Source organism: Streptomyces sp. NPDC003042 (genome assembly GCF_053591315.1).
The window spans coordinates 57,672-98,409 of sequence record NZ_JBSFTP010000018.1 but is presented as its reverse complement, the minus strand read 5'-3'; the positions used below and the strand labels follow the sequence as shown (position 1 = coordinate 98,409).

At 71.1% G+C, this 40,738-nt stretch carries 22 protein-coding genes and 1 pseudogene (1 of these 23 running past the window's edge); 16 read left to right on the top strand and 7 right to left on the bottom strand.

Going from position 1 to position 40,738, the window contains the following annotated elements:
- Nucleotides 1-413, bottom strand: a pseudogene (locus ACWDYJ_RS13035) (hypothetical protein); the annotation flags it as partial.
- A 200-nt stretch (nucleotides 414-613) separates the two neighbouring features.
- On the opposite strand from ACWDYJ_RS13035, the gene ACWDYJ_RS13030 reads away from it, so the two are divergent.
- The 3 genes from ACWDYJ_RS13030 (at nucleotide 614) to ACWDYJ_RS13020 (ending at nucleotide 5,400) form a co-directional block, all read left to right on the top strand.
- A complete protein-coding gene (locus ACWDYJ_RS13030; RefSeq protein ID WP_451565576.1) occupies nucleotides 614-1,861 on the top strand; it encodes a tryptophan 2,3-dioxygenase family protein in 1,248 nt (415 codons plus the stop codon).
- Nucleotides 1,862-2,748: 887 nt separating this feature from the next.
- Complete coding sequence (locus ACWDYJ_RS13025; protein WP_451565575.1) at nucleotides 2,749-4,575, top strand: DUF6777 domain-containing protein; 1,827 nt, start codon at nucleotides 2,749-2,751, stop codon at nucleotides 4,573-4,575.
- A gap of 309 nt (nucleotides 4,576-4,884) precedes the next feature.
- Nucleotides 4,885-5,400, top strand: coding sequence for a DoxX family protein (locus ACWDYJ_RS13020; RefSeq protein WP_451565574.1), 516 nt, complete (start codon nucleotides 4,885-4,887; stop codon nucleotides 5,398-5,400).
- Nucleotides 5,401-5,492: 92 nt separating this feature from the next.
- Here the strand turns inward: ACWDYJ_RS13020 and ACWDYJ_RS13015 are convergent, their stop codons facing one another.
- The 3 genes from ACWDYJ_RS13015 to ACWDYJ_RS13005 form a co-directional block, all read right to left on the bottom strand.
- A complete protein-coding gene (locus ACWDYJ_RS13015; RefSeq protein WP_451565573.1) occupies nucleotides 5,493-6,590 on the bottom strand; it encodes a winged helix DNA-binding protein in 1,098 nt (365 codons plus the stop codon).
- A 217-nt stretch (nucleotides 6,591-6,807) separates the two neighbouring features.
- Entirely contained in the window at nucleotides 6,808-7,620 is an 813-nt protein-coding gene (gene ddaH / locus ACWDYJ_RS13010; RefSeq protein WP_451565572.1) for a dimethylargininase, read from the bottom strand.
- 20 nt (nucleotides 7,621-7,640) lie between these two features.
- A complete protein-coding gene (locus ACWDYJ_RS13005; RefSeq protein ID WP_451565571.1) occupies nucleotides 7,641-8,588 on the bottom strand; it encodes a methionyl-tRNA formyltransferase in 948 nt (315 codons plus the stop codon).
- Nucleotides 8,589-8,836: 248 nt separating this feature from the next.
- Between ACWDYJ_RS13005 and ACWDYJ_RS13000 the strand changes: the two genes are divergently transcribed.
- From ACWDYJ_RS13000 to ACWDYJ_RS12985, 4 genes are all read left to right on the top strand, one after another.
- Nucleotides 8,837-10,189 (top strand): lysine N(6)-hydroxylase/L-ornithine N(5)-oxygenase family protein, encoded by a 1,353-nt coding sequence (locus ACWDYJ_RS13000; protein ID WP_451565570.1) that lies wholly within the window; start codon nucleotides 8,837-8,839, stop codon nucleotides 10,187-10,189.
- Between the two features lie 144 nt (nucleotides 10,190-10,333).
- Nucleotides 10,334-11,317 carry an iron-siderophore ABC transporter substrate-binding protein gene (locus ACWDYJ_RS12995; RefSeq protein ID WP_451565569.1) on the top strand — a complete coding sequence of 328 codons (984 nt, stop codon included), beginning with the start codon at nucleotides 10,334-10,336 and terminating at the stop codon, nucleotides 11,315-11,317.
- Nucleotides 11,318-11,363: 46 nt separating this feature from the next.
- Nucleotides 11,364-26,996, top strand: coding sequence for an amino acid adenylation domain-containing protein (locus tag ACWDYJ_RS12990; RefSeq protein WP_451565568.1), 15,633 nt, complete (start codon nucleotides 11,364-11,366; stop codon nucleotides 26,994-26,996).
- Nucleotides 26,993-27,202, top strand: a complete 210-nt coding sequence (locus ACWDYJ_RS12985; protein WP_451565567.1) for an MbtH family protein — start codon at nucleotides 26,993-26,995, stop codon at nucleotides 27,200-27,202. The genes ACWDYJ_RS12990 and ACWDYJ_RS12985 overlap by 4 nt, the downstream gene beginning before the upstream one ends.
- Before the next feature lie 67 nt (nucleotides 27,203-27,269).
- On the opposite strand, the gene ACWDYJ_RS12980 is transcribed toward ACWDYJ_RS12985, so the two are convergent.
- Both ACWDYJ_RS12980 and ACWDYJ_RS12975 read right to left on the bottom strand, forming a co-directional pair.
- Entirely contained in the window at nucleotides 27,270-29,138 is a 1,869-nt protein-coding gene (locus ACWDYJ_RS12980) for an ABC transporter ATP-binding protein (protein WP_451565566.1), read from the bottom strand.
- Entirely contained in the window at nucleotides 29,135-30,862 is a 1,728-nt protein-coding gene (locus ACWDYJ_RS12975; protein ID WP_451565565.1) for an ABC transporter ATP-binding protein, read from the bottom strand. The genes ACWDYJ_RS12980 and ACWDYJ_RS12975 overlap by 4 nt, the downstream gene beginning before the upstream one ends.
- Before the next feature lie 224 nt (nucleotides 30,863-31,086).
- On the opposite strand from ACWDYJ_RS12975, the gene ACWDYJ_RS12970 reads away from it, so the two are divergent.
- The 9 genes from ACWDYJ_RS12970 to ACWDYJ_RS12930 all read left to right on the top strand — a co-directional run bounded on the left by ACWDYJ_RS12970 (nucleotide 31,087) and on the right by ACWDYJ_RS12930 (nucleotide 39,931).
- Entirely contained in the window at nucleotides 31,087-32,157 is a 1,071-nt protein-coding gene (locus tag ACWDYJ_RS12970) for a FecCD family ABC transporter permease (RefSeq protein WP_451565579.1), read from the top strand.
- The gene (locus tag ACWDYJ_RS12965; protein WP_451565564.1) at nucleotides 32,154-33,242 is read left to right on the top strand and encodes a FecCD family ABC transporter permease; all 1,089 of its coding nucleotides are present in this window, start codon (nucleotides 32,154-32,156) and stop codon (nucleotides 33,240-33,242) included. Before ACWDYJ_RS12970 ends, ACWDYJ_RS12965 begins: the two co-directional genes overlap by 4 nt.
- A complete protein-coding gene (locus ACWDYJ_RS12960; protein ID WP_451565563.1) occupies nucleotides 33,239-34,084 on the top strand; it encodes an ABC transporter ATP-binding protein in 846 nt (281 codons plus the stop codon). Before ACWDYJ_RS12965 ends, ACWDYJ_RS12960 begins: the two co-directional genes overlap by 4 nt.
- Before the next feature lie 13 nt (nucleotides 34,085-34,097).
- Entirely contained in the window at nucleotides 34,098-35,669 is a 1,572-nt protein-coding gene (locus ACWDYJ_RS12955; protein ID WP_451565562.1) for an amidohydrolase, read from the top strand.
- Nucleotides 35,669-35,911 (top strand): hypothetical protein, encoded by a 243-nt coding sequence (locus ACWDYJ_RS12950; RefSeq protein ID WP_451565561.1) that lies wholly within the window; start codon nucleotides 35,669-35,671, stop codon nucleotides 35,909-35,911. The genes ACWDYJ_RS12955 and ACWDYJ_RS12950 overlap by 1 nt, the downstream gene beginning before the upstream one ends.
- A 153-nt stretch (nucleotides 35,912-36,064) precedes the next feature.
- Nucleotides 36,065-36,922, top strand: a complete 858-nt coding sequence (locus ACWDYJ_RS12945) for an ABC transporter substrate-binding protein (RefSeq protein ID WP_451565560.1) — start codon at nucleotides 36,065-36,067, stop codon at nucleotides 36,920-36,922.
- Between the two features lie 133 nt (nucleotides 36,923-37,055).
- Nucleotides 37,056-37,772, top strand: a complete 717-nt coding sequence (locus ACWDYJ_RS12940; protein WP_451565559.1) for a hypothetical protein — start codon at nucleotides 37,056-37,058, stop codon at nucleotides 37,770-37,772.
- A 339-nt stretch (nucleotides 37,773-38,111) separates the two neighbouring features.
- Complete coding sequence (locus ACWDYJ_RS12935; protein ID WP_451565558.1) at nucleotides 38,112-38,657, top strand: toxin-antitoxin system, toxin component; 546 nt, start codon at nucleotides 38,112-38,114, stop codon at nucleotides 38,655-38,657.
- Nucleotides 38,657-39,931 carry a DUF6545 domain-containing protein gene (locus tag ACWDYJ_RS12930; protein WP_451565557.1) on the top strand — a complete coding sequence of 425 codons (1,275 nt, stop codon included), beginning with the start codon at nucleotides 38,657-38,659 and terminating at the stop codon, nucleotides 39,929-39,931. The genes ACWDYJ_RS12935 and ACWDYJ_RS12930 overlap by 1 nt, the downstream gene beginning before the upstream one ends.
- Before the next feature lie 54 nt (nucleotides 39,932-39,985).
- Here ACWDYJ_RS12930 and ACWDYJ_RS12925 read toward each other — a convergent pair whose 3' ends face one another.
- Nucleotides 39,986-40,738, bottom strand: the 3' portion of a protein-coding gene (locus tag ACWDYJ_RS12925) for an ALF repeat-containing protein (RefSeq protein ID WP_451565556.1). Its footprint extends 2,616 nt past the window's final position; only the last 753 of its 3,369 coding nucleotides appear in the window; its start codon lies off the right edge, out of view; it ends in the stop codon at nucleotides 39,986-39,988.

Genomic DNA, 40,738 nt, shown 5'->3' with positions numbered 1-40,738 from the left:
GGACGGCTCGCTGCCCGGTACATGCAGGTGTTCAAGATGCTGATCATGGAGGACCTGAAGGCGAAGCTCGGCAAGTGAGGGCTGACAGCCCCGTAGCTGCTCCCGACACGGCAGACGCCGGAGAGGCCCACGGCCTCTCCGGCGTCTGCCGTGTCGAGCGGCACGAAGGGCACAGCGCCGGCGTGCCCAGGCCGCCCCGTTCCTTTGGCGCGTGGCCGACGCCGTGACCGGCTGCCGCCCCGTGCCGGCGAGCAGCTCATCGCGAACAGCGCGCAGCGGATCGGCAGCGGCCAGGTGCGGATCACCGTGGTCAACGACTCCATCCGGGTCCCGTTGGCATCGACGACTACGTACTCCAGGACGACCTTGGTCGCGTCGCCGTCCTCATACGGCTCGTTCGCGCGGCAGCGCACCGGCTCCTGTCAAGACACGAATTCTCGAGACATGACGTGCGGTCTTTCGATCATGCCTAGTGGACCCAGTACCTCGTTCGGACAGCGTGAGGCTGACCGTCGACCGGAAATCGTCCTTGCGCTGGAACCGCCGCACAACGACATGGGAGAGACGAGTAACGATGACTTCTGAAAACAGCAGGAGGGGATGCAAGCGGGAAATGACCAGAGGCTACGTGTGTCCGCTCCGGGAGAGGTGCGGATCCCGTACGTCGACCCTTGGGGAGATCAAGCGCTGGGCGGCCGCCGATCAGGTACCGCTGGAATCCGACGGTATCTCCCTCGCCCGGTCCGTCACGGAACACGTGCGGCGGACAGGGAAGCATTTCCTGCCGGAGCGAATGCTGGTCCAGTTGAGTGACATCCGGCACCGGCATGCCACGGACCGCCAGTTCCTCAACGCCTTTCTCGACTGCATGCTCGACAAACACGAGGGGCGTTTCTGGAATCGCTCCTACCTCATGCTTCCGGTCCTGGAGCTTCTCACGAACGAACGGCATTCCGAGTTGAGTGCGGACCGGATGTCCATCCTGCTCATGTCCGACGTCGTTCGTTTCGAGATCGAGGCGGCAGGCGGGTCGCGCGAGGGGCCCGTTTTTCGGGGCCGGCCGGATTCAGCGACGCTGGGCATGCGGTTGCGGCATGCCCTGCGGTTCGTGACGGAGGCCGGCGACTTGCCGTCAAGGAGGGCGTCCACACCCCAGTCCCGCTTGGAGGACCTCGTCGATCACCTGCCCCGGCCCCCGGCGACGGATGCCCTGCGGTGGTTCGACGTCACCGTCCAGCCTGTCTACGTACTGCATGACGAGTACTTTTTCATCCGGGTCCTCCAGACCCACGAAATGCTCTTCACCGCGATAGCCGCAGACATGAAGGCTGCCATCGGGGCAATACGGGCAGGGGACCTGGGGGAAGGTGTGGAACGAATAGACCACGCGGTGGCAATGTTCGAGCGCGCCGGTGCACTGTTTCGCACAGTCGCCACGATGCGGGCGGAGCATTTCTCCGCTTTCCGGCAGTACACCCAAGGTGCCAGCGCCATTCAGTCCGAGCAGTACAAGCGGTTCGAGAGTCTGTGCGGTGTTCCGCCCGCCTCACGCTTGCGCTCGGCCGCCTTCACGAGTGTGCCCGCCGTACGGGCCGAGGCGGAAGACGCCGGCCATGACACCGTTACCCGGGCATATCTCGATCTCCGCGGCGAGGGAGGCTTCGGCCCGGCGGAGTGGACTCGCCTCGACGCGGCGCTCAGCCGGTTGGAAAGGCGGCACCAGCGGTGGAAGTCGGCCCATCGCGGCCTTGCCGCGCGCATGCTCGGCGATGCGCACGGTTCGGGGTATACCGATGGCGTTCCGTACCTGACGGAATGCCTGGGGAACCGGCTGTTCTGGCAGCTGGGCACGAGCCTCTGAGCCGTGCCCCGTCGCGGAGCGTGCACGTCGCCTCCGCCCATCAGCAGCGGGTGGCTGACGTGAGGGAGGAGCCGGGAGCCAACGAACTCCCTGCCCGGTACCACGGCTTGGGCCCGGGCCAGGACGCTCGCCGGATCCGGACGGCCGGGATCGTACTGACCCCGGCCAGGCTCGCCGCGCCCGCTCGTACGCCGTGACGCGGCGGGTCGATTCCCGGCCCGGCCCGGGGAACGGAGACCCGGATCACGCAGATCCGATCACGACGAGCTGACCGCGGTGCCTCCGGATTCTCCGCTTCTCCCGCTCCTCCGCTCCTGCGTCCTCGCATCGCGGAAGTGGACCCCTGTCCCGTGTCAAGTCCCGAAAACTCGCGACATGACCGTGAATGCGGGTCAGGGCTTACTCAAGACGTGGGGTCACGCACAGCAGGTGGTCCCATCCGCGTCAGCTCGTGAGGAGACGGGGCCGCCCCGCCCGCCTCTTCACCTTTTTTCACGGGAGCCAAATTTCCATGATTCACGCCTCCAGGCCGTGGAGGCCATAATGGCTAGAAGGAGCGAACGTATGCGAACAATCATCATTTTCCCGATGCCCTACGTCGGGGGGAGAGTGTCGTGAGTTCCCTGCCTCCTCCGTCCGAGCGCCCCACCGGCCCCCCATCCGGTCCGCTGTCCGGTCGGTCGACGAATGAGCAGCCCCCGCCGACGGGGCCTCCGCCACCAGTGGGGCCACCGCCGCCGCCGTCATGGCCTCCTCCGCCCCCCGAGGGGCCTCCTGGTCCGCCGGCCGACAGCGGCGAGCCGGGCGAGCCGGGTCGGCGCCGCGAAGCGTCGGCTCATGGGTGGCGGTCGCGCAGAACCGTACTGAGTGCGAGCACCGCCGTGGTCATGGCGACGGCGGTGGTCCTCGCCTTCACCGTCATGGGCGGGAACCAGGCAGCCGGCGGAGAGGTCTTCCTCCAGGCCGCCTCGGCGGCCGGCCCCGATCCGTTCACGCCCTCGACGGCCACGGAGACCGAGTACGCCGAGGTCACGCCCGTAACCCCTGGTAAGTCGAAAGGGGGCGGCACGAGTGGCACGCGCACCCTCGCGGTCAACGGTGCGTACCCGGGGCTTTACGGGGGCACGCGGAACGTCGCGAGCTGCGACGTCGAGAAGCAGATCAAGTTCCTTACGCAGCACACGAACAAGGGCAAGGCCTTCGCCGACCCCCTGGGTATCAAGCAGCCCGACATCCCCTCCTACCTGCGGTCGCTGACGCCCGTTCACCTGGGCTGGGACACCCGGGTCACCAATTACGGGTACAAGAACGCCGCGCCCACCAGCAACCAGGCGGTCCTGCAGGCCGGCACGGCCGTCCTGGTCGACGACCGCGGCGTACCTCGCGTCCGCTGCGTTTGCGGCAACCCCCTGGCCCCGCCGGTCGCCGTCACCGGCAAGCAGACGTACAGCGGCAAGAAGTGGTCGTCGTTCCAGTCGACCGACATCGTCGCGGTCAAACCTGCCGAGGAGCCGGTGAAGAGCGTCACGATGTTCGACAAGGACCGCAAGGGATGGTACGAGCGCCCGAGCGGAGACGTGCAGGGCAAGTACGACCACGAGGTCCCTCCCCCGCAGGGCCAGAAGCCCGACTCGCCGTACCCGGTCCTGCCGCCGCCCCATCAGGGACCAGTGGAGAAGCCCCCGGACAAGGACAAGGGCAAGGAACACGACGAGGACAGGGACAAGGGCAAGGACCCGGGCCAGGCTCCCGGTAAGGACCCGGGCAAGGACCCGGGCCAGGCTCCTGGTAAGGACCCGGGGAAGGATCCCGGAACTGATCCGGGGAAGGACAAGGACCCCGGGAAGGATCCCGGTAAGGACCCGGGCCAGGCTCCTGGTAAGGATCCGGAGAAGGAACCCGGTAAGGACCCGGGGAAGGATCCCGGAACTGATCCGGGGAAGGACAAGGACCCTGGGAAGGAACCCGGTAAGGACCCTGGGAAGGAACCCGGTAAGGACCCGGGGAAGGATCCCGGAACCGATCCGGGGAAGGACAAGGACCCTGGGAAGGATCCCGGTAAGGACCCGGGCCAGGACCCGGGGAAGGATCCCGGAACCGATCCGGGGAAGGACAAGGACCCGGGCCAGGCCCCTGGTAAGGACCCAGGGAAGGAACCCGGTAAGGATCCTTACCAGGAACCCGGTAAGGCTCCGGGTAAGGATCCGGGCCAGGCTCCTGGTAGGGAACCGGGCCAGGTCCCCGATAAGGATCCGGGCCAGGCTCCGGGAACTGATCCGGGGAAGGATCCCGGTCAGGGCGTCGGTAAGGAGCCTGGTAAGGCTCCCGATAAGGCTCCGGGCCAGGCTCCCGATAAGGCTCCGGGCCAGGCTCCCGGTAAGGACCCGGGCCAGGTTCCCGACAAGGATCCGGGCCAGGCTCCGGGAACTGATCCGGGCCAGGCTCCGGGAAAGGACCCTGGTCAGGGCGTCGGTCAGGACCCCGGTAACGATCCGGGCCAGGCCCCCGGAACTGATCCGGGCCAGGCCCCGGGGAAGCACCCCGGTCAGGGCGTCGGTCAGGACCCGGGACAGGGCCCCGGAACGGATCCGGGTAAGAGGAGCAGTCCGGATGATCCTGCGGTCCCGGCGCCTGGGTATGACGCTCCGGCCCCGCCACCTCGGAATGATGGCCCGGCCCCTCCGCCTGAGGGTGGTTCCTCGCCGGAGTACTGAGGTCACGGAACGTCGGGCCGGTTTGGGAAGACGCTCGGCTGGGTTTCCGGCCGAGCGTCGTTTTGAGTGGCCGACCGTTGAGGCCTTTAGCCACGGCTAGATCCTCATGCTGAGGAGTGCGCCGACAAGGCCTTCGTGCGTCAGGGCGTGCGCGCGGGCCTCGGTGGGGTCCCGGAGGCGGTTGCGTCGGCCGGCGCCGGCACCAACCGTGCGACACGCTCTGCCTCGGCGTGCGCGTAACGACCGAGTTCCCCTGCCCCGCGGCACGATATCGAGACCGATCGCCCCCGATCTGAAGGGGTAACCCGCATGGCTCCGCTCACCACCTGGCAGACAGCGCTGACCGCGACGCACGCGCCCCCGGCGGTCGTCCTGATCCGCCTCTACGTCGGCGCGGTCTTCCTCTTCGAGGGCATCCAGAAGTTCCTCTATCCCGATGAGCTCGGGACCGGCCGGTTCGACACGGCCGGCATCCCCGCCCCGCAACTGCTGGCGCCCCTCGACGGGCTCTTCGAGATCGTCTGCGGCGCGCTGATCCTGGCCGGGCTGCTCACCCGGCTTGCCGCTCTCCCCATGATCGTCAACATGCTCGGCGCCCTGTTGATCACCAAGCTGCCCATTCTGTGGGCCGACGCCCCGTTGTTCACCGGCAGATCGGGGTGGTGGGACTTCATCCACGAGTCCCGCACCGACCTGGCCCAGCTGTGCGGCAGCCTCTTCCTGCTCATCGCGGGCGCGGGCGTCTACTCGCTGGACGCCCGCCTCCAGCGCACCGCCGCTGTCCCGGCCGATCCGGCCGATCCGGTTCAGGCCGGGCGTCATTGACCGGCTGAGAGCCCTGCGGCCCACGGACGCTGCGACTCGAACATGCTGACGCGCACCACGATGTGGCGCATGCGGACGCCGCTCGCCACCGGTCAGTTGTGGAGGGTGACGAGGCCGGCCGTGGAGCGGAAGTAGTCGGCCGCTGACATTTCCAAGCCGTCCTCGGTGCGTACGCGGGAGACGACGAGACCGCCGTTGCGGCCGGTCGGGGCCTCGGCTCCGGTGACGACCACCACGCCGTCATCCTCGGTGTGGACAAGGCCGCCGGGGATCCCGGCGTACCGGCCTGCGGAGACAGTGGCGGCGAGGAGTTCGAGGCGTCGGCCGTTGTGGTGGGTGTAGGCGCTCGGGTAGGTGTGGGACCGCGTGCGGACAAGGCGCTCGATGTGCTCGGCCGGCTGGTTCCAGTCGATGCGACTGTCCTCGATGGACCGCTTGTGGGAAGCGTCGGCCGCGTCGTGTGCGGGAACGCCGGCGCCCTTATGGATGACGCCGGCCGGAGTCGGGTCGACGTGGCCGTGCACGCGGCGTAAGAGGGAGGCGAGTTGGATGCGCTCCGCCGGGCTCAAGGGGGCCAGGAGGTCGTCGTCGGTGGACGCTATGTCGGCGCTGAGATGCGCCAGGGCCGCCCGGCCTTCCGGGGTGAGCGTCACCATGACGCGGCGGCGGTCGGAGGGGTCGCGGGCGCAGTGGACGCGGCCCGCCTTGTCCAGGTCGTTGACGATCTTGACCAGGTCGCTCTGGTTCATGTCCAGCCGGGATGCCAAGGCCACCTTTGACTGGGGGCCGAGGTCGGCCAGCAAGGCCAGCACGGTCAGGTGCCACAGCCGCAGTCCGTAGGCCGTCAGTCTCTCCGAGAGTCTGCGTCGTGCGGCCTTGCCCAGTGCGTACATGAGGTACGCGTTCAGGTTCAGTACGCGCGGCGGTGTCGTGCTCATGGCTCGCGGGCCGGAGGTCCGGTCCTGGCCGTCGCCTCCGTCGGGCATCGGTTCCCCGTGCTGCTCTTCGGGGGCGGCCGCCACCGTTGCGGCGGCCGGCGTGACAGTGCTGCCCCGCACCGTCATCGCGTCGATGGTCAGATCGGAGTTCACGATGGAGCGGAACACCTGGGCCCAGTCGGTCGGCGTGTTCGACACGCCGACGATGACGAACTTGGCGCCGGAGGAGTCGTGAGCCGTCCCTGAGGTCACCGGCTGCTCCATGGCTTTCCCTTCCCATCCCCACACGGGGTACGTGTTCCAGGAGCCTCAACACCCGGAAGGAACAGTGGAATTAGGCTAGCCTAACCTCCATGCCCGCGGAAGCGATTGATCGCCGCGCCGCAGCCCATCGCCGCCGCGTGGATCGGGTGATCCACGCGGTGGCAATGACCGGCCGGCCCCGGGGCCATGGCGGGGCGCCGGTGCTCTAGTCGGCCGAACGCAGCTCCAGCGTGCAGCACTTCACGCTGCCACCGGCCTTGAGCAGCTCCGACAGGTCGACACCGACGGGGTTGAAGCCACGGCCTCGCAGCTGCCCGGCCAGGCCCGTCGCGTTCTGGGGCAGTACGACGTTGTAGCCGTCGGAGGTCGCGTTGAGTCCGAAGACCGCGGCGTCGTCCTCGGTGGCGATGACGGCGTCCGGGAACAGCCGCCGCAGGACGGCGAGACTGCCGGGGGAGAAGGCTGCCGGATAATAGGCGATGGTGCTTTCGTCGAGGACGGTGAGCGCCGTGTCCAGGTGATAGTAGTTCGGGTCGATCAGGCTCAGGCTGATCACCGGCCGCCCGAAGAACTCCTGTGCTTCGTCGTGCGATCGGGGGTCGCTGCGAAAGCCGGTGCCGGCCAGGAGCCATTCACCGGTGAACAGATAGTCGCCCTCGCCCTCGTTGACGACATCGGCCGTACGCAGGCCGGGGAAGCCGTGGTCGCGCAGCCAGTTGTGGTAGGCCGGACCCTCCGCGATGCGCTCGGCATCGCGGAACCGCGCCACGAGGGCGCGCCCGTCGATGACCGTGGCGCCATTGGCGGCGAAGACCATGTCGGGCAGGCCCGGCAGGGGGTCGATCGTTTCGACGGTGTGGCCGAGGCTCAGGTAGACCTTGCGCAACTGCTCCCACTGCGCGATGGCGAGCGGGGTGTCGACGGGTTTCTTCGGATCCATCCACGGGTTGATGGAGTAGGTCACGTCGAAGTAAGTGGGCCGGCACATGAGGTAATGCCGCGGTCGTGCTGAACGCATACGTGGTGACCCCTTGATCGTCAGGGACGGCTGGTGAGGTAGCCGCCCATCGAGGTGAAGTAGTCGGTCGCGGGCATTTCCTCGCCGTCCGCGGTGCGCACCCGGGTGATGGCCAGGCCGTGGTTGCGGCCGGTGCGGGCATCGGCACCGGCGACGATCACCACGCCCTCTCCCTCGCGGTAGAAGATGCGGCCCGGGGTGCCGCCGTAGCGGCCTTCGGAGACGACGGCGGCCAGGATTTCCAGGCGCTTGCCCTTGTGGTACGTGAACGCGCTCGGATAGGGGGCGGATTGGGCGCGCACGAGCCGTTCGAGGTCTGCGGCCGGCCAGGTCCAGTCGACGCGGATGTCCTCCGCGGACCGCTTGTGGAAGAAGCTCGCCCGCGACCGGTCCTGCCGGGTGAACTCGGTCTCGCCGGCGGCGATGCGGCCGAGCGCGCCGACCGTGACCGGGGCGATGAGGTCGACGGTCTTGTGGAACAGGTCCGTTGCGGTGTCCGTCGGGCCGACCGCCACGGCGCGCTGCACCACGATGTCGCCGGCGTCGAGCTCGTCGTCCATCATGTGCGCGGTGACGCCCACCTCGGGCTCCCCGTTGATCAGAGCCCAGATCAGCGGGGAGAAGCCCGCGTACTTGGGCAGGAGCGAGTCGTGCACGTTCAACGTGCCGTGGCGAGGAAGGTTGAAGATGCGCGGCGGGATCCACGTCCGCCAGTTGTTGGCGACGATGACGTCCGGGTCGGCTTCCTTCAGCCGCGTGAACAGCTCCTCGTCATCGGGGCGGTTGCGTATCAGTACGGGAACGCCGTGCTGCTCGGCGAGGTCGGCGACCGAGTCGCTCCAGATCTTCTCGTACGCGTGCTCGCTCTTGGGATGTGTCACGACCATGACCACGTCGTGCTCGGAGTCCAGGAGAGCTTGCAGGGTGCGGTGCCCCCAGGTCTGATAACCGAACATGACGACCCGCATGGGGTTCCTCCTCAGAACAGTGATGGACCGCGGTCAGTAAAGCAAGGCTTACCTAAGCCCGCAACGGCGCCTATTTCAGGCCGTGTTGAAGATCCTCGAGCAATCGCCTGTCCGTTTCGTCCCGTCGACAGGCCTATCGGATCAGGTTAGCTTTACCTAAGTTGGACTCGGCCGCCGTTCTGTTGGTGTGCCCTGGTTCCGTATTTTCCAGCGCCTGACAAGCGGCTGCCCCACACGATGGGAGTGACATGTCACAGGCTCTTCCTGCCGACCCACCACTGATCCACGACCTCATAGGAATCGGCTTCGGGCCGTCCAATGTGGCCATGGCGATAGCGCTCAGCGAGCGCAACGCACGCGTCGGCAGGCAGGAGGCGGTCACTGCTCACTTCTTCGAGAGGCAACCGCGCTTCGGCTGGCACCGCGGCATGCTGATCGACGACGCGACCATGCAGGTGTCCTTCCTCAAGGACCTGGTGACACTGCGCGATCCCACGAGCGAGTTCAGCTTCCTCTGCTACCTGCAGAGCAAGGGCCGGCTGATCGACTTCGTCAACCACAAGAACCTGTTCCCGCTGCGGGTGGAGTTCCACGAGTACTTCGAGTGGGCCGCGGCCAAGGTGGACGACATGGTGTCCTACGGGCACGAGGTCGTCTCCGTGCGGCCTGTCATGCGAGACGGAGCGGTCGAGTACTTAGACGTGACGGCCCGTTCGGGGTCGGAGCTGGTGGTCCACCGCGCCCGCAACGTCGTGATCGGCACCGGTCTGCGGCCTCGGATGCCGGAGGGCGTCGACCGTACCGAGCGGATCTGGCACAACTCCGACCTGCTGGCACGGGTGGAGGAGATGGACGGAGCCCAGCCGTCCCGGTTCATCGTGGTCGGGGCCGGTCAGAGCGCCGCGGAGAACGTGGCCTACCTGCACCGGCGCTTCCCGGAAGCCGAGGTCTGCGCCGTCTTCTCCCGCTACGGCTACAGCCCCGCCGACGACAGCAGCTTCGCCAACCAGATCTTCGATCCGGGTGCGGTCGACGAGTACTTCACGGCCCCCGACGAGATCAAGCGCAAGCTGATGGGCTATCACGGCAACACCAACTACTCCGTGGTGGACATCGACCTGATCGAGGACCTCTACCGCCAGGCGTACCGGGAGAAGGTCCTGGGCGCCGAGCGGCTCCGCTTCCTCAAGGTGTCCCGGCTCACCGACGTCGTCGAGACCTCCGACAAGGTCCGTACCACGGTCGAGTCGCTGGTCACCGGCGAGAGGACTCCCCTGGACGCCGATGTGGTCGTGTACGCCACCGGCTACCGGTCCGCGGATGCCCTCGGCCTGCTCGGCGAGGTGGAGGGATACTGCCGGCGCGACGACGAGGGCCGCGTCCGCGTCGAGCGCGACTACCGCGTCACGACCGATCCCGCGCTGCGGTGCGGCATCTACCTGCAGGGCGGCACCGAGCACACGCACGGCATCACCTCGTCCCTGCTGTCGAACACCGCCATCAGGGTCGGCGAGATCGTCGAGTCGATCGTGGACCGTGGCCAGGAGTCCGCCCCCGTCCGGCCCCGGAACGCCGCCGACGAGGTCAGCGCACCTCGCTAGCGGCCTCCCCCCACCACCTCGCCTGCCCGGTGGCCGTCTTGCGCCGGGCGGGTGCGGCAGCACCGTGAAACCCCGTGAAAGGAAACACCCGTGTCCACTGGTACACGCCCCGCGCCGGCGAGGATCGCCGGAAACGTCCCCCGCGTGGCAGTCGCCACCGTCGCCGTGCTGGCGCTCGCCGCCTGTGGTGGTGGCGCCGAGAAGACGGAGTCGAAGCCGTCCGGTGAGGCGGGCGTGAAGTCCGCGGCCTTCCCGGTCACCGTCGAGCACAAGTACGGCTCCACGACGATCGCGGCGGAGCCGAAGAAGGTAGTGACCCTGGGTCTGTCCGATCAGGACGCGGTGCTGGCGCTCGGCGTCAAGCCGGTCGGTTCGGTGAACTGGTTCAAGGAGGAGCCGTACGGCAAGTGGGCGTGGACCAAGGACCTGTGGGGTTCCACGCCGCCGCAGATCGTGGGGGAGCGCGACGAGTACAACATGGAGAAGATCGCGGCCCTCAAGCCGGACCTGATCATCGCCCAGTACTCGGGCATGAAGAAGGAGCAGTACGACACCCTGTCGAAGATCGCCAAGGTCGTCGCCCAGCCCAAGGGCCACGAGGACTACCAGGCACCCTGGCAGGACATGACGAAGCAGATCGGCAAGGCGTTGGGCAAGGACGCCGAGACCGAGAAACTGATCACCGGCATCGACGCGCGCTTCAAGGCCGTCCGCGACAAGCACCCCGAGTGGAAGGGCAAGACCGTCACCGTCGGCGAGCCCTACGAGCCGGGCAAGTTCTCGGCGTTCTCGCCCAAGGACCCCAAGGTCATCTTCCTGGGCGAGATGGGCTTCACCACCTCCGAGGCCTACCGCACCGCGCTGGGCAAGGAGAACATCGCCGACCTCAGCGTGGAGCGCCTCGACGTGATGGAGGCCGACCGGACGGTGTGGCTGGGCACCCCCGACACGGAGAAGGCCATGAAGGCCGACCCGCTCTACCAGAAGACCAAGGTCCACCAGGAGAAGCGGGACCTGTTCCTGCCGTACGACAGCCCGGACATCGGCGCCGCGCTGTCCTTCAACACGGTGCTGAGCATCCCGTACGCCATCGACCAGGTCGTGCCGATGCTCGAGGCCATCAAGTAACGACGACTCCCCACTGACGCAGCACCAGGGAAAGGCCGATCGAACGATGTTTGACGCCGAGCCGGACCGGACATCCGCCGCCGGGATACCCGTCACCGGTGGGCAGGCCGGGATCTGGCTTGCCCAGCGGATCGAGCCGGACAGCTCGGCCTTCAACGTCTCGTTCACCCTGGAACTGCGCGGTGACGTCGACCTCGACCGCCTGACCGCCGCTGTGCGGCAGGTGGCCGAGGAGACGTACTGCCTGCACGTGCGTGTCCGCGCCGAGGAGGGGGCCGCGCGCCAGAGCCCGGCGCGGTTCCCCGTGCACGTCCCCACCGTCGATCTGCGGGACACGACGGATCCCGAGGGCGCGGCGTGGGAGTGGATGGAGGCCGACCGGAGCCGTCCCGCCGACCTCGAACACGGTCCCCTGTTCGCGTATGCGCTGATCCGCCTCGCGGACGACCGCGTCCTGTGGTACCAGCGCTACCACCACATCGTCATCGACGGCGTGAGCGTGGCCGTGCTCTCCCGCAGGGCCGGTGAGATCTACAGCACCGGCGAGCCTGCCGGTGGAGTCGACTGGGCGCTCACCCGGCTGGTCGACTCCGAGCAGGCCTACCGCGGCTCCGACCAGTACGAGGCCGACCGCGCGTACTGGCTCGGCAGAATGGCCGACCGGCCGCAGCCGGTCCGCCTGGTCGAGCGTGGCGGGGCGCTGATCGCCCGGCGCCACCGGCGCACCACGGAGCTGTCCGAGCGCGACACCGCCCGGCTGCGGGCCGCCGCGGCGGCCACGGGCGTACGCGCGTCCCGGCTGCTGGTGGCGGCCGTGGCCGCCTACCTGCACCGGGTCACCGGCGAGCAGGACCTCGTTCTCGGCCTGCCGGTCACCACCCGCCAGGACCCCGAGACGGCGGCCGTCCCCGGCATGCTGTCCAACATCCTCCCGCTGCGCCTGGGCGTCGATGGGGGTATGACCGCTGCCGGACTCGTGGACGAGGTACGGCTCCGGATCGCCGAGACGGTCGAGCACGGGCGCTACCGCGCCGAGGACCTGGCGAAGGACCTCGGGCTGGTCGAGGGCGTCGCGGAGCTCGTCGGCCCCACGGTCAACATCCTGCCGGGCACCGGCAGGATGCGCTTCGGCGACCACACCTGCGATCTGCGCCCCCAGTGGATGGGCCCGGTCAGCGACCTGGCCGTCACGGTCGGCGAGTCCGTGCGCGGCGCCGTACGCATCCTCTTCGACGCCGACGCGGACCTGTGCGACGAACAGGCGCTGGTCAGCCACCAGCGCCGCTTCGGCATCCTCCTGGACGCCCTCGTCGAGGCCCTCGCCGAGGCGCCCGACCGGCCCATCGGCCACATCGAACTCACCTCCGACGAGGAGCGGTACCGGCTCCTGGAGGAGTTCGGGAGCGCGCCGCGCGAGGTCCCCGAACTGTCCTGGCCCGCCGCTTTCGAGCGGCAGGCCCACCGCTCGCCGGACGCCGTCGCACTGGTCTGCGAGGACCGCGAGCTGACGTACGCCGAACTCGACACCGCCGCCAACCGGCTGGCCCGGCTGCTCGTCGCACGCGGTGTGCGCCACGAGGACGTAGTCGCCGTGGCCCTCCCGCGCTCGCCCGAGCTGGTGATCACCCTGCTGGCCGTGATGAAGGCCGGGGCGGCGTACCTGCCGCTGGACGCCGACCACCCGCGGGACCGGATCGCCTACATGCTGTCCGACGCCGGCGCGCGGACCGTCGTGACCCTGCGCGAGCCGGCCGGCGACCTTCCGGCCGTCCCCGGCGTACGGCACGTGCTGCTCGACGACCCGGCGACGGCAGCCGAACGCGCCGCGCCGGACGGCTCGGACCTCGGCCCGCCCATCCCACTCGACCAGGCCGCCTACGTCATCTACACCTCGGGTTCCACCGGCCGCCCCAAGGGCGTGGTGGTCTCCCACGACGGAGTCGGCAGCCTCATCGCCACGGCCACCGACCGCATCGGCATCGGCCCGGACAGCCGGGTCGTGCAGTTCGCCTCCGTCGGCTTCGACGTGACGGTCTGGGACCTGATCATGTCGCTGTGCGTCGGCGGCCGGATCATCATCGTCCCCACCGAGCGACGCGTCGCCGGGCCGGCCCTCACGGACTACATCGCCGCCCACCGCGCCACCCACATGATCCTGCCGCCCTCGCTCGTCTCGGCGCTGCCGCAGGACTGCGAACTGCCCGAGGGCGCCGTCCTCGTGGTCGGAACCGAGGCGGTACCGAGCGAACTGATCGCCCGCTGGGCCGACCGGCTGCGGATCGTCGTCGCCTACGGCCTGACCGAGGCGACGGTCAACTCGACACTGTGGTGCGCCGAGCCGGACCGGCCGGGCCCCGCGCCGATCGGCGTCCCCGACCCCAACACCCGCTGCTACGTGCTCGATTCGGCCCTGCGCCCCGTTCCGGTCGGCGTCGAGGGCGAACTGTACGTCGCCGGGCGCGGCCTGGCCCGCGGCTACCTCGGCCGGATGGGGCTGACCTCGGAGCGGTTCGTCGCCGACCCGTACGGCGCCCCCGGCGCGCGGATGTACCGTACGGGCGACCGCGTCCGCTGGAGCGCCGACGGCAACCTGGACTTCCTCGGCCGCGCCGACGGCCAGATCAAGATCCGCGGCCACCGCGTCGAACCGGGCGAGATCGAAAGCGCGTTCATGGCCTGCCCGGACATCGCCCAGGCCGCGGTCCTCGTACGGGACGACCACCGCGCGGTGAAGCGCCTCGTGGCCTACCTGGTCGCGGACAGCGCCGGGGACGCCGAGGCGGCCGTGACCGCCGCGCGGGCGGAGGTGGCGCAGGCGCTGCCCGACCACATGGTGCCCTCGGTCGTCGTACGCCTGGACGGACCGCTGCCGCTGACACCCAACGGCAAGCTCGACACCCGGGCGCTGCCCGAGCCGCGGTGGACGGCCATGACCGGTGACGCGGCGCCGACGACCCCGGCCGAAGCCGCCCTCGCCGCCTTGTTCGCCGAGGTCCTCGGTCTTCCCTCGGTGGGCGTCCATGACAGCTTCTTCGAGCTCGGCGGGGACAGCATCGTCGCGATCCAGCTGGTCACCCGTGCCCGGGCGGCCGGACTCGCCATCAGCCCCCGCGAGGTGTTCCGCCTCCGCACGGTCGCCGCGCTCGCCCGCGCCACCGGGGGCGCGGAGCCGACGTCGCGGACGGCCATGGGATTACCCGAGCCGTTCTCCCTCGTTTCCCTGGCCGACTCGGAGCGGGCCGAGTTCACCGCCGGCCTCGGAGATCTCCTCGACGTCGTACCCGCCACCGCGCTCCAAGAGGGCTTCTTCTTCCACGCCGCCATGGACGGGGGCGGGACGGACGGCTACGCCGTGCAGGACACCCTCCACCTGGCCGGCGACGTGGACCCGCAGGCCCTGCGGGCCGCCGCCCAGCGGCTGCTCGACCGTCACCCGCTGCTGCGCGCCGCCTTCCGCCAGCACCCGCACGGGCAGGTCCTCCAGGTCATCGCCGAACACGTCGAGCTGCCCTGGAGCTTCACCGACCTGTCCGGTCTCGACGCGCCAAGGCAGTCCACCGCCGTCGAGGAAGTGGCGGCAGCCGAGCGGGACCGGGGGTTCGACCTCGGGAACCCGCCGCTGATGCGGGCCGCGCTCGTCCGGCTCGCCGAGCAGCGTTCCCTGCTGGTCCTGACCATGCACCACATCGTCGTCGACGGCTGGTCCGTCTCGCTCGTCCTGCGGGAGCTGCTGGACGGCTACCGGCCCGGCGCCGCCGCCGAGCCGTCCGTATCCGATCCGACCTACCGGGCGTACGCCGGATGGCTCGCCGACCGTGACCGGGAACAGGCCCGCGACGCATGGCGGGAGGCGCTGGCCGGGCTCGACACTCCGGCCGGGCTGCCCTTCCGCGCGGGCGCGCACCCCGGCGAGACCGGCCGGGTCACCCTCGAACTGTCCGCGCGGGACACTGCGGCGCTCACGCAGCGGGCCCGGCAGCTGGGGCTGACCCTGAGCACCGTCGTGCACGGCGCGTTCGGCCTGGTGCTCGGCGATGTCGTCGGTTCCCACGACCTGGTCTTCGGGACCACGGTGTCCGGCCGACAGGCCCCCGTCGACGGTATCGAGACGCTGGTCGGCCTGCTCATCAACACCCTTCCCGCACGACTGAGCTGGCGACCCGAGCAGCCGCTCACCGAGGTCCTCGCGCGGTTCCAGGACGGTCAGGCCGAACTGCTGGACCACCAGCACATCGGACTCGCGGACATCCAGCGGGCCGTCGGACGCGGCGAACTCTTCGACGCGCTGGTCGTGGTGGAGAACCTGCCCGACGCGGGCGAGCCGACCGATCCCGGGGGACGTATCCGGATCACCGGATCGCACGTCCGTGACGCGGTGCACTACCCCCTCGCGCTCACGGTGCTCCCCGGGCACGGGGTCTCCCCGGACGGAGTGCGGGGAAGGCTCCGACTGCGGCTGGAGCACGATCCCACCCGCCTCGACGCCCAGGCCGCCGCACGCTTCGCCGACCGCCTACGGGCACTGCTGGACCAAGTGATCGCCGACCCGGAACTGCCCGTCGCCCGGGTGGCCGTGCGGTCGGCCGACGCGCGGCGCGACACGCTCGACCGCCTCGCGGGAGCCGATCACGTACTGCCCGCGGGCACGGTGCACGAGGCGTTCGGTGAACAGGTCCGCCGCACGCCCGACGCGATCGCCCTGGTCCACGACGGCGGACGTACGACCTACGCCGAACTGGACTCGCGGGCCGAGGCCCTGGCGCACCGGCTGGCGGCCCGGGGTGTGGGCGCGGAGTCCGTCGTGGCCGTCGCCGTCCCGCGCTCGGCCGAGACCCTGGTCGCCCTGCTCGGCGTACTCAAGGCCGGTGCGGCCTGTCTGCCGGTCGACGTGGACTACCCGGCCGAGCGGGTGCGCCACATGCTCCGCGACTCCGGGGCCCGCACGGTGGTCGCCACCGAGGCGTCCTGGGCACGGCTGCCCGGCCTGGACGGCGTCACCCCGGTGTTCGTCGGCGAGAGCGAGGTGCCCGTTCCCGCTGGTGCCGCTCTCGCACCCGTCCACCCGGACAGCGCCGCGTACCTGATCTACACCTCGGGTTCCACGGGCCTGCCCAAGGGCGTGGTGGTCCCGCACCAGGCCGTGGCCGGCCAACTGGCCTGGACCGCCGAGCGGTTCGGGTTCGGACCGGGCGAGCGGGTACTGCACCAGTACTCGACCGGCTTCGACCCCTCCCTACAGGAGATCTTCGTCCCGCTGCTGACCGGCGGCACCGTCGTGATCGCGAAGCCGGACGGCCACCGCGACGCGGCGTACCTCGCCGAGCTGATCCGCGCCGAGCAGGTCACCAATGTCGACCTGGTGCCCTCGCTGTACACGGCGCTGCTGGCCGAGGACGTCGAGGGCGCCCCCTGGTGGGCGAGCCTGCGCAGGGCGTTCAGCGGGGGAGAGGCACTGCCGGTCCCGCTCGCGCGGCGCTGGCGGGAACGCACCGGTGTGCCCCTCTTCAACGTCTACGGGCCCACCGAGGCGGTCATCCAGGTCACCAGCTGGGAGGCGGGCGCCGAACCGGGCGAAGAGGGCACGGTGCCCATCGGACGCCCGGTGTGGAACACCCGACTCCACGTCCTCGACCGGTACCTGCGCCCCGTGGCGCCGGGCGAGCCGGGAGAGCTCTACATCGCGGGCGCGCAACTCGCCCGCGGCTACCACGGACGCACCGCGCTCACCGCGGAGCGATTCGTCGCCGATCCGTTCGGCGGTCCGGGCACGCGGATGTACCGCACCGGAGACATGGTCCAGTTCAGTGGAGACGGCGTGCTCACGTATCTCGGGCGCACCGACCACCAGGTCAAGATCAGGGGTAACCGAGTGGAACCCGGGGAAATCGAAGCCCGGCTGCGGGACGTACCCGCCGTCGGCGATGCGGTGGTCGTCGCCCGCGACGACGACCGCGGAGTCAAGCAACTGGTGGCCTACCTGGTCCCGGCCGTGGGCGCGAGCGCGGACAGTCTCGACACCGAGGCCGTACGCGACGCTCTGGCCGGCGCGCTGCCGGCGCCGATGGTGCCCAGCCACTTCGTGGCGCTCGACGCGCTGCCCCTCACCCCGGGCGGCAAGACCGACCTCAAGGCGCTGCCGACGCCCCAGGTCCGGCGCAAGGCCGGGCGTACCTCGCGCGAAGGCCGTGAGCGGCAGCTCTGCGCGATCTTCGCCGAGGTGCTCGGCGTTGACGAGGTCGACGCCGACGAGGACTTCTTCATGCTCGGCGGGGACAGCATCCTGTCCATGTCGGTGGCGAGCCGGGCCCGCAAGGCCGGTCTGTCGGTGAGCCCCCGGGACGTCTTCGAGCACCGCACCCCCGCCGTACTCGCGGCAGCCGCCGGTGGCACCGACGACGCCGTGGCCGCGCCCCCGGCCGACACCGACGGTGTGGGTGACATCCCGCTGCTCCCCATCGTCCACCAGCTGCGCGAGGACGGCGGGCCGATCGGCCGCTTCAACCTGTCGATGCTGCTCCAGGCGCCCGCCGCCGCCGACACCGGCACGCTGACCCAGGTCATCCAGGCAGTACTCGACCACCACGACGGCCTGCGCCTCACCCTGACCCGCATGGACCTCGGCCCGGCGATCCCCGCGCTCTGGTCCGCGGCGACCAGCCCGGCCGGTTCGGTCGACGCGGCCGCCCTGCTGCGCCGCGTCGACGCGGCCGGTCTCGACGAGAGCGCCCTGCGCGCCCTGATCACCGAGGAGTCGGACCGCGCGGCCGGCCGCCTCGACCCCGACACCGGCGCCATGCTCCAGGCCGTCTGGTTCGACGCGGGCACCGGCGAGCCCGGACGACTGCTGCTCGTCGTCCACCACCTGGTGGTCGACGGCGTGTCCTGGCGCGTGCTCCTCGGCGACCTCGCCGCCGCGTGGGAAGCCGTCTCGCAGGGGCGGCAGCCCGTACTGGAGCCCGTACCCTCCTCGCTGCGGCGCTTCGCCCGCGACCTCGCGGAGCAGGCGACCTCCCCGCAGCGGCAGGCCGAACTCCCGTACTGGGCCCGGACCCTGGCGCCCGGCGCCGAGCTGCTCCCGGGCGCCACCCGCGACGCGAAGACCGGATCCGCGCGGGAGCACACCGTGTCCCTGTCCACCGAGGAGACCCAGGCGCTGCTGACCTCGGTCCCCGCCACCGCCGGCGCCGATGTCACCGAGGTCCTGCTCGCCGCACTGCGCCTCGCGGTCACCCGCCGCCGCGGTGAGCGGGACGGCGACCTGCTCGTGGACCTCGAACGCCACGGGCGCGACGCAGCCGACCTGGACCTGTCGCGCACCGTGGGCTGGTTCACCAGCCTGCACCCCGTACGTCTCCCCGCCGCCGGCGCCGCCGCACTCGACGCGCTCAAGCTGGTCAAGGAGGCGGTGCGCTCCGCACCGGACTCCGGCACCGGATACGGAATGCTGCGCTACCTCAACCCGCAGCTCGCGCCCGTCTTCGCCCAGCTGTCCACCGCCCAGGTGCTGTTCAACTACTTCGGGCGGCTCCCCGCCGAGCAGGCCCGCGACTGGGCCCCCGCGGCCGAGGCCGACGCGCTGTCCGTGGAACCGGACGCCGACCTCGCCATGCCGTACCCGCTCCAGATCAACGCGGTGTGCGCGGACACCCCGCTCGGCCCCGAACTCCGGGCCACCTGGACCCGGCCCGAAGGCGGCGCGCTGACCGAGGAGGACGTACAGGAGCTCGGCCGCGCGTGGACTGCCGCGCTGCGCGAACTCATCGCGCAGGCAGACCGGTCCGGCCCCTCGGCCCGTGCCCTCACCCCCTCGGACCTGCCCCTGGTACGCCTCACCCAGGCCGACATCGGCCGGGTCGAACGCGTCAGCCAGGTCCCCGTCACCGACATCTGGCCGCTGTCGCCGCTGCAGGAGGGCATCCACTTCCACGCCAGTTACGACACCTCCGCCCTGGACGTCTACACGGCACAGGACCGCTTCGACTTCGGCCACCGCCTCGACATCGAGCGGCTGCGCGCCGCCTGTGCGACGCTGCTGGCCCGCCACCCCAGCCTGCGCGCCGGCATCACCGGCGACGGCCTGCCCGCGCCCGTGCAGTTCGTCGGCCCGGCCGACGCGATCACGGTCCCGCTGACCGAGACCGACCTCACCGGCCTGACCGAGCGGGAGCGGCAGGCACGGCTCGCCGAGATCGCCGACGCCGACCGGCTGCGCCGCTTCGACCTCGACCGGCCCCCGCTGTTCCGGCTCCACCTGATCCGGCTCACCGAACACACCGACCGCCTGATGCTCAGCCACCACCTGGTGGCCTGGGACGGCTGGTCCCAGTCCCTGTTCCTCGACGAACTCCTCGACCTGTACGCGGCGGACGGCGACGACTCCGGGCTGCGCACCCCCGGCAGCTACCGCGACTACCTGAGCTGGCTCGACCGGCAGGACTTCGACGCCGCCCGCGCCACCTGGACCCGGGCCCTGGCCGGACTCGACGAGCCGACCCTGGTGGCCGGCGGCCGGGGCGGCGAACCGACGATCCCGCGCCGCCACTCCCTCGACCTGGGCGCCGCCCTCAGCGACCGGCTGCGCGGCACCGCCCGCGAACACGGCCTGACCATCAACGCGGTGCTGTCCGCCGCCTGGGCGCTCGTCCTGTCCGCCGCCGTCGGCCGCCACGACGTGGTGTTCGGCGCCACCGTCGCCGGCCGCCCGGCCGACGTCCCCGGCGCCGACACGACCATCGGCATGTTCCTCAACACGGTGCCCCTTCGGGTCACCCTCCGCCCCGAGGAGACCGTCGCGGACCTGCTGCGCCGGGTGCAGTCCGAGCGCACGGCCCTGATGGACCACGAGTACCTGGGCCTGGCCGAGCTCCAGCGGGCCGGCGGCCACGGCGTCCTCTTCGACAGCCTGTACGTGCTGCAGAACTTCGCCGACGAAGGCGCCTTCCGCGAACTGACCGAACGGCACGGCATCACCGGGGTGGGCAGCGTCGACGCCACCCACTACCCGATGACCCTCATCGTCAACCCGGCCGAGAAGGTCCGGCTCAAACTGGAGTACCGGCCCGACCTGATCGACGACGACCAGGCCGCCGCCACCCTGAACCGCTACCGGACCCTGGTCGAACGCCTTCTGGGTGACCTGTCGGCGCGGGTCGGCACCCTGGACCTGCTGCTGCCCGACGAGCGGGCCGCGCTGACCTCGGCATGGGCCGCCGGCCACGAGCCCGTCCCCGACGAGACCGTCGCCGACCTGCTCGCCGCGCAGGTCGCCCGTACGCCGGACGCGGTCGCCCTGGTCTTCGGCGACACCGCCCTCACGTACGCGGAACTGGACGCGCGGATCAACCGGGTGGCCCGGCTGCTGCTGGCCCGCGGGGCCGGCCCGGAGCGGACCGTGGCCCTCGCGCTACCGCGTTCCATCGAGATGGTCGTCGCCCTGTTCGCGGTACTGCGCACCGGCGCCGCCTACCTGCCGCTCGACCTCGACCACCCGGCCGACCGGCTCCGCCTGATGGTCGAGGACACCGGTCCGCTGTGCCTGCTCTCCACGACCGCCGTCGCCCCGACCCTGCGCGCCGCGTCCGGCCCGCTCGCCACCGAGATCGCCCTGGACGCCCCGGCCGTCACCGCCGAACTCGCCGCTCTTCCCGGTGAGGAGATCTCCGATGCCGAGCGCCCCGCCTTCGCGCACGGTGTGCCCGACCGGCTGGAACACCCCGCCTACGTCATCTACACCTCCGGTTCGACCGGCAAGCCCAAGGGCGTCGTCACCCCGTACCGCGGTCTGACGAACATGCGGCTCAACCACCAGGTGGAGGTCTTCGACCCGGCGATCGCCTCGGCGGGCGGACGGCGGCTGCGCATCGCGCACACCGTCTCCTTCGCCTTCGACATGTCCTGGGAGGAACTGCTCTGGCTCGTCGAGGGCCACGAGGTCCACGTCTGCGACGAGGAGCTGCGCCGCGACGCCGAGGCGCTGGTGGCGTACTGCGACCGCCACCGGGTGGACGTCGTCAACGTGACACCCACCTACGCCCAGCTGCTGATCGAGGAAGGCCTCCTCGACCAGGCGGACGGCCGGGGTGACGCCGCGGGCAAGCACCGCCCGGCCCTGGTCCTGCTCGGCGGCGAGGCCGTGTCCGACACCGTCTGGACCCGCCTCGCCGACACCGAGGGCACGTACGGCTACAACCTGTACGGGCCCACCGAGTACACGATCAACACCCTCGGCGGTTCCACCTTCGACAGCCCGACGCCCACGGTCGGCCGCCCCATCCGCAACACCCGCGGCTACGTGCTCGACGCGATGCTGCGCCCGGTTCCGCCCGGCTGCCCCGGGGAGCTGTACATCGCCGGCACCGGCCTCGCCCGCGGTTACCACGACCGGCCCGGCCTGACGGCGGAGCGGTTCGTCGCGGATCCGTTCGGGGCGCCCGGCGAGCGGATGTACCGCACCGGCGACCTCGTACGGCAGCGGCCCGACGGCCTGATCGACTTCCTCGGCCGCACCGACGACCAGGTCAAGATCCGTGGCTACCGGATCGAACTCGGCGAGATCTCCACCGCCCTGTCCCGGCACCGCGACGTGGCCCACGCCGCGGTCGTCGTGTCGGAGAAGGCCGGTACCCAGCGCCTGGTCGGCTACGTCGTGCCCGAGGCGACCGCCGAGCCGGGCGAGGCACTCGTCCAGAGCCTGCGCGACCACCTCAAGGCAGCGCTCCCCGAGTACATGGTCCCGGCGGCCCTGATGGCCGTCGACACCCTGCCGCTGACCGTCAACGGCAAGCTGGACGCCAAGGCGCTGCCCGTCCCGGACTTCGCCGGACCCGGCACCAGCCGGGCCCCCCGGACGCCGGAGGAAGAGACCCTCCGCGCCCTCTTCGCCCAGGTCCTCGGCCTCGCCGAGGGCAGCGTCGGCATCGACAGCGACTTCTTCGAGCTCGGCGGCCACTCGCTGCTCGCCACCCGCCTCATCGGCCGGGCCCGCACCGCCCTCTCGGCGGAGCTGGCCATCCGCGACCTCTTCGAGGCCCGGACCGTCGCCGAACTCGTGGAGCGCGCGGCCGGATCGCAGGCCGCGCGGCGCCCGGCCCTGACTGCGGGAGAGCGGCCGGACGAGCTGCCGCTCTCCCACGCGCAGCAGCGGCTGTGGGTCATCCAGCAGATCGAGCGCACGTCGGCCGCCTACAACTTCCCGCTGGTCATGCGGCTGTTCGGCACTCTCGACGTGGAAGCGTGGCGGGCGGCGCTCGCCGATGTGACGGTCCGCCACGAAGCCCTGCGTACGGTGTTCACCGAGTGCGACGGGCAGGCGTACCAGCGTGTCCTGCCCATCGAGCGGGCCCGCCCGCAGGTGGAACACCTGCGCGCCGGCGAGGACGAGGTGGCCGCTCTCGTCGACGCCGCCGTCAACCGCCCCTTCGACCTGGCCGCCGAGCTGCCGCTCCGGGCGACCGTCATCGAGGTCGCGCCCGACGAACACGTCGTGGTCGTCCTCCTGCACCACATCAGCACCGACGAATGGTCGGACCGGCCGTTCCTGAGCGACCTGGCCGCCGCCTACGCCGCCCGCCGGTCCGGTACGGCACCCCACTGGAAGCCGCTGCCGGTCCAGTACGCCGACTACGCACTGTGGCAGCGGCGGCTGCTCGCGGACCCGTCCGACGCGCAGAGCCTGGCCGCCCGCCAGCTGGACTACTGGCACACCACCCTGGACGGCGCGCCCGAAGAACTGGAGCTGCCCACCGACCGTCCCCGTCCCGCCCGCCCGGCCTTCACCGGTGCCGAACTGGACATCGCGTTCGACACCCCGGCCTACCAAGGGCTGAAGCGGCTGGCCAAGGAGAGCGGCGCCAGCATGTTCATGGTGGTGCACGCGGCCGTCGCCGCCCTGCTCCACCGCGTGGGCGCCGGCACCGACATTCCGCTCGGCTCGCCCATCGCCGGACGCGGTGACGAAGCCCTGGACGACCTGGTCGGCTTCTTCGTCAACACGCTCGTACTGCGCACCGACCTCAGCGGCGACCCCAGCTTCAGCGAGCTGCTGGCCCGGGTCCGCGAGACCGACCTGGCTGCCTTCTCCCACGCGGACGTGCCGTTCGAGTCCGTCGTGGAGAAGCTGAACCCGACCCGCTCGCTCTCCCGGAACCCGCTGTTCCAGGTCATGGTCGGCTACCACCACCGCAACGAGGGCGAGCTGGGCCTGGCCGGCCTGGACGTGGAGTACGTGCCGTTCCGGATCCGCTCGGCCAAGTTCGACCTCGTCTTCAGCTTCACCGAACACAGCGCGTCCGACGGCGACAGCGGGTCGCTCGTGTGCCGCCTGGAGTTCGCCACCGAACTGTTCGACGAGGAAACCGCCGAGCGGCTCGCCGAGCGCCTGAGGCTTCTCGTCGCCTCCGTCGCCGCCGCACCCGAGCAGCCCGTCTCCGCGATCGGCGTACTCGCCCCGGACGAACGCCCTCTGGTCCTGGAAGCCTTCAACGCCACCGCCCGTGAAGTCGAGGAGGCCACGCTTCCCGCCCTGTTCGGCCGGCTCGTCGCCGAACAGCCCGATGCCGTCGCCGTCGTGGAACGGTCCACCGAGGTCAGCTACGCCCAGCTGGACGCCCGGTCCCACCGGATAGCACGACTGCTGGCCGCACACGGTGTCGGCGCCGAGAGCGTCGTCGGCGTGGCCGTGCCCCGCTCGATCGACGTGATCGCCACGGTGCTGGCCGTGCTGAAGCTCGGTGCCGCCTTCCTGCCGCTGGACCTGGTGCACCCCGCCGACCGGCTCAGCTACATGATCGAGGACTCCCGGGCGGCCGTCGTGGTCGGTACCGAGCCGGTGGCAGGGAAGATCCCCGACGTGGCGGGCGTACCCGTGATCCTGCTCGACGCCCCCGGGATCGTCACCGAACTGGCCGGGCTGTCCGAGCTGTCAGCGTCCGCGCGGCCCGGACCGCCGGTCGCCCTGGACCAGGCCGCGTACGTCATCTACACCTCCGGCTCCACCGGCCGCCCCAAGGGCGTCGTCCTCCCGCACGAGGGCATCTCCAGTCTCGTCGCCACGGCGGTCGACCGGATGGGTCTCGAACGCGACAGCCGGGTGCTTCAGTTCGCCTCGATCGGCTTCGACGTCTTCGTCTTCGAACTCTCGATGGCCCTCTGCCACGGCGGCCGGCTCGTGCTCATATCGGACGAGGCGCGCGTCGCCGGACCGGCGCTCACCGACTTCCTCGCGGACCACCGGATCAGCCACATGATCCTGCCGCCGTCCCTGGTGTCGGCCCTGCCCGCGGGCTGCGAACTGCCCGGAGGATCGACGATCCTGGTCGGCACCGAGACCGTGCCGCCGGACCTCTTCGAGCGGTTCGGCGCCACGGCCGACCTGATCTGCGCGTACGGACTGACCGAGGCCACCGTCAACTCGACGCTCTGGCGCTCGCGGCCGTCCCGGCGGGCAGGCGTCCGGCCGGGCGGCCGCGTGCCGATCGGCATCCCGGACCCCAACACGGTGTGCTACGTCCTGGACGACCGCCTCGCGCCCGTACCGCCCGGTGTCGTCGGTGAGCTGTACGTCTCCGGACGCGGACTGGCCCGAGGCTACCTCGGCCGGTCCGGGCTCACCTCCGAGCGGTTCGTCGCCGACCCGTACGGCCCGCCCGGCAGCCGGATGTACCGCACCGGAGATCGTGCCCGCTGGCGTCGGGACGGCAACCTGGACTTCCTCGGCCGGGTCGACAACCAGGTCAAGATCCGCGGTTTCCGCATCGAACCCGGCGAGATCGAGGCCGCGCTCGCCGGGCACCCCGGCATCAGCCAGGCCACCGTGGTGCCCGACCGCGACGGCGACATCGTCCGGCTGGTCGCCTACGTCGTGACGGACCGCAGCGGCGTCGTCCCGGAGCACGGCACGCTCGACCCGCAGGAGATCCGGGCGTACGTGTCCGGAGAGCTGCCCGAGTACATGGTGCCCTCCCTCGTGGTGCCGCTCGACGGCCCGCTGCCGCTGACCCCCAACGGCAAACTGGACCACAAGGCGCTGCCCGCTCCAGACTGGTCCGGGATGACCGGTGACGCCCGCCCGGCCACGGCGACACAGGCCCGCCTGGCGGAGCTGTTCGGCGAGATCCTGAAGCTGGAGACGGTCGGCGTCCACGACAACTTCTTCGCGCTGGGCGGCCACTCGATGGCCTCGATGCGCCTCCTCGGCCGGATCCGCTCCGAGTTCGGCGTCGAGCTGAGCATCCGCGACGTCTTCGACGCGCTGACCGTCGCGGGCATCGCGGCCAAGCTCGACGGTGCGTCCGCCGCCCGGCCCGCGCTGCGCCCGGCCGGGCGGCGGGCGGACGGGCGGCGGGCGGACGGGCGGCGGGCGGACGGCGACGCCGCCCTGCCGCTCGCCCCCGTACAGCGGTGGCAGTGGGCGTCGTACGAGCGGCACGCGGGCCCCGACCACGCCCTCGTCCTGCGCTCACCCGGCGCTCTGGACGCCGGCGTGCTGGAGGCCGCGCTCGGTGACGTGGTGGCACGGCACGAGCCGCTGCGCACCCTGTTCACCGAACGGGACTCAGCCGTGTTCCAGCAGGCCGCGCGGCCCCCGGTCCTGCGGCAGGAGCGGTGTGCCGATCTGGACGCCCGCCTCGCCGAACTCGCCGCCCAGGCGATGGACCTGACGCTGGCGGCCCCCCTGAGGGCCCGGCTGCTCACCGGCGCCGACGGCGCCCAGGCACTGCTGCTGACCCTGCACTACCTCGCCGCGGACGAATGGTCGGTGGTGCCGCTGTTCCGCGATCTCACCACCGCGTACGCGGACCGGGAGCGGGGCCGGACGCCCGAGTGGGAGCCGCTGCCCGTGACGTACGCCGATTACACCCGGTGGGCGCACGAGGTGCTGGGCGACCTCACCGACCCCGGCAGCCCGGGCGGGCGGCAGCTGGCGTACTGGCGGGAGAAGCTGGAGGGAATCCCGAGCGCGCTGGCGCTGCCCACGGACCGCCCGCGACCCGCCGCACCCGGCCCGCACGGCCACGGCGGCGACTCCGTGGGATTCGTCCTGGACGAGCGACTCCACGCCGACGTGGACGAGCTGGCCCGGGAGACCGGCACCAGCATGTTCATGGTGCTGCACGCGGCACTGTCGGCCCTGCTCACCGCCCACGGCGCGGGCACCGACCTGCCGATCGGCACGATGGTCGCCGGCCGCGGCGACGACCAGCTGGCCGATCTGGTCGGCTGCTTCTTCAACACCGTCGTGCTGCGCACCGACACGGCGGGGGACCCGACCTTCGCCGAACTGCTGGCCCGGGTACGGGAGACGACACTCAGCGCCCTGGACCGTCAGGACGTCCCCTTCGACCAGGTCGCCCGCGCGACCGGCCTCGCCCCCGAGGGACCGCAGGTCATGGTGATCCACCACGAGCAGGCCGACCTGGGGGAACTGGAGGGCGGCATGGGCTCCTTCCACGCCGTGCCGACCGGTTCGGCGAAGGCGGAGCTGACCCTCAGCTTCTACGAGCCGCGCGGCGACGGGCCGGTGCACTGCGAGCTCGTCCACGCGACCGACGTGCTCGGCCCGGCCAAGGCGGGTCAGCTCGCCGACGAACTCCACGTGCTGCTGCGGCATGTGGCGGCCGACCCCGGACAGCCGCTCTCCGAGCTGTTCACCATCATGTCCATGAGGAGTGAGAACGCATGAGCACCAACCCGTTCGAGGACCCGCGGGGCCGCTTCCTGGTCCTGGTCAACGACGAGGACCAGCACTCGCTGTGGCCGTCCTTCGCCGAGGTGCCGGCGGGATGGCGGACCGTCTTCGGCGAGGACACCCGGGACGCCTGCCTGGCCTACGTGGAGGCCAACTGGACGGACCTGCGGCCTGCGAGCCTGATCGCCCGGCAGAACTGACCCGGCCGGAACCGGGGCAGGCCTCGGGGCGGACCCCGGGCCGGCCCCGTGGGACGGGCGCCGACGGTCAGGACTCCGCGGCCACCTGCGGTACCCCGTCGTGGGGCTTGCGCCGGGTGCTGGACCATGCGGCCCAGAGATCGGCGTAGCGCCCGCCGGCGGCCACCAACTCCTGGTGCGTACCGGTCTCGACGATCCGGCCCTGGTCGAGGACGACGACCCGGTCCGCCGCCGCGGCCTGCGGGAGCCGGTGGGCCACCACCAGGCCCGTACGTCCTTCCAGTGCCTGAAGCGCGGCCGTCTCCAGGACGCGGGCGCCCGCGCTGCCGGCGTCCGCGGTGGCCTCGTCCAGGATGGCGACCGGCGGGTCGGCGAGGACGAGGCGGGCCAGAGCCAGGTGCTGGGCCTGGGTCACCGTGAGCCGGTGCCCGCCGTCGCCGACCACCGTGGCGAGCCCGTCGGGCAGCGCCTCGGCCCAGGCCAGGGCGCCGACCCGGGTGAGCGCGGCCCGCAGTTCCCCGTCGGTGGCCTGCGGCCGGGCCAGCCGCAGGTCCTCGGCCAGCGGCCCGGCGAACACATGGACTTCCTGGCTGATCAGTGTCACCGCCCGCCGGACGCCGGCGGGGCCGAGCTCCCCGGCATCGACACCGCCGAGTGTGATGACGCCCTCGGACGGCTGGTGGACACCGGCGATCAGCTTCGCCAGGGTGGTCTTGCCGGCCCCGCTCGCGCCGACCAGGGCCACCCGCTCCCCGCTGCGCACCTCCAGGTCGACCTCGCGCAACACCGGGTGTCCGGGCACGTAGGCGTGGCTGAGCGCGCAGACCTTGACGGAGCCGTCCACCGGTACGGAGGGCCGGTCCGGCTCGCGCTCATCGGGCAGATCGGACACGCCGACCAGGCGGGCCAGGCTGGCGCCGGCGGACTGGGCGTCGTCGAGGAGGAAGAGCGCGGCGTTGATGGGATTGAACAGGCTGTGGAAGTAGAGGGCCGCCGCGGTCGCCGTACCGATGCTCACGGAGCCGTTGTCGACCAGGATGAACCCGGTGAACAGGACCGCTGCCAGACCGACGAACTCGGCCAGGTTGAGCCGTGAGAAGAAACCCGAGACGAGGCGGATGCCCCGCAGCGCGAGGTCGACGGATTCCTGCGACCGCCGTTCGAGGAGTTCGGCGTGCCGTCCGTTCAGCCGGAACGCGCGTACGGTCCGCACGCCCCCGAAGCTGTCGAGCAGCTGGTGCTGAAGGGCGCCGGTCGCCACTCGGTGCCGGGCGTACAAGGGGGTGGCGCGCGGCATGTACCACCGGACCGTGAGGACATGGACCGGCATGGCCAGCAGCACGGCGAGGAGGAAGCGCCAGTCCAGGACAGCCAGCCCGACCAGTGTCAGCACGATGGTGAGAAGGGCACCGCTGAACTCCGGTAGCGCCTGGCGTACCGCCTTCGCGATCCGGGTCACATCGCCGGTCACGCGAGAGGTCAGGTCGCCCGAGCCGGCGTCTTCGACGCGTTCGAGGGGAAGTCGCAGCGCCCGCTCGATGAACCGCTCGCGCAGGCTCGCGAGGACGCTCTCGCCGAGCCGGGCGACGAGGGAGGTGCCGGCCGCGGTCGCGATGCCGCGTGCCACCGCCACCGCGAGGAGGAGGACCATCGGCAGTGTCAGCGAGCCGGGGCCCCGCCGCTCGACGACCAGGTCGACGATATGGCCGAGCAGCGGGGCGGTCAGCAGCCCGATGCCGGTTCCGACGACCAGCACGCTCACCGCGGCCACCGCCTGCGGCCGGTGGCGGCGCAGCAACGCGCCGACGACGGCAAGGGTCTGGGCGCCGGTGGCGATCGGCAGGAGTGCGCGATCCGGCGCGCTGGTCGCGCTCATCGTCCGCCCTTCGTCGTTCATGTCGTCGGCGCTCGCGCCGTCGTCGGTCACAGCCGTCATGTCAGGACCACCGAGCGGTACGCCTCGTCGGTGGCGACGAGCTCCGGATGGCGGCCGTCGGCGCTCACGGCGCCGTCTTCGAGCACGACGACGCGATCGGTCACGGCGAGCAGGGCGGGGCTGGTGGTGACCAGGATCGTGGTGCGGCCACGGCGCAGCTCCCTCAGGCGGGCGGCGATGCGGGACTCGGTGACCGTGTCGACAGCGGTGGTCGGGTCGTGGACGACCAGCACCGGGTGGTCCGCGGCCAGCGCCCGGGCCAGCGCGACCCGCTGACGCTGTCCGCCGGACAGTGACCGTCCGCGCTCGGTGAGCGGGGTGTCCGCACCCCGGGGCAGGGCCCGAGCGACGTCGTCCGCCGCCGAGGCGGCCAGCGCGGGCTCGACGTCCGCCGCATCGCCGTCCGCTGTATCGATTTCCGCTGTATCGATTTCCGTTGGGGCCCGTACGTTGTCGAGCAGGGTGCTCTCGAACAGGGCCGCGTCGTGGTGGGCGACCAGGATCGCGCGTCGGACGCCGTCGGGGTCGAGCTCGGACAGGGATACGCCGTCGAGCTCGATCGCCCCTTCCGCGGGGTCGAGTTCCCGGCCGAGGCACAGCAGCAGGTCGGTCGCCACGGCCGGGTCCCTGGCGACGAGGCCGACCAGGCTTCCGGGGGCGATGTCCAGGTCGAGTCCCCGCAGCGCGCCGTGCGTGACGCCGCGCAGCCGGAGCCGTCCGGCGACCGGATCGGGCGTCGCGGCCGAGCCCGCTGTGACGGCGGGGGAGGAGGTCAGTACCTCCGCGATGCGGTCGGCGGAGGCGCGCCCCTGCGCGAATTCGGCGTTGACGTAGGTCAGCAGCTGGAACGGCCCGAGCAGGAACTGCGCGAGTCCGACCGCCGCCACCAGCTCGCCGACACTGATCGTGCCCCGCATCGCCAGGTACGCGCCGACCAGCCCGATGGCCGCGATGAAGATCCCGGTCAGGGTGAGGATCGCGCCATCGTGCCAGGCCCGGCTCCGGGCGGCCCGCAGCGCCGCCGCCAGTGAGTCCTGACTGGTCCGCCGGTACCGGGTCACGGCAGCCTGCTCGGCGCCGATGCCCTTGAGTACCCGCAGGCCCGCGACCAGGTCGGCGGCGACGCCGGAGGCGTGCGCGGCGCGCTCCTGCTCGACCTCACTGCGCTGTTCGAGGGGTCGGCTGATCCGGTGGCCGAGCCACAACAGGGGCGGGATGCCGAGCAGGACGAGCAGGCCGAGCGGTACCGAGATCCGGAGCAGTACCACCGCGCTGATGGCCAGTCCGGCGAGGGCCGAGATCCCGTACGGCAATGCGGCCGCCACCGCGCCCACCCGGGCGGTGTCGCCGGTGGCGACGGCGGTCAGTTCGCCGGGGAGCCGGCCCGTGTCCGCTCCGCCTCCGGGGTGGAGCACCCTGGCGCCGAGGTCGAGCCGTAACCGGTGTGCGGCCCGTTCACCGGCCCCGTCGGTGATCCTGGCAGCGGTGCGGTAGCAGGTGGACAGGACGAAGAAGAGGACGGCGAGTACGAGGAGCCAGCGCAGCAGGGCTCCGGAGGAACCGGTCGCCACCGCTTCGTCGATGATGACGCCGATGACGACGGGAACCATCGCCTCGCAGCCTTGGTGGGCCATGCCGAGGAGCGATGCCCCGGTCACGCGGCGGCGCTGGCCACCGATCGTCCGCCGCAGGACATGGCCCCCGGTGGGTCCTCCATCGCGCATGCGGTACCTCCGCGGAGATGGTCGGATGGTTAGGTAAGGCTACTCTAAGGAATTCGCGTACCCATGGGTGCGCGGATGTGTGCGTACGTTCTCTACTGGCCTACTGTGCTTGCTCGTTGACCGTCCGGAGCGGCTCGGTTAGGCTCACCTAAGTTGCTCGTCTCATTGTGTCGATGCCGCATCTCGTGCGTGATGTGCGACCTGCCGCCGGGGGGTAGTACGTGCTGTCGGTCGATACCCAGGTGGCATCCGGGAGCGGGACCGAAGGCCCCCCTCCGCCACCGACGCGCCGCGGCTCGGCGGCGGCGCTGCGCGGCCTCGGACTCCTCGTGGCGCTCGGCGCGCTGGTCCTGATCGCCCTGCTCGGCGTGTGGCTGGGCACCAGGGACATCCCGTTCACCTCGACGTGGCACGTCCTGTGGCACAACGACGGGTCGGAGACGGCGGTCGTCATCCACGACTACCGCGTCCCCCGCACCCTGCTCGGCCTCCTGGTGGGCATGGCACTGGGACTGTCGGGCGCCCTCATGCAGGCGTTGACCCGCAATCCGCTCGCCGACCCCGGCCTGCTCGGCGTGAGCCTGGGCGCATCGACCGGAGTGGTGGTGGCCATCGCGTTCCTCGGAGTGGGCACGGCCCTCGGCTACGTGTGGTTCGCCTTCGCCGGCGCGGCGATCGCCTCCGTCGTGGTCTACCTGCTCGGCTCGGCCGGCCGGACACTGGCCACCCCCGACCGGCTGGTCGTCGCGGGAGCGGCGGTCACGGCCGTGCTGTACGCCTTCAACTCGGCGGTCCTGCTGCTCGACCCGCGGGCGTTCAACCAGTTCCGGTTCTGGACGGTGGGCGCGCTCGCGGGGCGGCGCATGGACGTCGTGTACGTGATCCTGCCCTTCGTCGTGGTGGGCATCGTCATCGCCCTGGTGCTGGCCCCGTCACTGAACGCCCTGGCCATGGGCGAGCAGATGGGACGCGCCCTGGGCGTCAACGTCGGCCGGACGCGGGCGTTCGGCGTCGTCGCCGTGATGCTCCTGTGCGGCGCCGCCACCGCCGCGGCCGGCCCGATCGCGTTCGTCGGCCTGGTGGTGCCGCACGTGGCCCGTTTCGTGGTGGGCCCCGACCAGCGCTGGGTGATGGCGTACTCGATACTGCTCGCGCCGATCCTGCTGATCGGCGCGGACGTCCTGGGCCGGGTACTCGGCGCGCCCGGCGAAGTACAGGTCGGCATCGTCACCGCGTTCATCGGAGCACCACTGTTCCTCGCCCTGTGCCGCCGCCGGAAGCTGGTCATGCTGTGAACGCCTCACCGGAGGCCGAGCCCTCCGCCACCACCGGTCCCCGGGTGATCAGCGGTACGGTCCTGCGTACCCGCAGGGGCGGCTACTCCCTGCGGATCCAGGGCCGCACGGTGGCCGTGACCTCCGCACTGCTCGTCGCGCTCGTCCTGGTCACGGGATTCACCCTGACCACCGGGGACTTCGAGCTGTCGGTCGCGGAAGTGCTCCAGGCGCTCACCGGAAGCGGGTCGGGCGGAGCCGACTTCATCGTCAACACGCTGCGCATGCCCCGGCTGGTGACCGCGCTGTGCGTCGGGGCCGCGCTGGCGGTCAGCGGCGCGATCCTGCAGAGCCTGACCCGCAACTCGCTCGGCAGCCCGGACATCATCGGCTTCACCAACGGGTCGGCGACCGGCGCTCTGGTGGTCATCGTCGTGCTCCACGGCAGCATGACCCAGATCGTGCTCGGGGCACTGGCCGGCGGACTGGCCACGGCGGTCGCGGTCTACCTGCTGGTGTTCAGCGGCGGCCTGCAAGGGTTCCGGCTCGTCGTCATGGGCATCGGCGTCAGCGCCCTGCTGCTCGCCGTGAACTCGTACCTGATCACCCGGGCGTCCTGGCAGGAGGCGCTGGAGGCGCAGGCATGGCTGATCGGCAGCCTGGGCAACCGGGGCTGGGACCACGCGGCCGCCGTCGCCATCGCCGTGGCGATCCTGCTGCCCCTCGCCTTCGGCCTCGGCAGCAGGCTGAACATGGTGGAGATGGGCGACGACACGGCGATGGCCCTCGGCGTCGACGTGGTCCGCAGCCGGCTCGCCCTCCTCGTCATCAGCGTCGCACTGGCCGCGTTCGCCACCGCGGTGACCGGCCCCATCTGGTTCATCGCGCTGGCCGCGCCCCAGCTCGCCCGCAAGCTGATCCGTTCGTCCGGTCCCGCTCTGGTCCCGGCCGCCCTCATGGGCGCCGTCCTGCTGGCCGTGAGCGACATCGCCGTTCAGCGCGTCTTCTCGCCCGCTCTCCTGCCGGTGGGTATCGCCACCGGCACCATCGGCGGGCTCTACCTCATCTGGCTGCTGGTCACCGAGTCGCGAAAGAGCCGCGCATGACAGGAACGATCCCCCCGACGGCCCGGCTGCGGGCCGAGGACCTGACCCTCTCCTACGACCAGCGGACCGTGGCCACGAACCTCGGCGTGGTCATTCCCGACCACTCCTTCACCGTGATCATCGGTCCGAACGCCTGCGGAAAGTCGACCCTGCTTAAAGCACTCGCCCGGATGCTGAAGCCCCGGGCGGGGGAGGTGTACCTCGACGGCGCGGCCATCTCCTCCTACCGCACCCGCGAAGTCGCGCGACGGATCGGGCTGCTCCCGCAGTCCTCGACCGCGCCGGGGGGCATCACGGTGGGCGACCTGGTGGCCCGAGGCCGCTATCCGCACCAGCGCATGCTCAAGCAGTGGTCCGCCGAGGACGAGGCCGCCGTCATCGAGGCGATGCGGCAGACCGGCGTACTCGAACTCGCCGACCGGCCCGTCGACGACCTCTCCGGCGGCCAGCGGCAACGCGTATGGCTGTCCATGGTGCTGGCGCAGCAGACCTCCATCGTGCTCCTGGACGAACCGACGACCTACCTGGACATCGCCCACCAGGTCGAGGTGCTGAACCTGTGCGCCGACCTGCACGAGCGCAAGGGCCAGACGGTCGTCGCGGTGCTGCACGACCTCAACCAGGCCTGCCGCTACGCCAGTCACCTCGTGGTGATGAGGGCCGGCGGCACGGTCGCCGCCGAAGGCGACCCCGCGACGGTCATGACCGCCGAGCTGATCGAGGACGTGTTCGGACTGCCCTGCCGGATCATCGACGACCCGGAGACCGGCACTCCGCTGATGGTGCCCACCGCCCGCAAGCGCCCCGCCATGGCGGGCGACACCGCTCAGGAAACCTCCTAGGGACGGACTGGCCATGCTGTGTACGCGGCTGACGAACGCCCACATCATCACCATGGACCCGGACCACCCCGTCGCCCACGACCTGGGTATCTGGCGCGGCCGGATCGTGGGCCTGGACGAGGCCGTCACCTCTCTTCCCGCACGCGAGGTCGTCGACCTCCAGGGCGCCACCGTGCTGCCCGGGTTCATCGACAGCCACGTACACCTGGCATGGACGGGGCTGAAGGCGGGGACCCCGAGCGTCGCACCGTGCGAGCGGATCGAGGACGTGCTCGCGGCCGTGGAAGACGCCGTCTCCCGGAAGGGTTCCCCCGGCGCCTGGGTGGACATCGCCGGGTACGACCAGCGGCCACTGGGCCGCCACCTGACCGCTGCCGAGCTCGACGGGGTCAGCCACGGGCGCAAAGTGTTCCTGATGCACGACTCGGGACACGCCTGTGTGGTCAACAGCGCTGTCCTGAACCTGCTGCCCGCTGATGTCCCGCACGAGAACGGATACCTCGCCGAGGCGGCCATGGGCGCCGCACGGCGGCTCCGGCCACCCCGTTCCCAGGACGATCTGGCGGACGCGATCGCGCGCGCCGGGCGGATCTGCCTGTCCGAGGGAGTGACGGCCTGCTCCGAAGCGGGCATCGGCGGCGCCCTGTTCGGCCACAGCCCGGTCGAGCTGGCCGCCTATCAACTCGTCCGGGAACAGGGCCGGCTGCCCCTGCGCGTGCAGCTCATGGTGTCCGGGGACGTGCTGCACCCGGTCGACGCGCACGGCGACGGCTTCCCCCGCGCTCTCGATCTCGGCCTGCGCACCGGGTTCGGCGACGACTGGCTCTCCGTGGGCGCGCTCAAGATCTGGACCGACGGCGGCATGATGGCCCGTACCGCCGCGCTGAGCAGCCCGTACGACGGCATGGACCACGCCGGGGAGTTGCAGGACGATCCCGAGCGCATCACGCGGACGATCGTCGACGGCCATCTCGCCGGATGGCAGCTCGCCGTCCACGCCATCGGCGACCGCGCCGCCGATCTCGCACTGCACGCCTTGGAACGGGCGCAGCGCATCCGGCCACGCCCGGACGCACGGCACCGCATCGAACACGCCGGCCTGATCCGGCCCGACCAGCTCGCCCGCTTCGCGCGCATCGGCGCGATCGCGGTGGTCCAGCCGAACTTCCTGCGCTACTTCGGGGACGACTACGCGTCGATCATGGGTGAGGACAGAGCCCCCTGGCTGTACCGGGGCAAGGGGTTCCTGGACCACGGCATCACGCTGGTGGGCAGCTCCGACCGTCCCGTCGCGGACGGCTCGCCGCTGCGGGCCATCCAGTTCATGGTCGAGCGCGCCTCCGCCTCGGGCCGGGTCATCGGCCCGGACGAGGGCATCACGGTGGACGACGCCCTGCGCTCGTACACCGTCGGCGGAGCCTTCGCCTGCCGCTGGGAGGACAGCGCGGGCACGCTCACACCGGGCAAGCGCGCCGACCTGGTGGTGCTGGGAGACGACCCGCGCCGCGTCAGCACGTCGCGCATCGGTGACATCGAGGTGGCCGCGACCTTCGTCGACGGCCGCGAGACGGGGAAGGCTGCGTGATGACCACGCTCCGCACGAAGGACGATTCCGTCGAACGCTACGCGTACCTGTGGCAGTCACCCTCCGTCCCGCACCGGTGGGTCATCTGGAACGACGCCGCCGGGGAGAGCATGGTCTTCGACCGGGAGTTCAACTGCCCGGAGGACATCGACGGCGAGGTGACCCTGCGCGAGGTTCTGCGCAGGATGCGCGAGGCGGGAGTACCGGAGAGCGACGACTATCCGGGGCGCCCTTGCTCGTAGGGCGGACCCGGCCGTCCCTGACACCGCACCCCGAAGGAGGGGCCTGGCACTGAGGTGTCGCGCCCGGCAGAGCGCGCCGACTCGGCTGCCCCGTCTCCCGCGTGTGCGTGCGTCCGGGTGTGGGCAGGAAGCAGCCGGGAGAGTGGAGGGGGCATGACGACAGAGCCTGCCTGGGAATTCCGCGATGACCGTGGTCATTTGGCGGCAGCGCCGAAGCGGCCGTCCAGAGTGGTCGCCTACCTGCAGGCCGGGGCGGCGCTGTGGGACCACGGCATCCGACCCGTCGGGGTCTTCGGTTCGACGCACGACGGCGCTGTCCCGGATCCGGTGAAGGCGGACGCACTGCCGTTGCGGTCCACCCCCTACCTTGGTGCGGGGGCAGGGCTTGATGTGAATGCTCTGCTCGGCGCCGGCCCCGAGCTCGTCGTCGCTGTCTCCTACGGTGGGGGCGATGTCTACGGCATCGACCCGGACGCGGCCAAGTACCTGGGCGAGCGGGTCCCGTTGGTCGTTCTCGACGTCGGCGGCGGCCGTGCACTCGCAGGGATCCGGGCACGCTTCACCGCCCTGGCCCGCCACTTGGGCGCCCCCGACCGTCCCGAACTCGACGACGAACTCGCCCGCTCGGAACGCCGGTTGCGCGAGGCCGCCGCCTCCGGGCCGCGGCGCCGGGTGCTGGCCCTCTCACCCGCGGGCCCGGACACGGTCCACCTCGCCAGAGCCCGGACCTGGCCCGACCTGGCAGCGCTGGCGGAGCTCGGTGTCGCCTTCCCGGAACCGGCGGAGGGTCCCGGAGTCAACTGGGCCTCGACAAGCTGGGCGCAGGCCGCGTCGATGAAGCCGGACCTGCTGCTGGTGGACGCCCGCGCGCACGCCGCACCCTTGGGCGAGGCTCTGGGACGCGGGACTCCCACCGTGCCGTGGAACCCGGAGCTCCCGCCGAGCGTGTCCGCGTACCTGCGGTTCGCGACCCGGGTGACGGAGGCGCTGGCTACCTGGAGTGCTGGATGATTCCTGGTCGCCTGCCGCCATCAGCGTCGGACGATGCCGGTGATCTTTGATTGCTCACGCCCGGTTGAAGTCGTTACTGTTTGACATTCAAGTGGGCCATGGGCTGCCAGGAGCAGGGAACGGGGGTTCGGGAATGAGTCAGGGGTACGTCGCGGACCCCGCCGGGACCGCTCGGGACATCACCTCCCTGCTTGAGCGTGCCGGGCTCGAACGCGGGGACATCCTCCGCGTGGAGGGCGAGGGCGGCCTCTCGTACGCCTCGGGGCTTCCCGTGGAGGACGTGGAGGCGTTGCTGCGCGGTGAGCCGCTGCCGCAGGGTGACGGCGGCGGGGCGGACCCGGTGGAAGAGCGTCACCGCCGCGTGGTTGCCCGGATCGTCTTCCTGCGCTCCACGCGACTGCGCACTTACCCCGACGGCCGGCGGCGTGCGTACTCACTGGCGGAAGTCGCGGCGGGTGCGGGGACGAGTACGCAATGGCTCGACCGGATGATCAGGACGGGGAAGGCTCCGAATCTCGATCACGCGGCCGGGATCGCGGGCTTCTTCGGAGAGAGCATCGAGTTCCTCGTCGCTACGCCCGCCCAGGCGCTGGACCGGGTGCTCCAGCTGATCCACAAGGACCTTCTGAAGCGGACCGTCGCGCGCCAGGACCTGGACATTCAGCGTCTCAGGAAGACCGACTACGCCGGCTCTCCCGACTCTGATCTCAGCGTCGTCGACTACGCCGCACGCGCGCTCGCCGATGTGCCGGAAGACACCGCACAGCCCATCATCGCCCTCATCGAATCCGTTGCCAGGCGCTCGCGCGAGGAGCGCGCGCGGGAGAGCCGGGCGGACGCGCACGGATAGCCCGCCTCATCTCGGGCCGGAACTCCCGGCACGGTGAGCGAGAGGCGGTCGTGTCCGACCGGTCGCGGCCGAACTCGGCCCGCTGCGCCTCCTCTTGCACGGCGTGCCGGCGGCCGCCCACGGCCCGGGGTCGACGCGTACGCCGTGCCCGTACGAGGACAGTCCGCCCATTAGCCGGGAAAAGGGCCTCTGGCCAGGGACGATGTACGCCAGGCGCTGGTTGCTTGTGCTCGGTGGAGTGGCTACTGTCGCGGACGCGAGGAACTGAACGAGTGCCGTGCGGCGTTCGAAGGCTCGAAGAACGGTGCACGGCAAGGGATGCGTCCGGGTGGGGAAGACATGTGGGACGCGGTGGGAATTTCGCGCGCGATGAAGCGCCATCGGGACGAACTGTTCGCGGGGGTGTCACGTCCGGCCGGGCAGGATCCGCATGAGCTGTTCCGCGCGATCTGCGCCTATCTGACGGAGCGCGGCGGCCGTGAGGTCCGACTCATGCTGGAGCCGTTCCCCGCTGACACGGTCAGCGGGCTCTGGCTGGACTTGGGCGACCACGAAGTGGTCGTGGTGGAGAAGAACACCCCGCCCATGCACCAGATGGTGATACTGGGACACGAGCTGTGGCACCGCCAGGAGCGCCGGTCCGGTCAGCCCGGCAGTGCGGCCGGCAGGGCCGCGGCCGCCCGTATGCTCGGCAACCAGTGGAGCATCGGTGACGCGGTCACCCATGTCGCGGCGCGCACCGACTACAGCGTGGCCGAGGAACGGCGGGCGGAGAGGTTCGGCCGTCTGCTGGCGGCGAAGTTCCGGCCGTTCCTGCTCGGCAAACGTGGCAGCACACCCCCCGACGATCTGGTCGGCCGTATCTGGGCATCGCTGGAGGGCTGATGACGCACGAAGGCGCCAGCTACTACGTTCCCGCCACCGTACTGGGCACGGCCCTGCTGGCGAAGTCGCCCGCACTCCTGCGGGGGTGGCGCAGCCCGACGGTCCGGACGGTGAACCTTCTGCTGTTCCTGCCCTGCGTGGGCTTGATCTTCTCCTCGGCGCCGACCATCACCGCCGTCAACCGGCTTACCGGCATCAGCAATCTCTCGGCCCTCCTCGTCCACTGCATCATGACGGCCTATTCGTGCGCCTCTCTGGTGCTGCTGGACTACTGGAGAGGGGGATCGGGGAACGCCCGTACGTGCCGGCGCGTGCGGGTGTGGAAGATCGGCTGCGGCGTCGTGATCGTGACGCTGGTGGGGCTGTTCGCCCTGGGCGACGTTCCGGTGGAGCGTCCCCGGGACTTCGACACCTACTACGCCACCGCCCCGTTCATCAGGGAAATGCTGGTGCTCTACCTGCTCGCGTACGTTGCCGCCGGCGTGGCCACGGCCGTCGTGTGCTGGAACTGGATATTCGACATCGACCGCAGGACGGCACTCGAGACGAAGACGGCGGTCGACAGATCCTTGCGGGTCGGCCTGCTCGTCCTGGTGCTCGCGGCCTTGGGCAACATCATTTTCGGCTCGTTCAAGCTGACCGCCATCGCTGCCCGCTGGGCGGGCCGGGACTGGGACGCGCTGAACGACGGCCTGGCGCCCTTCATGTCGGTCAGCGGGATGATGATCGGTGTCGGGCTCCTCGTACCGGCCTACGGACCCGGACTGATCGACCGGGTGTGGAACCCGTTGATCGGCATCACCGCCCTGCGCCCCCTGTGGCGTCTGGTCCGCCAGCCGGGGCCCACCCCCAGGAACGCGGTGTTCCTTCCCCCGCCTTGGTACGCCGGACCCGAGCAGGTCCTGCTCTACCGGATGACCACGATTCACGACTGGATGCTCGAACTGTGCGTCTACTGCACGGACGAAGTACGTGAGCTGGCCTACCAGCGGGCGAAGGAGAACGGGGCCCCGGAGCGCGAAGCCGTGGCCGCCGGCCTCGCCGCCATGTTCACGGCAGCAGCCGGCGACCGTGCGCGCAAGTCACCGCCGCGCACTGAGCAGAGCGCCCTCGCGGTAGCCGCCATGCGGTCGGCGGAAGCGCAGGACCGTGACCCGCTGGTGTCGATCTCCCGGGCCCTGGCGGCGGCACCCGGCCGTGGCGGCCGGCGCCGGCCGTATCGGCGCGCGCGCACACGAGGCACGGACGAGAATGCTCCGGTGCTGATGCCCTGAGGAGCCGGCGGCATCTCTGCCGTCGGCCCTCAGGGTGTTTCAGTACGCCACCGCTCAGTGTGCGGTCAGCCGGTTGACGATCGCGCTGAAGCCGTCATACGCGGCACTCGTGAGCTCCCTGGCGACGTGCGGGATGTCCTTCGCCACCTTGGCGATCACCCTCGCCTTCCCGAAGGTGATGAGGCTGAGCCCTGCGATCATGACGGACCTGCGGAACTCCTCGCTGTCGAATCCGTAGCCCATCCCGGTGTAGAACGCGGTCGCGAAGTCGAAGACGACGGCGGTCACACTCAGGACGAGTGCATACCCCTCCAGATACATGGCGGCGGGAATACCGGCTACGGTCATGCCGGCGCCCACACCGGCGAGACCGGCCACGACGCTGCCCACGCCGACGTAGAAGGCCATTTCATGGCTGCGGTGGGCGGCGTCCTTCCACTCCGACGTGGGTACACCCCACCTGACCTCGTCGTGCTCGGGGGCGTCGGCCAGGTTCGTCCTGGCGGCCTCGGCTGCCGCCATCACTTCCGCGGCCAGCTCGGCCTCTGCCCTGTCCTGCGCCTCCCGCTTGAGGACCGCCTCCAGGCGAGCCGCGCCGGCCGCGCCGGCCGCCTCTGTTTCGTTCTTGCCCGCCAGGATCGCGGAGGCGCGGGCCTGAGTCGCCCACGCCTTCGCGTTGGCGGCGGAGGTGAGCGCGGTGCGAGCGGACTTGATGGCCTGGTTGGCGGAGTAGTTCGCCGAGCGGGCGGCGAAGCGGGCGGTGGCCGCTGCCTGCTTCGCCCGGTCGGCCGAGGCCTGCGCGTTGCG

Bases quoted from the DNA above. Each gene is read 5' to 3' on its own strand.
- ACWDYJ_RS13030 (WP_451565576.1), top strand. From the start codon at position 614: ATGACCAGAGGCTACGTGTGTCCGCTCCGGGAGAGGTGCGGATCCCGT.
- ACWDYJ_RS13025 (WP_451565575.1), top strand. From the start codon at position 2,749: ATGGCGACGGCGGTGGTCCTCGCCTTCACCGTCATGGGCGGGAACCAG.
- ACWDYJ_RS13020 (WP_451565574.1), top strand. From the start codon at position 4,885: ATGGCTCCGCTCACCACCTGGCAGACAGCGCTGACCGCGACGCACGCG.
- ddaH (WP_451565572.1), bottom strand. From the start codon at position 7,620: ATGCGTTCAGCACGACCGCGGCATTACCTCATGTGCCGGCCCACTTAC.
- ACWDYJ_RS13005 (WP_451565571.1), bottom strand. From the start codon at position 8,588: ATGCGGGTCGTCATGTTCGGTTATCAGACCTGGGGGCACCGCACCCTG.
- ACWDYJ_RS13000 (WP_451565570.1), top strand. From the start codon at position 8,837: ATGTCACAGGCTCTTCCTGCCGACCCACCACTGATCCACGACCTCATA.
- ACWDYJ_RS12990 (WP_451565568.1), top strand. From the start codon at position 11,364: ATGTTTGACGCCGAGCCGGACCGGACATCCGCCGCCGGGATACCCGTC.
- ACWDYJ_RS12985 (WP_451565567.1), top strand. From the start codon at position 26,993: ATGAGCACCAACCCGTTCGAGGACCCGCGGGGCCGCTTCCTGGTCCTG.
- ACWDYJ_RS12980 (WP_451565566.1), bottom strand. From the start codon at position 29,138: ATGACGGCTGTGACCGACGACGGCGCGAGCGCCGACGACATGAACGAC.
- ACWDYJ_RS12975 (WP_451565565.1), bottom strand. From the start codon at position 30,862: ATGCGCGATGGAGGACCCACCGGGGGCCATGTCCTGCGGCGGACGATC.
- ACWDYJ_RS12960 (WP_451565563.1), top strand. From the start codon at position 33,239: ATGACAGGAACGATCCCCCCGACGGCCCGGCTGCGGGCCGAGGACCTG.
- ACWDYJ_RS12955 (WP_451565562.1), top strand. From the start codon at position 34,098: ATGCTGTGTACGCGGCTGACGAACGCCCACATCATCACCATGGACCCG.
- ACWDYJ_RS12950 (WP_451565561.1), top strand. From the start codon at position 35,669: ATGACCACGCTCCGCACGAAGGACGATTCCGTCGAACGCTACGCGTAC.
- ACWDYJ_RS12945 (WP_451565560.1), top strand. From the start codon at position 36,065: ATGACGACAGAGCCTGCCTGGGAATTCCGCGATGACCGTGGTCATTTG.
- ACWDYJ_RS12940 (WP_451565559.1), top strand. From the start codon at position 37,056: ATGAGTCAGGGGTACGTCGCGGACCCCGCCGGGACCGCTCGGGACATC.
- ACWDYJ_RS12935 (WP_451565558.1), top strand. From the start codon at position 38,112: ATGTGGGACGCGGTGGGAATTTCGCGCGCGATGAAGCGCCATCGGGAC.
- ACWDYJ_RS12930 (WP_451565557.1), top strand. From the start codon at position 38,657: ATGACGCACGAAGGCGCCAGCTACTACGTTCCCGCCACCGTACTGGGC.